The organism is Meridianimarinicoccus aquatilis (genome assembly GCF_004358675.1).
Taxonomy (GTDB): Bacteria; Pseudomonadota; Alphaproteobacteria; order Rhodobacterales; family Rhodobacteraceae; genus Meridianimarinicoccus; species Meridianimarinicoccus aquatilis.
Map to the genome: position 1 here is coordinate 1 of NZ_SMZO01000017.1, position 56,735 is coordinate 56,735.

Genomic DNA, 56,735 nt, shown 5'->3' on the forward strand with positions numbered 1-56,735 from the left:
GCGACACGCCGCCAATCCTTCAACCTGCCGAACATGATCTCGATCCGGTTGCGCCTCTTGTAGCGGCGCTTGTCGTACTTTACCGGTTTCTTCCGCTGCTTCCGTCCCGGGATGCAGGCGCGTATCCCTCTGTTTTTTAACGCTTCTCTGAACCAATCGGCATCATATCCTCGGTCTCCCAGCAGCCACCCCACCTTTGGCAAACTGCCGACCAGGGCGCGGGCACCGATGTAATCGCTGACCTGTCCTGCCGTGACGAAGAGGTGGAGCGGTCGGCCCTGGCTGTCGCAGACGGCGTGCAGCTTCGTGTTCATGCCGCCTTTGGTTCGACCGATCAGGCGTCCACGCCCCCCTTTTTCACGCCCATGCTGGTCGCTGTTCGGTGGGCTTTGAGATACGTCGCGTCGATCATGACGGTCTTCTTTTCGCCGTGTTCGGCAGCCAGACCTGCCATCATTCGGGCGAAGATACCCTTGTCACTCCACCGCTTCCAACGGTTGTACAGCGTCTTGTGTGGGCCATAGGCCGACGGGGCGTCCCGCCATCGCAACCCATTGCGATTGATGAAAATGATCCCACTCAACACACGTCGGTCATCAACGCGGGGCTTGCCGTGGGACTTCGGAAAGAAGGGTTCAAGACGCGCCATCTGCGCGTCCGTAAGCCAGAAAAGATCAGACATGTTCACCGCTCGTTTTCGAGCCGTGAATCACGCTGCAAAGCGAAGATCAATGGGTCCTGACCCTAGGCTTTTTTGCCCATCTTCCGCACGGCGCCAAGACCAAGCAAACCGGCCCCAAGCATCAATGCAGGCGCAGGAAGCGGGACAGGTGCCGGAGAGGGGTTCGGGCCTGAATATGATGTTACCGACACTGCATCGACGTCATAGCCGTCGGTGCTGGGGCTGCTTCCCGGTGTGGTATCGAGCAGGCGCAACGTATCGAACACGCCAGAGAAGCTGAACACAAAGCCAGCGGACGATGCATTGTCGATCGCACCAATGCTTGTGAACGATCCATTCGCCCCAACGAAAACTTCCGCCGTCTCAAGATAGCCTTCGCGTTTGCCAAAGGTCACTTCGTAGCTTGCACCCGGGCCGGTGAACGTTTCACCAAAGGTAAAGTCGGCAAAGCCGCCCAACCCAAGCGCCATGAACTTGCCATCCGGCGCACCAAGTGCATTCAGTGGATTGTCGCGATCATTCGACGACCCAACGGTGCCGTTGTTTGTCCACACAATGTCAGTTGCGTACAGCGTCGCGGCCGACGCAGCGCCGCCAAGCGTCACAGTTGCAAAAGCAGCAGTCGCCAAGAGGGTTGTGATCTTCATTGAACCAAATCCTGATAAATAACGTCGCCATACAATTGGCTTGCGATGGCACGGGATACACCGTCACGTGTGCCGTTTCACGTCGTTTCCCCAAAATAGGTTAACTGATAGATCAACGTTTGGTGCTATGGTCTTCCATCCTTTGGGGAGCCCATCACAACCCATGTCGTGATGGCGCTGACGTTGGGCACAACACCCAAAACATCCGTATGAAACGCTTTGTAAGCGGCAAGGTCAGCGACCTCGACACGGAGTATGTATTCAATCACACCCGTGATGTTGTGGCATTCGACCACTTCGGGTGCGGCTGACATCGCGCGTTCGAACGCCGCCTGCGATGCCTTGGAATGGTCTGATAATCCCACCCCGATATAGGCCAGAAATCCACGTCCCATTGCGACCGGGTTCAGCACAGCGCGATACCCGGAAATCACCCCTTCGCGCTCAAGTTCCTGAACGCGCCGAAGACAGGCAGAGGCGGATAACCCAACACGCATCGCGAGTTCGGTGTTGCTGATCCGGCCATCTGCAGACAGTTCTCGCAATATTCTGTCGTTGATTTCGTCTCTTTTCGTCATTACTTCACTATTCTCTTCTGGTTGCCGCATATTTGACGGCACATTGCGCCCTACTTGTGTCAATCATGGCAAAGACGGCGTCACAAGCGCAGACTTGTGAAGCCGTGACGTCGAAACCACGGTAAGATGATGACACTTGAGATTTTCGCCGCACTTTGCAGCTTTGCGCTGGTCAGTTCGATCACTCCGGGGCCGAACAACCTTATGCTGATGGCATCGGGTGTGAATTTCGGCCTGCGCCGCACCCTGCCGCATCTGCTAGGTGTCGCTCTTGGGTTCACCGCGATGGTCGCGTTGGTCGGTGCTGGGGTAACCCGCGCCTTTGATGCGATCCCGGCGCTTGAAACGGCCTTGCGGGTGGGATGCCTTGCATACATCTTGTGGATGGCTTGGAAACTGGTGCGTACCGCAGGGTTAGCAGAAGCGGGGCGCGCGGCCTCGCCAATGACCTTTTTGCAGGCGGCTGGATTTCAGTGGGTCAATCCCAAGGCTTGGGCCATGGCGTTGACAGCGGTTACCGCATACGCGCCTGACAGAACACTTGCCGCTGTTGGCATTGTTGCGGTGGTGTTTGGCATGGTGAACCTTCCGTCAATCATGGTCTGGGTCTTGATGGGCCTGCGGTTAAGGGGCTGGCTTGCGATCCCGGGGCGGCTTCGCGTTTTCAACGTGACCATGGCCGTTCTGCTGGTTGGTTCGGTGTTTCCGATGCTGTAAAGCGAAACGGGCCGCCCTATTGGACGGCCCGATGCATGAAATTGATTGGAAAATCAGGATGCTTCGCCTGCCAACTCTGCTTCAATCGAGATCACGACTTCGACCTCATCAGACACGAAAGGTGCAAACGCTTCGACGCCGTAATCGCTGCGCAACAAGGTGGTCGTCGCGTTGAACCCAAGCCAAGGCTTGCTTGCCATTGGATGCGTATCCGCTTTGTTCAGGACTGTATCCAGAACGACTTCTTTGGTTACGCCGTTCAGCGTCAGATCGCCCGTGATTAGCGCAGTTGCGTCGCCGGTCACCTCGATCCCAGTGGACACAAAGGTCACTTGCTCTTCGTCACCGGACGCATCGAAGAAGTCACCGGACATAAAGTGACTATCGCGCGCTTCCCAGCCTGTGAACATGCTGGTTACGGGCATCGACACTTTTACCGACGAATTGGCTGGGTCGGCTTCGTCGAACTGGATCGTCCCGGCAAATCCCGAAAACATGCCATAGGTGGTCGAAAAGCCAAGGTGGTTGTAGCTGAACAAGATTTGGCTGTGGCTGCTGTCGAGCGTGTATTCCACCGGCTCTGCCAGAGCAGGGGCCGACATCAGACCAAGACCAAGTGCAGCGGCGATAAGCGTGGATTTCATGAGTCCGTTCCTTGCGTTTCAAACAGCACGCGGTGCAGTCCGCGCTCGAAACTACATGTCGGTTGATTTGACGCGAAAACAACTCCGCGAAAACTCACATTGACCGTTCATCACCGAACATTTTGGAAGCCCGCCAAACTAGGGCAACAACCAACGCGGCTTGCATCAGCCGCGAAGCTCTGTATAAGGCCGCATCTTCCGCAATTTGCAACTTGGCGCAGTCTCTCGTGGACGGGCGCGGAAGCTTTAGCCCGACCTTTGAAATGCGCCCTCTGAAAAGGAGCCGATATGCCGCTTTACGAGCATGTCTTCATTTCCCGCCAGGACCTGTCGAACACGCAGGCCGAGGGCCTTGTCGAACACTTCACCACAGTCCTCGCGGACAACGGCGGAAAAGTCGTTGAGAACGAGTACTGGGGCGTCAAGACGATGGCCTACAAGATCAACAAGAACCGCAAGGGCCACTATGCCTTTCTGAAAACCGACGCGCCTGCTTCGGCCGTTCAGGAAATGGAACGCCTGATGCGCCTGCATGACGACGTAATGCGCGTTCTGACCATCCGGGTCGACGAACACGCCGAAGGTCCGTCGGTACAGATGCAAAAGCGTGACGAACGCAGTGACCGTGGCGACCGCGGTGACCGCGGCGACCGTCGTCGTTGATCGAGATAGGGAAAGGAACCTAAAACATGGCTACAAAACCATTTTTCCGCCGCCGCAAGGTCTGCCCGTTCTCCGGCGACAACGCACCCGCAATCGACTACAAGGACACACGTCTGCTGCAACGCTACATCTCTGAGCGTGGCAAGATCGTTCCGTCGCGGATCACCGCCGTGTCGTCCAAAAAGCAGCGTGAACTGTCCCGTGCGATCAAGCGCGCGCGTTTCCTCGCCCTGCTGCCCTATGCTGTGAAGTAAGGAACGCATCAGATGGATATCATTCTTCTCGAACGCGTGGCCAAGCTTGGTCAGATGGGCGAAGTCGTCTCCGTAAAGGAAGGCTACGCCCGCAACTTCCTGCTGCCCCAAGGCAAAGCCCTTCGTGTGAACCCGACCAACCTGGCCCGGTTCGAAGAGCAAAAGGCACAACTGGAAGCGCACAACCTTGAAACCCGCAAGGAAGCAGAAGCGCTTGGCGCAAAGCTGGACGGCGAATCGTTCATCGTGATCCGGTCGGCTTCCGACTCGGGCGCGCTCTACGGTTCGGTCAGCACGCGCGACGCAGCAGAAGCCGCAACCGACGCTGGTTTCACCCTTGATCGCAAGCAGGTCTTCCTGACCCGCCCAATCAAGGATCTGGGTTTGCACGACGTTGTCGTGAAACTGCACCCGGAAGTCGAAGTCACGATCTCGCTCAACGTCGCGCGCTCGCCCGAAGAGGCAGAACTGCAGGCATCGGGCAAGTCGATCCAGGAACTGGCAGCCGAAGAAGAAGCGGCAGCTGATTTCGAGATCGCGGAACTGTTCGACGATATTGGCGGCGCAGCTGTTGATGACGACGAAAGCGGCGACGACACGCCCCAGCCGGATGTTGACGAACGCTGATCGCTTTTTGCGTATGAATTGGAAAGGGCCGCAGCATCTGCCGCGGCCCTTTTTCGTTGTTCTGTTGAGTTTATTTCAACGGCAGCGCATTCAACCAGTCGACGGCCATTTCGGCCCACCCCTCTGGCACGAGATGTCCACCGGGATGGAGCGCGAGCTCTAACGCACTTTCTTCGCTGCACTCTGTCCAAGCCCGGTTCCAGAACGGGCCTTTCGTATCGAACGCCGTCGCCCGCAAGCCGGCGCAACCGTTCGCCTCGCGCCATGTGGACATGGCGTGAAAGACATCCCCTTGAAAGATCTGTCCGTTTCTAAGCGGCCGCCCTTCAAGCGGCACGGTGCCGTCTGTCCAGCCATGCGTGTGCAACAATCGCACAGGCCCGGCGCAGTTTTCTGGCTGGGGTCGCCAAAAACTCCCTGCAACAGGCAGGTACGCCGTGAAGGCATCAGGATCGGCGCAGGCAATATAACTCGCCATTGATCCCCCGATGGAATAGCCGCCGAGATAGATGCGGTCAGGGTCCAGCGCGAAACGCGCAACAGCATCGCCGCGCACTTCGGTCAAGAACGCGGCTTCGTTGCGCCGCGACGGGCGATTTGGCATGAATGACCACCCACCGCCTTCGGCACCATCGCGGCCCCGTCCGTTCGGGGCAATGACGGCAAAGCCCTGTGCCAACAATGCATCGGTCACGCGGGCGTTGTTGATCATCGCCATCGCGTTGGCGCCGTAACCGTGCAGAAACATAACGGCTGGCGGCGTTTCCACACCACCCGGCACTCGAACGTAGTACGTGCCCTGAGACGTTTCACAAGCCGCCATATCCTTTTCCGTGCACGCAGTGGCAGGCAAAGCCGCGATTGATGCAAACACGCCAAGGCCGAAGGTCAAGCCGCGCATTCCGGCGGCCTAGTTCGCAATGGGGCCGGTCGCCCGGAACCGCGGCACGCTGTCATCCGAGGCGGCCTTGCTTTCCAGGTCCGGCCAGTTCGACCTGGCGCTTTGCTCGTATCCGGGAATGTCGCGTTCCCATTTCTTAGCCACACCTTTGGTGATGTTCAGATACAGGCGATCATCCACGATACGCCACAGCGTCGGGTTGGCGGGAACCTTTGCATCGCCCGCCACACCAAAGGCGCAGTGGCCGTCGTATTGTGGGGCGTACCGATCTGGATTGGCTAAAAACGCTTCGCGATTTTCGGCTGTGGAAAAGGCGAACGTCGCGCCGTTATGCTCTGCCGTGATATCCGCGCGACCAAGCATCGGCTCTGGTTGAGCATCCCCAATCGGGGCTTGTTCAAGATCAAAATAAGATACGACATCATAGCCGGACACAGCAAAGCCAGTGTCATCAACATATTGCGGCCCGGCCAGAACCGGACCAGCGATGAGAAGTGCGGCCGCTGTGGCCAAAAGACGTGCTCGGATCATGTGAAACTCCCTTGGTGATCGAAAAGACGCTACCCGCTGCGACGCAATCGGGCATCCCCAGTTCGCAACAAGGTGATCTGGCGTGTCCGAAGCTTCGTGCAACGCAGAATGCATGCTTGAGCCTGACCCGGCAGAGCACTAAAAGGCAGGCTGACACCGATGAAGGACGCCGTGCCATGCTCGATCTGACTTATGAAACGCCAAAGCCCAAGGTCATCGCCGGGGCGAAGCATGATTGGGAACTGGTGATCGGGTTGGAAGTGCACGCGCAGGTGTCTTCCAAAGCAAAGCTGTTTTCTGGAGCGTCCACGCAATTTGGTGCTGAGCCCAATTCCAACGTGGCCTTCGTGGATGCAGGCATGCCCGGCATGCTTCCCGTTATCAACGAAGGTTGCGTTGCCTTGGCGGTCAAGACCGGTCTGGGCTTGAAGGCAGAGATCAACCTGACCTCGGCCTTCGACCGCAAGAACTATTTCTACCCCGATCTGCCGCAAGGGTATCAGATCAGCCAGTTATATCACCCAATCGTTGGCGAAGGCGAAGTGCTGGTTGATATGGGCCCCGGCGTCGCGCGGCTGGTCCGGATCGAGCGTATCCATCTGGAACAAGACGCAGGCAAATCGATCCACGATATGGACCCGACCATGTCATTTGTGGACCTCAACCGCACAGGCGTGGCTTTGATGGAAATCGTGTCGCGCCCCGACATTCGCGGGCCGGAAGAAGCCGCCGCCTATGTTGGGAAGCTGCGCCAGATCCTGCGCTACCTCGGCACATGCGATGGCAACATGCAAAACGGCAACCTGCGGGCAGACGTTAACGTGTCGGTGTGCCGTCCCGGCGCATATGAGCGGTATCAGGAAACGCAGGATTTCGGCCACCTCGGAACGCGCTGCGAGATCAAGAACATGAACTCCATGCGGTTCATTCAGGCCGCTATCGACTATGAAGCCCGCCGCCAGATCGCCATTCTGGAGGACGGCGGTAGCATCGTGCAAGAAACGCGCCTGTATGATCCCGACAAGGGCGAGACGCGGTCAATGCGGTCGAAAGAGGAAGCACATGATTATCGCTACTTCCCCTGCCCTGACCTTCTGCCGCTTGAGATCGAACAAGCGTGGGTCGATGACATCGCCGCCTCGCTGCCGGAATTGCCGGATGAAAAGCGCGCCCGCTTCGTGACGGCCTTCGGGCTGAGTGAATATGATGCATCGGTCCTGACCGCTGAAGTCGAATCAGCCGCCTATTTCGAAGCTGTCGCGGAAGGGCGCGACGGCAAGATGGCGGCAAACTGGGTCATCAACGAATTATTCGGACGTCTGAAAAAAGACGATGATCGCGCGATTACAGATAGCCCGGTCAGTCCGGCCCAACTTGGCGGCATCATCGAATTGATCACCAAGGGCGATATTTCAGGCAAGATCGCGAAGGATTTGTTTGAAATCGTCTATACCGAAGGCGGCGATCCGGCCAAGATCGTCGAAGACCGCGGCATGAAACAGGTCACCGACACGGGCGCGATCGAAGCAGCGGTGGACAAGGTCATCGCTGAAAACCCTGCGCAAGTTGAAAAAGCCAAAGCGAACCCGAAACTGGCAGGCTGGTTTGTTGGTCAGGTCATGAAGGCAACAGGCGGCAAGGCGAACCCGAAGGCCGTCAACGAACTGGTGGCGGCCAAACTGGGTCTGTGATCCGATGGGAAGCCTGCGTCGTGCTGTTGCGATCCACAATGAACGGGTCAAATTGTTCTCAGGCTTCTTAAATGCTATTGGGCTGGGGCTGATTGGTTTCGCGGTTTTGCGGCCGCTGACACTGAATTTCGCTGAAGCCTCCAGTCTGACATTCATCTGGGGGCTTGCGGGGCTTTTCCTGCACGGCATTTCACACTATGTATTGCGTATGCTCAGAACGGAGGACAACACATGACCGCCTTCGAAATCGCCGTCCCGCTTGTGGCGCTGTCCGTCGCTGTCTGCGGCGTCTACTTGCTTAGACGTGAAGCCGCCCATATCGACGAACGCAAACGCACGTCACATCCAGCCGAATAGAAGTATCCTGCGGAAGTGGGGTACTGTGCGGCAACTTCACACTCGGTGAGCGACCGGGCACAGCGAATAAAAGACATCAACTTTCCGATGTTTGCACGAGCGTGACTGTTCGCCCATCCGATGCAGCCCGATAGCAACGTCGATCCATTGCGCGCCGAACATCTTCGCTTCGCATGGATGTACAGAACAATCCGCGCCGATATTCCCAAGACCCGACAAACGGAACGCCCAAATGCGTGCCGACCAACGCCCCCCCCTCGGCCACGGTGACATCCACGCCCTCGCCGCGCAATGTGTGTCCTACGATTGCGTTGTTAAAGGCACGTCGTCTTTCAAGGCTTTCGGCAGTTTCACCGACCGATCCATAACTCGACACGTCCGGGTTACCGCAGGCGGAGAGCAGCACAATCATACCCAGAACACTACAAATAGTACGCATCGTGACCGTACCTCGCACGCAATCTACTGCCCTCCGCCCTAATGCATCTTAGCGGATTTAGGCCATTTCCGGTCAGCATCCGACAAAAGGGTTAACTCCGTACTACGCGCATGCCTGTTGCACCTGAGTGACGCTGACGCGATCCTTGCTCGCACCAATGCACCCGGCCCTTTGCCAAAGCACTGCTCCCGTCGTAAGCCATTGTCCAAGTTGATCGAAATGGGGTCCCAGATGACAAGCTACGAATACCGGGTCATTCCTGCCCCCGACCGGGCCGCGAAATTGCGGAAAAAGGGGGCTGACCCCTTTGCCGAAACTCTGTCTGAGGTTTTCAACAAAGAGGCCAAGGATGGTTGGGAATTTCAGCGCGCGGAAACGCTTCCCCTGCGCGAACGAACCGGTCTTACCGGGACACGCAGCGGGTTTCGCACCCTTTTGATTTTCCGCCGAGCCAAGGGAATTGATGACGCAGAGACCACCGGCGAAGCTCTCAAACTCTTGGAAAATCGCGAAGATTGGGCCGAGTGATCCGCGCTCAGGCGTCGATGTGGATTTCCAAAGCGTGGATGCGCACGATTAAATCGCGCCCAATCGCTTTATGAATCGCACGGTGCCGTTCCATCCTACTGAGTGGCCGCAGCGCTTCTGCGGCGATCTCCACCCGAAAATGGGTCTCGCCGCCTTCTTTCCATCCGCCGTGACCGCGGTGCGATTCGCTATCGTCGGTCACTTTTAGCCTTTCGGGCTGAAACTCTGATTCGAGTCGGGTGGTTATCTCGTGTGCAATAGCCATTTTTCGAGCTGCCCCTCTTTCTCTCTGTCTCAGAAAGGTTAGACTCCATCGCCCGCAGTTGAAATGCCGCCCGTGCGAGTCGGAAAGGTTTTTACCCATGTCGAAGAATGACCCATTCGGTTTTGATATGTCTGTATCTTCTGCAAAGAAGAAACGGACACGTGGAAAGCGAGGTATGTCAGGGGCTTTCGAGACCTCGACTCGCGTTTGCGAGCATCCGGGTTGTGAATTGGCCGGGCAGTATCGTGCGCCGCGTTCGCCAGACAGCCTTGATGACTATTTGTGGTTCTGCAAAGACCATGTGCGTGAGTACAACCTGAAGTGGAATTTCTTCAACGGCACCACCGAGGCCGAAATGGATGCGCAGATCGAACAAGATCGCGTTTGGGGGCGCGAGACCAAGCCCTTCGGTCGTCCCAGCGAAGAACAACGCGCCTGGCAGCGACTTGGCGTTGATGACCCGCATCAGGTGCTGGGCGAGAATGCGACGCAGAACCCTGGTAAATCAATTACAGGTACCCGGCGTCTGCCTCCGACCGAACGCCGGGCGATTGAGATTCTCGAAGCAAAGGATCACTGGACCAAGGTTGAAATTCGCAAGCAATACAAAGCCCTGATCAAGATCTTGCACCCCGACATGAATGGTGGTGACCGCTCTGACGAAGAGCGGTTGCAAGAAGTCGTCTGGGCTTGGGAGCAGATCAAGGAAAGCCGCAGCTTCAAGGATTGAGCACACAGCCGATGAGCCGTTTTGCCCGTTCGGGTGGTCATAAGACGGGCACAAAGTTGCGCGTGGGGCTTTTGGCAGCTGTTGTGCTGCTTGAGGGCTGCGGTGGCGGCTACACCCCCCTGGTTGCGGGAACTTGCCGTTCGGGCGCCCGCGACCCGGCGGGCAACAGCGTTCAGGTCTGCACGCCGCGCGGTGGTGGTGACACGGTTCGCATTGTGACCGGGCAAAGCGGCAGTTGGCCAACATTCCGCAATAACACTGTCAGTGGTCAACCGGCACTGACAGCCGCGCAGACAGAACTGGGGCTTGCAGCAGTCCGTTTTGATCCACGCAAGGACGAAGCGCTTTGGGCGCGCGGCTCAACCGACCAAGTGGTCCTGACCTTTGCGGCAACAAACCCCGACCGTCCGGGCAGAGCTTTAACCTTGCGCGTGCTTTTTCGCACCGCCGACGGTGCGGTACTTGGGTATCGCAGCGTCCCGCGCCCCTGATAGCTTAGGTCAATGCACGCAGTTTCCCAAACAAAGGCGACAGTTCGTCCTGCCGTCGTCCTTGGCGCGGGTGCCGCAGGAATGATGTGCGCGGCGCAGGCCGGCGAAGGCGCGCTCTTGGTCGATCATATGCCCGTGCCAGGTGAGAAGATCCGCATCTCTGGCGGAGGCCGCTGCAATTTCACCAATATGCACACGGGCCCCGAGAATTTCTTATCGGACAATCCCCATTTCGCAAAGTCTGCCCTCAGCCGTTATACGCAATGGGATTTTCTGGATCTCGTTGCAAAGCATGGCATTGCTTGGCACGAGAAAACATTGGGGCAGCTTTTCTGTGACGACAGCGCACGCCAGATCATCGATATGCTCAAAGCGGAAATGGACAGTGCCGGGGCCGACCTGTGGCTATCGACTACGGTGGGCGACATCACCCATGCGGACGGTCATTTCACCATTGACCTGACGCGCGAAGGGCGCACTGTGCAGGTGCGAACACCCGCCCTGGTTGTCGCGACGGGCGGCAAGTCGATCCCCAAAATCGGTGCCTCTGGGCTCGGCTACTCCATCGCAAAGCAGTTCGGATTGAAAATGGTTGCAACCCGTCCTGCTTTGGTACCTCTCACCTTTGGCGATAGTTTCGCCCAACTTGCAGGTGTTGCGGTGGACGCACGATTGACCGCGAATGGCACGTCTTTCGACGAAGCATTGTTGTTCACCCATCGCGGCTTATCCGGGCCCGCAGTTCTTCAAGCCTCAAGTTATTGGCGCGAAGGCGATGATATTGCCGTCACCCTGCGCCCCGGCACAGACCTGGTTGCGATTCTCCGCACCGAGCGCGCCCGTGCAGGCCGACGAGACATCGCCACAGTTTTGGGCGAAGCGATCCCGAAACGATTGGCTGAATATGTCACGACCTCAAGCAAGGTCACCGGGCGACTGGCCGATCAATCCGACGCGGACCTTGCCGTGTTGAATGGCCAAATGACTGATTGGCGGCTGCGCCCAACGGGGACCGAAGGGTACCGCAAGGCTGAGGTCACCGCAGGCGGGGTCGACACGGCCAGCCTTGATTCCAAAACAATGCAGGCCAAGACTGTACCGGGCCTGCATTTCATTGGCGAGGTGGTTGATGTGACCGGCTGGCTGGGTGGGTATAACTTTCAATGGGCTTGGTCCTCGGGCTGGGCAGCTGGAACCGCCATCGCCGCGCGCCGCGGATGACTGTTGTGCTGGCCCTTCCCCTTGCACCCTCGCGCAATATGTTGCACCACCGAGGCGATTAAAAAGGGCAGCAACATGGCAGACGGCAGCATGGACGTGAACACCAAACCCACCGAAGACATCTCTGTGCGCGACGTGTTCGGCATCGACACCGATATGGTGGTAAAGGGGTTTGCCGAACGCTCTGACCGCGTGCCGGACCTTGACCCGACCTACAAGTTTGATCGGGACACCACGCTGGCCATTCTTGCCGGATTTGCCTTCAATCGCCGGGTGATGATCCAAGGCTACCACGGCACCGGCAAATCGACCCATATCGAACAGGTCGCCGCCCGGCTGAACTGGCCACTGGTTCGGGTCAATCTGGATAGCCATATCAGCCGGATCGACTTGATCGGTAAGGACGCGATCAAACTCAAAGACGGCAAGCAGTATACCGAATTTCAGGAAGGCATCCTGCCCTGGGCTTTGCGCACACCGACGGCCATCGTGTTCGATGAATATGATGCTGGCCGCGCCGACGTGATGTTCGTGATCCAGCGCGTGCTGGAAGCCGATGGCAAGCTGACCCTCTTGGACCAGAACAAGGTTCTCAGCCCGAACCCGAATTTCCGCATCTTCGCCACAGCCAACACTGTGGGCCTTGGCGACACGACCGGCCTTTACCACGGCACCCAACAGATCAACCAAGGCCAGATGGACCGTTGGTCTTTGGTCGCGACACTGAACTATCTCAGCCATGATGCCGAGGCTGCGATCGTGCTGTCAAAATGTCCGCACTACAATACGCAGGAAGGCCGCCAAACCATCAGCCAGATGGTGACGGTTGCCGATCTGACGCGGACCGCGTTCATGAATGGCGAGTTGAGCACGGTCATGAGCCCGCGCACAGTGATCGCCTGGGCGCAGAACGCCCTGATCTTCAAAGATGTTGGGTATGCGTTCCGGCTGTCCTTCCTGAACAAGTGCGACGAACTGGAACGGCAGACTGTTGCCGAGTTCTATCAGCGCTGTTTTGCAGAAGAATTGCCCGAAAGCGCCGTCAGCACGTCGCTGGGTTAAGCTTCGAACACAGTTTCAAACCCGCCGATGATCATCCGCTTGCCATCAAATGGCATCGGCGTGTCGGCGGGATCGAACCGAGGGTCGGCCATGGCCGCCGCCCAACCCGCATCCCGCGTGGCTTTGTCCGGCCAAATTACCCAAGACAGCACAACAGTTTCCCCCTCGGCGCATTTGACTGCCATAGGGAACGACGTGACCTCACCCTCGGGAACATCGTCCCCCCAGCAATCGCGCACGGACAGCGCCCCATGGTCCAGAAACACACCGGCAGCCGATTTGGCATGTGCAATGAAAGCTGCCTTGTTGTCATCAGGCACTGACGCCGCGAACCCATCTACATAAGCCATTTGCACACTCCTTTCAGGCTGTGATCCTCAAAGCCTAGCACACTCTTCATCATGTGCGCACAAAACAAGCGTCGCTTTTCCGTCTGAACAGTCGCGGTCGGCAGGATTGGCCCCGTCCGCAAATTTGGAAAGCCCGATAAACTCGCCGTGTCGGTACTGGCCAAATCCGTGCGAAGGCTACATAACCGGTGCCGTGCAGTGTGCGTGTCAACGCGGGTGCTACCCGATGGCGACGCACCTGCACGCCGAAGTTCAGTGAAAGACGCTCATGGCACAGTCAGACAACCCGTCGGAACCGTTTAAAAAGGCCCTTGCCGAAGCGACCCGCGTTTTGGCGAACGATCCTGACATGTCGATCAGCTATTCCGTTGATCCACCAGGGATGACCAACGACTCTGTCCGCCTGCCGCAGGTTAGTCGACGTATGACCGCATCTGAAGTGCTGTTGGCACGCGGGACGGCTGACGCCTATGCCTTGCGTCGCCGGTTTCACAACGAAGCGACCCACGCCCGATATGTCCCCCAAGGGCAAATGGCCCGCGACATTTATGATGCGCTGGAGACCGCCCGCTGCGAAGCTGTCGGCGCACGCGCCATGCCCGGCACGGCCGGGAACATAGATGCGAAGATCGCCGTCGAAGCAGACCGTCGCGGATATGCCCAGATAGACGAGGCTTCTGGCGCGCCATTGGCCGTCGCGGCAGGGTATCTTGTGCGCCATCTCGCAACCGGGCGCGACCTTCCCGATGCCGCCGACAACGTTATGAAACTCTGGCGCGAGCATATTGAGCACGACGCAGGCGAGACGTTGCAAAACCTTGACGACAGCCTGCGCGACCAGACCACATTTGCAAAACTCGCCCGCCAGATCATCGAAGATCTTGGCTATGGCGACCAACTTGGCGACGATCCAGACAACGAAGAAGATAGTCAGGACGAAGCTTCCAGTTCTGAAGACGAACAATCGCCCGACACGACACCACCTGACGAAGACGACCCCGACCAGAACGAAGAAGCCAGTCCGGAGCAGTCGCAGGACGAAACGCAAGATGCCGCCGATGCGCAGGTCAGCATGGATGACATGGCCGACGCAGAAAACGCGGACGAGACGGACATGCCGGATGGTGATGCCCCGCTAGAGCCGCCCTCAGCCCCGAAAGTATCCGAGGCGGATGCAAATTACACGGTGTATGCGACCGAGTATGATGAGGAAATCCGCGCCGAAGATTTGGCGGAGCCCGTTGAGCTTGAACGCTTGCGGGCCTATCTTGACCAACAGCTTGAGCCGCTCAAAGGCGCTGTTTCAAGGCTGGCCAACAAGTTGCAGCGGCGGCTTCAGGCCAAGCAGAGCCGCAGCTGGGAATTTGACCGCGAAGAGGGCATTCTGGATGCTGGCCGTCTCGCCCGCGTTGTCGCCAACCCCACGACGCCCCTGTCTTTCAAAGTTGAGAAAGACATGGAATTCCGCGACACGGTGGTCACTCTTTTGCTCGACAATTCCGGGTCCATGCGGGGGCGGCCCATTTCCATCGCAGCGATTTGCGCCGATGTTCTGGCCCGCACGCTGGAACGCTGTGACGTCAAGGTCGAGATTCTGGGCTTCACCACACGCGCCTGGAAAGGCGGTCAATCGCGCGAGGCATGGCTGAACGCTGGACGTCCGCAACAACCCGGCCGCCTGAACGATCTGCGGCACATCATTTACAAATCCGCCGATGCACCATGGCGGCGCACGCGCCCCAATCTTGGGTTGATGATGAAAGAAGGGTTGCTGAAAGAGAACATCGACGGTGAGGCCCTTGAATGGGCGCATCGCCGGACGGTTGGCCGCCCTGAAGCGCGCAAGATCCTGATGGTGATTTCGGACGGCGCACCAGTGGATGACAGCACGTTGTCAGTAAATCCGGCCAACTATCTGGAAAAGCACCTGCGTGACGTTATCGCCATGGTCGAGAAACGCCGCGCCGTGGAACTCATCGCAATTGGCATCGGCCATGACGTAACGCGCTACTACGACCGCGCGGTGACGATCACTGATGTTGAGCAGCTTGCGGGGGCGATGACCGAACAACTGGCGGGTCTTTTTGACAGCGACCCACGTGCACGGGCGCGCGTCGTGGGCATGAAATCCGGCGGGAGCCTGCGCCGCACAGGATAATCGCATATCTTGACAAGAATTGTCAGAATTTATAACTGACCTCAACTCTCCCAGCACATGCACGCAAGGCCGAGTCCCCCCAACACCAAATGGGGCGACAAAGGTTTGTCGGCCCCGCAGAATGGAGAGAGCCAAGTGCGACTCATAATTGCTTCCGGAGCAATCCTGCCCCTTTGCGCTACTGCTGTCATGGCGACCCCCGTCAGCCCGTTTCTTCTTGCCGATCAAAGCGCCGATCAGGTCGTTCTATTGCAGGATATCAACGGTGACGGTGACACAAATGACGCCGGCGAAGCCACAGTGTATTTTGACGCCAGCAACGCCTCTGGTCTCGCCACACCGACGGGAAACGTCTTTTCGCTAACTCAAGCGGCCGACGGCGTTGTCTATCTTGGTGACGGCTCAACTGACACTGTGTATCGCACTCAGGATATTGATGGCGATGGCAGCGCCAATGGCGATGGCGAGTCGCAAGTGTGGTTCTCTGCCAGCGAATCTGTTTCTGGCTTTTCGCTCAACACGCCAAATGGCATTGCCCAAGGCCCGGATGGCGCGATTTACGTCGTCGAAGCCGACACCACCGGCAACCCAAGCGGCGACTGGGTTTATCGCACCGTTGACCTGAATGGCGACGGCTACGCCAATGACGCAGGTGAAGTCACCCAGTGGCTATCGTTGAGCGGGCTGAACGCCTCTTCGTCGCCGTTCCAGATCGATTTTGATGGCGACACAGCCTATATCGCCGATACATCAGGAACAACGCCCGACACGATCTATGCCGCGCGGGACGCGGACGGCAATGGCATGATCGACAGCGGCGAAGTGACCGCTTTCGCGACCGAGGGCGCGGGAACGCTTGCAAATTTCGACCTTGCTGTCGCGGCTGGGAACGGCACCGTTTACACGTGGCAATGGTTGGCGGATGAAGGCATCGCGTCGGTGTTTGGGCTGACCGACCTTGACGGGTCTGGAACCATCGACGATCCGTCGGAAACAATGGAATTGTGGAACACATCGCTGCTAACGGGAACGTACGATTTCCTCGCTGGGTTTGGCATGGCCCTGAACGATCTCACAGGCGAATTGTTGATCACCTCGAACGATTCCAATTCGGAAGGCGACTGGGTCATGCGCTTGCTTGACCTCGACGGTGACGGCGCTTTTTGGGGCACCGGCGAATGGTCGGCTGTCGCATCCCGTTCAGATGGCGGCGTCTATCCGGACCGGGCGCGCCAAGTTGCCTTCTACAGCGCATCAGCAGTCAGTTCTGTTCCATTGCCGGCGTCCCTGCCAATTCTGGCGTCGGCTATTTCGGGGCTTGCGCTATTGCGTCGCCGCAGGCGCAAGGCCTTGTGAATCGGGGGGCATAACGTCTAACTGTCGTGGTCGGGGTTTGTCCCCGACTGCAACTTTTGGCAGTGTGCATGTTTCAGACTTTCAACGCTCCGACCCGACCAGAAGCCGGCCCACCAAGATTGGCCGCGCTGCGCGCCGCCCTTGCCGAGAACCGGCTGACAGGGATGCTGGTGCCCCGTGCCGACGCGCACCAAGGGGAATACGTCGCAGAGTGTGACGCGCGCCTCGCGTGGTTGACGGGCTTCACAGGCTCCGCCGGGTTTTGCGCCGTGCTTCCCGAGATCGCAAGTTTGTTCGTCGACGGCCGATACCGCGTTCAGGCGAGAGCTCAAGCTGATGTCAGCGCATTCGACATCGTGCCTTGGCCTGATGTGCGGCTACACGAATGGCTGACAGAGCATGCAAGCCGTGGTGCAACCATCGCATTTGACCCCTGGCTGCACACAGTTCGCGAAATCAAGCAGTTGCGCAAGAATTTGGCTGGAACCGGCGTTACGTTGGTCGAGCGGGATAACTTGCTTGATACGATCTGGTCAGACCGCCCTGCCCCGCCTGTTGCCCCGGCCCGCATCCATCCCAACGCGCTGGCCGGACAAACCGCTGCGGAAAAACGATCAGAGTTGGCGAGCAAACTGAAAGCCACAAGGCACGACGCGGCGATCCTCACACAGCCCGACAGCATTGCATGGCTGTTGAACATCCGCGGCGACGACATTCCGCGTATCCCAGTGGTCCAGGCTTTTGCGATTTTGCACGCAAATGCCCGTGTAGACCTTTTTACAGATCCTGAAAAACTCACCGGACTGGACAACCACCTTGGACCAGAGGTCACGGTACACCCCGGAGATGCCTTTCCCGCTGCACTTCATAGCTTAGGCGGCACAGTACGGTTGGACCCGGATAGCGCGCCGCTTGCGGTTCAGCTCGCGCTGGAAGCGGGGGCCGCGACCCCGGTTTCAGGCCGCGACCCGTGCCTCTTGCCAAAAGCGTGCAAAACGCAAGCCGAACTGGATGGGGCTGAGGCCGCGCATTTGCGCGATGGCGCCGCGATGGTTGAATTCCTGTGCTGGCTCGACGACCGCGCAGCCAAACTTCCAGACACACCCCTGACGGAAATTGATGTCGTCACCGCGCTGGAAGGCTTTCGCGCAGCCACGGGGCAGCTGCGTGACATCAGCTTTGACACTATTGCCGGGACCGGGCCGCACGGGGCCATCGTGCATTACCGCGTCACGACAGACACCAACCGCAGCGTTGCGCCCGGCGATCTGTTGCTTGTGGATAGCGGCGGCCAGTACGAAGACGGCACAACCGACATCACCAGAACCATCCCAATCGGCGATATTGGCCAAGACGCGCGCGCCGCTTTTACACGCGTGCTGCAAGGCGTGATCGCCATAAGCCGCGCCCGGTTTCCGCGCGGTGTTGCGGGGCGTGATCTTGACGCTTTGGCGCGGTTCCCACTTTGGCTCGCAGGGCAGGACTATGATCATGGCACAGGCCACGGCGTTGGCAGCTATTTGTCCGTGCACGAAGGCCCGCAACGCCTGTCCCGCGCCGGATCAGAAGAGCTGCGCAAAGGCATGATCCTGTCCAACGAACCCGGCTATTACCGCGAAGATGCTTTTGGCGTGCGAATTGAAAACCTGATCGTGGTAGAACCCGCGCCAGATCTGGCAGGTGCTGATCCGAAACGCGAAATGCTGGCCTTTCGCACACTGACTTATGTGCCTATCGACCAACGAGCCATCGACATTCCCGCGTTAACCGTGCAGGAAAGGGGCTGGCTTGACACATATCACGCTGAATGTCGCAGCAGGCTGGAACCATTGGTATCGCCCGCAGCGCGCGAATGGCTGGATCGGGCAACGCGCCCACTGAACTGATCTCAGCCAGACTAAGCCGCCGTGATACAGAATTGTATAAGATACGAAACGACAAGGAAGTTGACGATGAGTGAGTTAATCACAATCCGCAAGGCACCCGGCAAATGGGTCGTTTTTGCCAATGGGGCAGTCTACGGCGAAACCAACAACGCGCTGGAACTGTCCGAAGGAAACATGACCCCCGTCATCTATGTCCCGCGGGAGGACATCGCCATGGCGTTTTTCGATAAGACCGAAAAAACAACATCTTGCCCGCATAAAGGCACGGCTTCGTATTATTCCATCGAAACCAAGTCTACCGTATTGGAAAACGTCGCATGGTCCTATGAAGCGCCGAATGCGGACGTCGCGCAAATCGCCGGATACCTTGCTTTCGCCGGTGGGCCAGTGAACGTCGAACAACAATAATTGGCGCCCCCCCTCGTGTGCGGCGCGGCCCGTCTCAGGGGGCACTCCTTTTTATGCGTGTTCTTCTGCGGCTGTAGCTGCCAAAGCCCGGTTATAGGCGCGCAAGGCGTCCAACTCGAACAGGACGCCAACAACTTCGATCTCGCCAGTTTCCTCTGACCAATCCAGAACCGCGACGAAATGGGCCGGAGCGCGCTCAAAGAGCGGCATGGCCTCGCCCAGTGTGGCGGACCGGGGCAGCGATAGCCCAGCTTCGTGCACGGCAAGCGCCGCTTCGTCGCCCGGATAGTCCGGATGCGTCGGGTCTGCCATGACGGTCCCGACCCGGTGCATCGCCAGCAAATACTGCTGAGGGCCCTTGGCAAGATGAACACCCCGTCGTTCCAGTTGCGTCAAGAAAAAAGACCGGTGCACCATATGACTGGCAAGCGCCGTCGACAGAGAAACCGCTGTCATGACGGCGATCCCTGTCTGCCAGTCTCCCGTCAACTCGAACACAATCATGGTTGTTGAAATTGGCGCGCCGAGAACGGCGGCAGCAACCGCACCCATCCCAGCCAAAGCATAGATCGTTTCCGACCCCGACACTTGCGGAAAAATGGCTGTCGCCACCATGCCAAAGGCAAGGCCAGTCAGCGCCCCCATCATCAACGAGGGCGAGAAAATTCCCCCTCCCATCCGGCCTGCAAAAGTGATTGCAACCGCGACGCACTTCACGACCGCAAAAATGACAACTTCATGAAAGACGATCATGCGCCCAGTGAGCGCCGCCGCCGTTGTCTCATATCCAACACCGATGATGTGAGGAAACCAGATCGCGATTGCGCCAAGCATCGCACCTGCCACTGCGGGGCGCAGCCAGCCGGGCATCCGGACCTTGTTCGCAACGACACTCGCCACAGTGTCAGACCAGAACACGAGCCGCATCAGCGCCGCCGCCACAAGTCCACTTAGCAGCCCCAAAAGCACGAAAGCCGGCAGCTCAACCAAAAAGGCCAGTGACCCCGCTTCGGGCAGAACAAATTCCGTCACCCCGCCATATTCGATCCGGTTGATGACCGTGCCCGCCACCGCCGCGATTGCAATCGGCGCAAACGCATGCACGGCATAGTGGCGCAAAACAACCTCAAGCGCGAAGAGGGCCCCGGCAATGGGCGCGTTGAACGACGCCGATACGGCACCGGCCACCGCACACCCCAAAAGCTCACGCCCAGTAATTCCGTCCGCGTGCAACCGGGCGCTGACCCATGACGAAATCAAACCGGCAATGTGGACAACTGGCCCCTCTCGGCCGCTTGATCCGCCTGTTGAGAGCGTCACCAGTGACGCAAAGGCAGAGGCCAGACCAGCGCGGGTTTCCACACGCCCGTCATGCATGGCGGCACCTTCAATCACATCGGCGACGGACCGGACCCGGCCATCGGGCGTGAACCGGTGCAACACAATGCCCACCACAAGCCCGCCAACAATGGGCAGGCTGAGAATCCACCACCACGGAAGCGTACCGGCAACGGTCGCCAATTGAACGTCAGAGGTGCCATAAAACGCGGTCTGAAGGGCCTCGATCGCCTTGCGGAAAAACATGGCGGCCCCGCCTGCGGCCGTGCCGATCAGAAGGGCAATGAACCAGAACTGGATATTGTCCGGACCGCGGCGCCGAAGTGTCCGCAACGCCGCGAGGCTCGTTTCACGGATCGACTGGATTTGTTCGGTCACCCAATTCTGCCGGTCCGACTGCACGCGCTCACCCCTTTCCGTTCAATCCTGCCCCTGTTCTTGCCGCCCCAAAGCGCGCGGGCAAGCCTTTGCAAGCCGTTGTGCTGTTATCTTTGGAAATACAGGGCATCCGTGCCGCTTTCGCAGACGCATAGCCTGCTTTGTCACAAACCAAAGCTGCCGAACGGGAAGTATCTGACCGGATCGCCGGGTGCGATGTCGCGTGCGCCGTCCTCAAGTTCGACCAGACCTTCGGCCCAACTCAGTCCCGAAATCCGGCCTGACCCTTCGGAAGCGAACACCTCTGCCGCGCCATCGGCAGACAAACGCGCGCGCAGATACTCTCGCCGCCCCGGCTTCTTGCGTTTCGAAAACGCGGCCGGAACGGTGTATCCCTGCGGTGTGGTCCAACCTGCCCCTGACAGACGCGCCATCGCCGGACGGGCAAAGACAAGGGCACACACGAACGCGGCGACCGGATTGCCGGGCAACCCCACCACTGGAACACCGTCCCAGAGGCCAAGAGCCAAGGGGCGCCCCGGCTTGACCGCGATGCGCCAGCTTTGCAGGGCACCAGCCTCGCTCAACAGGGCCGAAACGTGGTCTTCATCCCCAGCCGATGCGCCACCCGACGTCAGGATCACATCGACTTGCGACGCTGCTGCATCCAGCACCTTGCGCAGCGCGGCCCGATCATCACCCACATGGCCCAGATCCACCGCAGCGTGCCCCCAGCGACCGGCAAGCGCCAACAACATCGGGCGATTGGCATCATAGGTGCGATCAGGCCCAGCCGTCTGCCCAGCAGGAACAAGTTCATCCCCCGTGGACAAGACGCCCACCCGCAATCGGTCAAACACGGGAATATGCGACAGTCCCAGCGCCGATAGAAGCGCCAGATCTGCGGGCGTCAAGACGCGCCCGAGGGGAAGCGCCACAGCCCCTTCCTTGACGTCCTCTCCTGCACGCCGCGTGTTTGCACCGGGTTTGATCGGGCCATCAAACGCGATCTGGCCATCGGCTACGGCGACATCCTCCTGAAGCACAACAGTATCAACACCATCTGGCACCAAAGCCCCGGTCAGAATACGCACTGCAAACCCGGGCGGCACTGTATGCGGGTATGGCGCACCCGCTGCGGCGCGTCCCGCAACCAGTGGCAGAACCTGCCTGCCAGTCCCGGTGGACACCGCCGCAAAGCCATAGCCATCCACCGCAGAATTTGCACCCGGCGGATTGGACCGAACAGCGGTCGCATCTTGCGCAAGCACCCGCCCAAGTGCGTCGTTCACCGGGCATTGGCCTGACTGCACCACAGGGCGTAGTCTGGCCTTCAAAAGCGCAAGCGCCTCGTCAACCGGCGTCCATGTCACTCCTTGGGGCAGTGCAAAACAATCATCTGCCAGGCGCGGGGGCACCAGATTCGGGGCGGCGGCGGCTTGTAACGCTGCCTCTGCACCAACGCCCAGTATCCAGCCCTCTTCGCTTTGGGCCGCGCCTTCTGGCACCGCATCAAACATTCCCTGAAGCGTTCCGGCCTGCTGTGCCGCCATCAGGGCACTAGCCAAAACGCGCACCTGCAGATCATCCTTGATGGCATCACGATCGGCTTGCGCCGCAAGCTCAACAGCGTGATCCAACAGGGACGGATAAATCTCGGCTAGAACAATGGGGGCGCGTGTATGCTCGAACGGCCAAGCGGAAAGAGTGTTTCCGAAATGGTGCCGAAGCTTCGCAAGATACGGAAGCCCGACAAGCGCCTGTGACCCCACCGATCCGGTGGTAAAGAGCTTCCAGCACGGCTGCGCCCGGCGCACCTGCATCTCGACACCTCGCCGTTCCGGCAATCCATCAAACGTGCGCGATGTTCCCCGCTCAGGAACCCCCGGAAGATCCAAGGTCGCAGGCCGCCCCCAAAACGGACCGACACCGGGGAAAAGTGCATTAAGGTCAGACGCCACTTCGAACCGATTGTTCGCGTTGTCCGGCCCGTCCGAAATCAACCCGGCTAACGTGTCCCACAGGGCCAATGCGCTGGGGCGCCCGGCGACAGTGGCGGCAAAGCCTTGCGGATATCCGAATGGAAAGTCAAAGCCGACCAACGCGCGCTCTTTGGCGGCAAGACAGGCGTCAAGCCGTTCGGTCAGCGCCGCAATCGCGGCTGACCTCGTGCGATGATACGTGCTGGCGCATGAGCCGTCTGTCGCGGCTTCGGCGATCCAGATGGCGTCAGCCGCAGGGTGCGCAGGCGATGGGGCAGACCGCGCGGACCAATCCACGACAAAAACACGGTCAAAGCCGGTCACTCCGCCTCGCCCTGTGCGGCGGGGCGCATCAGCCCAACCTCACCAAGAATGAAGTCCGCAATCGCAGCCGTGTCATCAAGATCGAAACGTGGCACGGTGAGATCAGGCAAAACCGTGTCAGACGCAACGGCGCGGATTGTCGGGTCATCCGGCGCGATCAGGGCATGTTTAGCATCTGCGCGCCAGGCTTCCACCTTTGGGTGACGGTCGCGCTTGTACCCCTCGATCAGGATCAGATCCACTGGGGCGAGCTTTTCAAGTAAAACCTCTAACGGCGGCTCGTCGCGATCTCGCAATTCATGCATCAAGGCCCAGCGGCCCCGCGAGGCCAAAAGCACTTCGGTTGCGCCTGCGGTCCGGTGTCGGTGGCTGTCTTTGCCGGGCTGGTCCACATCGAAACTGTGATGAGCGTGCTTTAACGTTGACACAGTGATGCCGCGCCCGGTGATCTCTGTCACCAGCCGTTCCATCAGGCCCGTCTTGCCAGCGTTCTTCCAGCCCGTAACACCATAAATTCTCATTCTGCGGTGGTCCGGATGATCCGTTCGGCCTGCATGTAATCCTCGGGCGTATTGATGTTGAAAAATGGGTCGCCCGGAAAGACCGTTGAAGTGGCTCCGTGCCGGTCAGTCCACAATACAACCTTGCGCAACCCATCCTCAAGAGCTTGACGCAGATCGAAACGAAGCGCCACCGGCCAGTAGCCGAATGTGGGATGCCGCACGAGCCGCCCTTCTTCGATGGTCGCAGCGAGCGCAATCGGCGTGCCTGCGCGCCGGGCCCCTTCCCGCAAGCGGCTGCCCAGATCGGTCGGAAAGAACGGTGTGTCAGCTGCGGCGGTAATCACGTGACTGGCCCCCAAGTCGGCAGCCCAATCCATCCCGGCAAGCACCCCGGCCAGTGGCCCCGGAAAGCCAGCCACCGTGTCGGGCAACACCGGCAACCCAAATTCGGCAAAGCGCGCGGCATCGCCATTCGCGCTCAGGGCCATGCGTCCCACTTGCGGGCCAAGCCGGTCGATCACGCGATCGAGCATGGATTGCCCCCCAAGGATCAATCGCCCCTTGTCGCCCCCGCCCATGCGCCGTGCCTGCCCGCCAGCAAGAATTATACCTGCCGAAACCGTCATGCTGCCCCCTTGCGGCGCGACTTGCGAGGCTCTTCTTCGACGAAGGACACATCGGCGTCCCGGACCAAACGATCCTCGCCTGCAAGGCATACAAAGCGTTGACCGCGCAGCCGGCCAATCAGGGTCAGCCCGACTTTTTGCGCAATCTCGACACCCCATGCCGTGAAGCCCGACCGCGAGGCCAACACCGGAATCCCCATCAGCGCCGTTTTGATGACCATTTCGCTGGTCAGCCGCCCGGTGGTATAAAGTGTCTTGTCCGCCGCACGAACGCCTTCATCGAACATCCAGCCCGCCACCTTATCCACTGCGTTATGGCGGCCAACATCTTCCATGTACACAAGCGGCTCCGCACCTTGGCACAGGACGGTTCCGTGGATTGCCCCGGCTTCAAGGTACAGGCTTGGCGTGCGGTTGATCTTGTGCGACAGCGCATAAAGGTCCGATGTGCGCAGGGTTGCAGGCGGCAATGTCAGCCCTTCAAGACCGGCCATCATATCCCCGAACACGGTGCCAACGGCGCAGCCCGATGTTCGGGTCTTGCGAGCCAACTTGTCTTCGTGATCCGTCTCGACGGCGGTTCGCACAACAACGACTTCAAGCTCTTCGTCAAAATCGATGCCCGTCACAACATCACCGTCCGACAACATTCCCTGATTGCGCAGAAACCCCAGCGCCAGATATTCGGGATAATCGCCAATGGTCATGGCCGTGACAATTTCGCGGCTATTCAAATAGATCGTCAGCGGGCGCTCTTCGACGACCGAAATCGTCTGCTCAGCACCCGTGTGGTCGACACCGCGCACCGCCCGTGTCAGGCCTGTCCGCGTTGGGTCAGGCGCAATCACATACCCGCAGGTTTCGGATCGTGTGGGCAATTGCACCTCCTCGCACCATCGAATAGCACATCGGCAGTCACGATAGGACGAAGCCTTGCCAACCTCCACACCCAAAATCACCGCATCCACGCCAAGACACCAGTTTGCACGCGGCCTGAAGGGCGGCGCCCCGTTCATTCTTGTCATCGCGCCTTTCGGGTTGTTGTTCGGTGTGATCGGAACCGAGGCAGGTCTCAACCTTGCAGAGGTCATGGCGTTCACCGTGCTGGTAATCGCCGGCGCGGCGCAATTCACAGCCGTGCAACTGATGGTCGACAACGCCCCGGTGTTTATCGTTCTGGCCACCTCGCTGGCGGTCAACCTGCGTATGGCGATGTATTCGGCGTCTCTGACGCCCCATTTGGGTCAGGCGCCGATGTGGCAAAGGGCCTTGGTCGCGTATGGGCTGGTCGATCAGTCCTATGCGATCAGCATGATCGAATTTGAGCAGAACAAGGCGATGACCTTACCCGAGCGTTTCGCGTTCTTCATGGGCAGCTTCTTGATCGTGGCACCGTTCTGGTATGGCTCTACCTTGCTTGGGGCGTTGGTCGGCACGTCCATTCCCGATAGTTTCGCCCTTGATTTCGCAATCCCCATCACCTTTCTTGCCCTCATCGCGCCCGCCCTACGCACAGTTCCGCATGTGGTCGCCGCATTCGTATCAGCCGTTCTGGCACTTGCACTGTCCGCAATGCCCTATGGCACCGGCCTGTTGTTGGCCGCCCTTGTGGCAATGATTGCGGGTGCAGCAACAGAACTGGCGCTGGAGAAACGGTCATGATCGCAAGCAATGCACAGGTATGGCTTATCATCGCCGGGCTGGGCGTTGGAACCTACCTGATCCGGTTCTCGTTTCTGGGGTTGGTCGGGGACAGGCCCTTGCCCACATGGCTGCTTCGGCTGCTACGATACACCCCTGTGGCGGTCATGCCGGGCCTTGTGGCCCCATTGATCCTGTGGCCACAAGCAACGGGCGGCTCGCCAGAGCCAGCCCGCATTGCTGCGGCCTCGGTGACCTTGGCGGTCGGGCTTTGGACACGCAATGTCATCGCCGCCGTGGTTGCCGGCCTAGTGACGCTTTACGCCCTTCTGTGGGTGCTGGGCTGATCTCAGTCGTTGAACTCAAGGTTAAGATCAGACCAGTCGTCAGGGCTGTCATCTGTGTAAAGAACGGTCGTCACGCCGGGCAGCTCTGCAAATTCCGCCGAAGCCTTTAACGGAAACCAGCTTGTCGCAAACTCTTCGAACCCTGGCAAATTCGCCAGAATTGTGGTGATCGACCGGGTACATTGGGCTGGCGGCACAGACCCATAGGCACGCGCTTCTGCCAGCGCCTGTGCTGCGACAGCCATTGGCACTTCGATGGTCTGCGCGCGGATGCGGAAAGTTTCCCGCGCGTGGTAGTCAAAGAACCACTTTTCCATAGCCGGTGAGAAATTTCGGTGGAAATCACCTTGCTCAGGGGCAAGCGGATGCCGCCACGACCCCGCGGGATTGAACACCACACGTTCCGGGCCGTTGATGATCAACGCCGAATGGGCCCCGGCATTGGACCGGTTCGATATGCTGGTGACAAGTGTAAGAGAAGGCGGGTCGTTGCTGACATAGCTGTACCGCGCCATATCCACGTCCGTGGCCTGCGGTGTCTTATCCGCACAACCCGCCAACCCGGCAACAAGAAGCAGGGCGCACAGCCCGCGCTGCACGCCCCACATGGCACTCTGCCTCAATGCCTGTATCAGCCGTTCACCAGACCGATAAAAATCAGCAACAGGATCGAAAATGTAGCCACATAGACCGAAGCCTTGATGAAGCCCTGAAAGGTCTTTTCCTGCGTTTCGATGTTCATCTTGCCGTGCTCGTGCTTCGCCATGATGGTCTCCCTCGTGTGTCTTTGGATTGTGGGTAATCGAATTGAACGGCCCTGTCACGCCCCGCACCTGCCGATAATGAGCGTCATTTTGACTGCCACAGCCATGCGCCATCAGCCCGGCGCCAGCGCGTCACCTCGCCCCGTGCCAGCAAATGGTTCAGGTGAGCAACCGCCTCAACCAAAGCCAACCCGTAAGCATCGCCGGAAATATCGCGTTTGAATATCGGCAAAAAACACTCAGCCGCCGTGTGCGGCTCGGCAAGATGCGCCTGAAGTCGCGCCAGTGCGCCATGGTGGTTTTCGGCCAGTTGGTGCAGGCGGTGCGGCAGCCCGGTAAACGGCAGTTTATGCCCCGGCAGAACCAGATGATCTTCGCGGGCGATGGCGGCAAAGGCTGCGCAGCTATCAAGCCAGCCCGCCAACGGGTCCGCGTCAGGCTCTGTCGCGTAGACCCCGATATTTGGCGAGATGGAGGGTAAAAGCTGGTCCGCCCCCAGAACGAACGGCGCGTCCTCACACCACAGCGTGGCCTGTTCTGGGGCATGCCCATAGCCCGTGCGCACCCGCCACTTGCGATGCCCCAGCGCGATCACGTCGCCATCGCGGATGCACCGGAAGCCAACCGGCATGGGCGCAACGACATCTGCAAAGTTGAACGGGCGTTCCTGTGCACGCTTGGCATAGACATCTGCCGCCATACCCGCGCTGCGCCAAAAGGCCATTGTTTCGGCCGTAGGGCGCGGCTGTTCATCCAGTTGCAACATCCGCGCAAAAAGCCACGCCGTGCGCGTGGTGATCAGGTCTGCCCCGTGTTCGGTCTGAAACCAGCCTGCCAACCCCACATGGTCCGGGTGATGATGCGTGACCAGTACCCGTCGCACGGGCGCGCCCCCCAGTGGACCATCGAGAAGCGATTGCATCTCGGCTTTGCCGCGCTTTGTGCCAAGCCCGGTGTCGATCAGCGTCCAGCCATCGTCACCGGCAAGGGCGTAAATATTCACATGGTCCAGTGCCATGGGCAGCGGCACCCGCATCCACAAAATGCCATCGGCCACCTCAATGGCCGTTCCCGGCGCCGGGGCTTCGGGAAACGGGGTGCGGATACGCGGGTCTGCCTTGGTAGGTTTCATAGCTTGCTCAAACCTGCTGCGTTGCGGCAAGTCAACCCCGCCCTGAAAAGCTGTAACGCACTTTGCCCTCAGGCAGATTGCAGACCAAAATCAAGATCGTACAGATCGGCGCCCCCGATTTGAGCTTGCGCCAAGAGCCCGGAAATTTCGGGCAATAGCCGCCAGATATACACCCGCATCAGCGCCGATCGCGCCGTCTTTGGTGCAGCCAAAGCCGACCTGAGATGGAACAGCCCCCCCAGCACACGCGCAAAGCCGCGAAGAAAGGGAACTGCACCGGCAAAGCGATCATTCAGATCTTCCTGTGACAGCATCCATTCCGTCGCCTCGCGCAGAGTTTGCGCCGCATTCCAAAGCGCCTCGGCTTCATGGGGAAACACATCGCGCGCGGCGCGGGTGGTATCTTCGATTTCTTTGATCAGACCAAAGGCTGCCTCGCCGCCATCTGACAGCTTGCGCGAGACAAGATCCATCGCTTGAATCCCGTTGGTCCCTTCGTAAATTGCGGTGACGCGCACGTCGCGGCTGAATTGCGCGGCGCCGGTTTCTTCAATCACACCCATGCCGCCAAACACCTGCACGCCGTCATTGGCCGCCGCGATCCCCACATCCGTCCCGAATGCCTTGGCAATCGGCGTCAGGAAGGCCGCGCGCGCTTCCCAATGGGATGCCTCGGTCGCTGTCTGCATGTCGATAGCCACCGCGCACGCCAAAGAAATCGACCGTGCCGCGAATAAATCGGCCTGCATTGCTGTCAGCATCCGACGCACATCGGCGTGGCCAAGGATCGACGTCTCACCAGTTGGGGTGCGTCCTTGCTTGCGCTCTGCCGCGTATGCCAGCGCATGCTGCATCGCGGCCTCGGCGATGCCGACACCCTGAACACCTACACCAAGGCGCGCATTGTTCATCATGGTGAACATTGCAGCCATTCCGCCCTGCGGCGGCCCAATCAGCCAGCCAGTCGCACCATCATACTGCATCACGCAGGTGGGGGAGCCGTGTAGTCCCAGCTTGTGTTCCAACGACACAACCGACACGCCATTGAGCACGCCGGGCTTTCCGTCTGTATCCGGCAGGCGCTTTGGTACCAAAAACAAGCTCAGCCCTTTTGTGCCGGCCGGGGCCTCTGGCAAGCGCGCCAGAACAAGATGACAGACATTTTCAGCAACATCGTGATCGCCCCAAGTGATATAGATCTTCTGCCCGGTGATCGCAAAAGTCCCATCGCCATTGTCTTGCGCCTTGCTTTGGACAGCTCCCACATCGGACCCGGCTTGCGGCTCTGTCAGGTTCATCGTTCCGGTCCATTCACCGGAAATCAGTTTGGGCAGATACAATGCCTTGATGTCATCGCTGGCGTGATGCGAAAGCGCCTCGATCTGGCCCTGTGACAGAAGCGGACAAAGTTGCAAAGACAGGCACGCACCGGACATCATGTCATTCAGCGCCGTGTTCAGTGTCAAAGGCAGCCCCATGCCGCCATAAGTTTCAGCCGCCGACAGGCCGATCCAGCCCCCTTCAGCAATCGCGCGATAGCCCTCGGAAAATCCGGGCGAAGTTCGCACGACGCCGTTTTCAATTCGGGCCGGATGAAGATCACCCGCTCGGTTGAGCGGCGCAATAACCTCGTCGCACAGCCGCCCGATTTCGGTGAGGATGGCATCTGTCACATCGGCCGCTGCACCTTCGAACTGCTGCGTGGCGGTGACTTGAGCGAAATCCACCACATGCGCGAGCAGGAACTTGAACTCTGAAACGGGGGCAGTGTAGGGCATAGGGACTCCTCGGGCAGCGTGTCCCGGAACCCTATAACAGCCCCGCCGCCTGACAACCGAAACGCCGCGTCACAGGACACCCGCAATGCGCATACAGACCGACCGGCTCGTTCCTGACCCTTCCGGCCTGGCACGTGCAGCGCAGATCCTTGAAACGGGGGGGCGCGTCGCCTTCCCGACTGAGACGGTATATGGTCTGGGTGCAAACGCCCGGAGCGATGCCGCCGTCGCGAGTATTTACGCCGCCAAGGATCGCCCGGCCTTCAATCCGCTGATCGTCCATGTGGCTGATGCTGCTGCCGTAAGCGCCATTGCGCACCTTGGCCCGCAGGCCATGACGCTTGCAGCCGCATTTTGGCCCGGCCCTTTGACGTTGGTACTTCCGCTGAAACCGGGTGCCGGTATTTCGCCGCTGGTCACCGCTGGTCTGAACAGTATTGCCCTGAGGGTGCCCGCGTCCAAGGTCGCCCAAGACCTGCTGCGCGCATGTGGCGTGCCGCTTGCCGCGCCCTCTGCCAACCCGTCAGGCAGGATCAGCCCCACCACTGCGGCCCATGTTCTGGCAGGGCTCGACGGACGGATCGAAGCAGTTCTGGATGGTGGGCCCTGCGCCGTGGGCGTGGAATCCACGATCCTTGATCTGACGGGCACCCCCCGGCTCTTGCGTCCCGGCGGCTTGGCAGCAGAAGCGATGGAAGACGTTTTGGGAGCGCCAATCATCATCGAAACAACCGCCAACGACACGCGGCCCATGGCGCCAGGTCAACTCACGTCACACTACGCGCCGCGCGCCCCGGTCAGGCTGAATGCAAAAGCGCCGTTGGCCAATGAAGTCTTGCTTGGATTTGGCCATGCGCCGGACGCCACGATAAACCTGTCCCCACGCGGCGATTTGACCGAGGCGACCGCGCGCCTGTTTTCCGCGTTGCACGACCTTGATGCGTCGGGCGCTGCGGCCATTGCCGTCTCGCCCATTCCAAACACCGGCCTTGGCGCTGCGATCAATGACCGCCTCAGACGCGCCGCCGCCCCGCGCGAAGGCTAAGCCCGGCCAGCTGCACCGGACAAGGTGACAGGGTCGATACCCATGGCCGCCAAAACCGCCGCCCATTTGTCATCACTGTCCACGTTGAAAATCAACTGCGCACTGGCATCGGCCACAAGCCACGCGTTCTGCGCCAATTCTGCTTCCAACTGACCCGGACCCCAACCTGAGTACCCCAGAGCCAAAAGACATGCGTTGGGCCCTTGCCCGCGCGCGATGTCTTCAAGCACATCCAGTGTCGCCGTCATGGCGAAACCACCCTCAACGCGAAGCGTTGTTTCGGGCGCGCCATACTCGTCGGAATGCAGAACAAACCCTCGAGCATGTTCCACCGGGCCGCCGAGAAAAACCTCTGGCACCGGGACGTCGCTGAGTGCTTCGATCGACAGCTGAGAAAGTAGCTTGCGAAAGCCAACCTCAACGGCGGGTTTGTTGACGATCAAGCCCATGCCACCTTCATCGGAATGTGAACACATAAAGATCACGCTTTTCTCAAAACGCGGATCGCCCATGCCGGGCATTGCCAAAAGAATTTTGCCTGTCAGATCCATGATAACCTATAAATATTTCTAGAACTTCACCCTGTTCCTGCGCTCCGCGCAAGGGCAAGTCGAAAACAATGACGCCGCATCGCCTGAATGTGACTTGGTGTTGAAGCGCTTTTCTGCAAACACCGTGCCATGAAAAAGCGAATTGCCTCCTCTGCCGTCCTTGGTTTCCTTCTGTGTTCAGCCGTGACTGCGCCTGCTCAATCTGTGCAGGATGTGGTCGAGCTTGATCTGGTTCCTGGCTGGCGTACTGAAACTGGCAGTCACATGGCTGGGCTTCGCATCACCCTCGCCCCCGGTTGGAAAACCTATTGGCGCGTGCCCGGCGAGTCTGGCATTCCGCCGACGCTCACTTTCGCGCAGTCGACGAATGTACACTCCGTGCGTATAGGATGGCCGCGACCGGGAGTTTTCGAAAGCTATGGGCTGGAAACAATCGGATACGCGGACGAAGTTGTCTTACCGTTAGAAATCAAGCCAACCGATGCCTCGACGAAAATGAACGTATCAGTGCGTGCTTCTATCGGGGTGTGCAGAGATATCTGCTTGCCGGTTGAGATCCTGTTTTCGTCTGACATCGCACCGGGGGCTGGGGCGCATGAGCCACTCATTTCCGAAGCCATTGCGCGCATTCCCAAAACGGTGCAGAGCCAGACCGCGCGCTGCGCTGTGGAGCCTATCCGCGACGGATTGCAAATCACCGCATATCTGCCTGTGCCTGCCCAAGGCGGCACCGAGCGTGTCTTTCTCGAACCTTCGCGCAGCGATGTCTGGACCTCGCCCAGCAAGGTGAGCCGTAAGGGCGATACGATTACCGCCGTCGCCGACCTTGTACCGCCCGAGGCAAAGCCATTTGCCCTGAATCGTTCACAGATGCGCTTCACTGTTCTTGGGGACAAAGGCGCGGTTGAAATGTTTGGTTGTCAGGCTGACTGACCCCGTCGCCGCATCAAAGGCAGCATCGACACGACCAAAAGTGCTGCGAGAGTCATCAGAATCACCCCGATCGCGAAGATGACAAAGGCACCGCCCATGCCAACCTCGGGACGTCCCACCGACACAAGCATACGACCAAGGGTTGCCTGTGCCCCAAGCGTCGCGCCGCCCCACAGCGCCAAAAGCACCGAGAGAGATAGGCTGGCAACAGTAGCGCCGCGCGCCCGTCCGAACAAAGCCCGCCGTGCAGCCCTGAGGCAGCGCGACACATCCTGACCACTTGCCAGTAGCGCTGGCACCATGATCAGAACCAAGACCATCCCAAAGCCAAGCCCGTAGACCAGCGTTATGACCGTGGGCTTCAGAAATTGCGCGTCGCGCGACGTTTCATAAAGAAGCGGGGCAAGTCCCAGAACCGTAGTAAGGGTCGTCAAAAGCACCGGGCGCAGCCGATCACACACCGCATCAACGATTGCAGGCCGCAATCCGCGCGTGCGGGCATAGCTGTCGATGGTGGTGATCAACACAATGCTGTCATTGATGATGATCCCCGTCATGCCAATCAGCCCAACAACACTGAACATCGACAGCGGAACATCCCAGATATAGTGCCCCCAGATCGTGCCGATCAGGCCAAACGGAATAACGGCCATAATCACCAAAGGACGGGTCCAACTGGCAAAGACCCAGGCAAGGGTCATGAATATTCCCAGCAGACACAGCGTGAACCCAATACTCGCGTCGGACAAGAAATCACTCTCTTGTTCGGCCAAACCAGCCAACCGCCAGCCAACACCGGATTCTTCCTCGATCCGGGGCAAAATCTCTGTTTCCAGCGTTTCCATGATTTGCGCAGCGCGCGTGGGATCATCTTCGGACAGATCACCGTTGACTGATACAGTGCGCAATCCGTTTTCGCGCCGGATGCTGGCAAAACCCGGCTCAGCCCGCCAAGTTACGAGATCTGCAAGCGGCAGATATTGGCCTGACGGTGCCCGCAGTCGCACACGTTCAAGAAAGTCCGCCGTGGCCTCGCCCTCAGGAACCTCTACGCGGATTGTTCCGGTGCGTGGCCCGTCTGGAAAGCTCAATGCCTCGATGCCGGTCAGCCGATCCCGCAGCACTCTGCCCAGCGTATCAATGGAAAAGCCAAGAACCTGCGCACGCGGGGTCAGGTCCAGGGTGATCTCGCGCTTGTCCCATGGCATCGTGTCCTGCAACGCCGAAACTTCGGGATAGGTTGAAAGCTCCCGTTTCAAAGTTTCAGCCGCCGCCTTGAGCTGCCCCGTATCGGTTCCGAAAAGTTGAACATCCAACGCATCGCCGCCCGGGCCCGCCCGCCAGCTTCGGAAGCTCAACTCTTCGGTGCGCGGCAAGCGCTCAACCTCGTCCTGAAACAATCGCAGCACTTCGAATGAAGAGTATGGGCGCAGGTCGGCACCAATCAATTCAATGGAAATCGATCCCTGCAAATCCGGGTCTTTCTCGTCAGCCGAAGCCAGACCACGCCCTGTCGTTCCACCCACCTTGGCCAGAACATAGTCCAGTGGATTACGGCCATGTTGCGCTTGCAGATCTGCTGCGACCACGTCTGCTGCCCGCTGCAATTCGCGCATTTGCGCCATCGTATCCGCGCGCGTTGCATCAGACGTCATCACGAAATTACCGGTGATGGAGCCGCGCTCCGGCGCATTGAAAAAGCGCCATGGCACCTCTCCCGACATCAGCAACAGTGCCTGACTGGTCAAAAGGGCGACAAGACCCGCCAAGATCGGATACCGGGCCGCAATCACCAAGCGCATCAATGGGCGAAAGACCCGTTCCCGCACCCAACCAAAGCCGCGATTTACCTGCCGGGACGGCCAATCATACCACGCATCGTGCCGCGATGCCGCGAGCGCGTGGCGCATGTGAGCCGGCAAGATCAGAAAACATTCGACAAGGGACGCCGCCAGTACGGCGACGACGGTGACGGGGATATCAAAGACCATGGCCCCAAAGCGCCCGCCAATCGCCGTCAGCCCCCAAAACGCAATGATCGTCGTCAGGGCGGCAGAAAAGACCGGCAGGGCCATGCGGCGGGCCGCAGTTTCAGCCGCGCGGGTCGGAGACTCGCCCAGCGTACGAGACCGGAAGTCCGCATGCTCTGCCACGACAATTGCGTCATCGACCACGATCCCCAAGGTCAGGATCAGCCCAAACAGCGAAATCATGTTCAGCGACAATCCGGCGGCATACATAACGGCGATGGCGGCACACATGGCCACCGGAATCCCTGCCGCGACCCACAACGCCGCACGTGCATTCAGGAACAGGAAAAGTAGCCCGACCACCAACGCCAGACCGGTCAGGCCATTATCCAGCAGGATATTCAACCGGTCCGAAATTGCATCCGCGCGGGTGCGCACAAGATCAACAGTAACGCCGTCCGGCAAAGTCTGCGTGAAGTCTGCGGCAAGCTCTTCGACCTGCCTTTGCAGCGCAATGGCATCGCCCCGCGCAGACCTGTCGACCCGTAGGGAAATCGCAGGTTGTTTACCAACAAAATAGGCGCTGACCCGATCGGTTCCGCCTATTTCCACTTGAGCAACGTCACCAACGGTAAGGCTTGATCCATCGGCCGCGCTGCGCAGAACAATCGCGGCGATGTCGCCAGCTTCGCGCCGAGCTGTGCCGCTGCGCAACCTCGCATCAGCGCCTGCGACACTTCCCGACGGGGCGGTTCCCGCCTGGGCAGTGACCGCTGATGCGATTTGCGACAAGGTCATGTCATATCGGATCAGATTTGCGGTCGGCACTGTGATGCGGATTTCAGGGTCGGCAATGCCGCTGATCGTTGTCCGGGTCACCCCGATTTCGAACAAGCGCAACACAAACGCGTCTGTGAAACGGGCCAACTGGTCCACCCCGACCGGGCCGGTGAGCACCACATCCGTTACCCGATCACGCCATTCCCGCCGGGTCACTTCGGGGCGGTCTGCATCCTCTGGCAGGTCAGAAACACTGTCCACAGCTGTTTGCACCGCATCAAGTGCGCGTGCCATATCCCAGCCGGGTTCAAATTCCAAAGAAATGGTCGCGGTGCCGTCACGGGCCACAGAATCGGTTTCTTCAACCCCATCAACTGCCTGCAACGCGGGCAGTAGCGGTGCCACGACCGCGCGGTCCACATCTTCGGGGCCGGCCCCATCCCAACGCACGGTCACCCTGACATCGTCAAGAACGATGTCCGGAAAGAACTGCGCCCGCATCTGAACAGCTGCGGCAAGACCGAGCACAACCATCACCGCCAACAGCAGGTTGGCGGCCGTACCATGACGTACGAAGTACCCTATAAGACCGCCGCGCCCCACTCTATCCGCCCCGGCGCTGTTCGATCTGGTCAATAATGCCAGCAGGAACAGCGGTATTGGCCAGTATGGAAAGCATGCGGTCCCGCTCCTGTTCAGGCAGATTAGCGTCGGCACGGACCAAAGCCATCAGCGCGGCCCGCCGTTCGGGATTGAGATCTATCATCTGCCCGCGCACGGCATCTGCACCGGTCCGGGCATTCGACTGTGGCGCGCGATCAATGATCCGAACCTTAAGCCCTGCCCCCAGCGACGGATTGCGGTCTGCCACGATCTGCGCCTCTTCCAGTGCCGGCGCGCGAACCAGAACGCTGTTGCCTTGCCTGCGCACGATCTGGACTCGCGCTTCTTCAAGCCGGTCCTCTGGTCCGATGACCAGCACCTCACCCTGCGCTCCGACTGCGCTGCTTGGCAGTCGTGCAACGCCGGGCAAAGGGGGTTCAGCAAGGCGAACCGTCACGATGTCGCCGGGCCTGAACCCTGTCACGTCGCGTAGTCTTGCGAACAATGCGCGGCCACTTTCGCCTTCGCCAACCACCGGGCTTTCGCGCAGCCGATCTGTCGTTGAAACAAGCTCGGATCCGCCAAGATCCAGACTGACACTCGCCACTGCGTCTTGCGGCACGCTTCCGCGTTCGGTCAGCCGTGCAAACTGCGCGGTCGACAGGCGAAATGCGACTTCCAACGCAGCAGGGTCCACCAGCCGGGCCAGAAGATCATTTCGCGCCACCAGCCCGCCACGCACCACGGCGACATCGGACAAAACCCCGTCAAAGGGCGCGATGACCGACGTGTCCTGCAGCAGCCGCGCGGCTTCACCCAAAGCGATCCTTGCTCTTTCCCGCGCCGTCCCCGCCTGATCCAAGCGTGCCTCTGCCTGCGCAAGCGCCTGTCGTCTTGACACCACTGCCTGACGGGCCTGCGCCGCAGCCAGAGCCGCAGTTTCGACCGCTGCCGCACTTCCGACGCCGCGCGCGCCCAGATCATTCTGCCGGGCCAAAGCCTGCGCCCTGAGGTCAGCTTGTTCTTGTGTGACTGTCAGATCGTCCTTTGCAAGCTCCAGTCCGAGCGCAGCATCGCGCAGATCTGCCTCTGCCTCGGTCAGGTCCGCTTGTGCTGTCGCAAGCGCGGCTTCGGCTTCGGCAGGGTCAATGCGTGCTACCATCTCACCGCCTGCGACGCGCACACCATCCCGAAAGGGGTCCATCACATTCACGATCTGACCAGCACTGGCCGCGCGCAGTTCCAACGTGCGTGTGCTGCGCAAGGTTCCAAACGCTTCGATCACGGGGATTTCGGACCCCGAACTGACTGTGACCGCATTGACGGCCGTAACGACTTCGCGTCGGTTCCGTTCGGGTGTGTCATCTTCGGACATCGCACTGATTGCTGACCAGATCGAGACCCCCGCCCAGCCAAGGGCTCCAAGCGTCAACGCCCCCAGCATAATCCCGATCAGTGCGCTACGCACAAAGCCCATGACGATCCTCTCGTCTGCGAATCTTCCAATCGTTCAGGGCTCACACACTGGCCCCGTATTTTGCCCTTAGTGGCCGCAGCCATCACTTGCGTCGCTGATGTTCATCAAGTCGCGGCAGAATTTCGACGAAGTTGCATGGCCGGTGTCTATAGTCGAGTTGCAGTGACAAAATTTCGTCCCACGCATCTTTACAGGCGCCCGGACTGCCGGGCAGAGCAAACAAATAGGTCCCGTTTGCGACACCGCCAGTGGCGCGGCTCTGAACAGCAGAGGTCCCGATCTTGGCAAAGGACACCATCGTGAACACCGTGCCGAACGCGTCGATTTCCTTTTCATAGACATCCCGGTGCGCCTCAACAGTGACATCGCGCCCGGTCAGGCCGGTCCCGCCGGTCGAAATCACCACATCAATGGCAGGATCATCACACCATGTTCGTAGCTGCGCAGCAATTTCGGCACGCTCGTCACGTAAAATGAGGCGAGCCGCAACCGTATGGCCCGCTTTCGCAATCCGGTCTACCAGCACTGTCCCCGACTTGTCATCGTCCTGCGTTCGGCTGTCTGACACGGTCAGCACCGCGATGCGGATGGGCATGAAGGGTTTGGTCTCGTCGATACGGCTCATAAGAGGGAGTCCTTGCTTTGAGGCCCGAGTTTCGCGCGCAAGCTTAGAAGATCGGCCCAGGCTTCGCGTTTGGCCGCCGGATTTCGCAACAGATATGCGGGATGCAGCATCGGAAGGCATGGGCGATCCCCAAGCTCAAGCCACTGACCACGCAACCGGGTAATCCCTTTGCGCCCAAGCAATCCTTCGCACGCCGTGTTCCCCATCAACACGATGATCTCTGGCGCAGCCAGCGTGATATGCCTGCGCGTGAACGGGGCCATCATGGCACTTTCCTGCGGGGTCGGTGCCCGGTTCTGCGGCGGGCGCCAAGGGATCAGGTTGCTGATATAAACGGCACTGTCTTTGTCTGAAGCGCTTCGCGACAGGCCTATTGCAGACAGCATTAAGTCAAGCAGATGCCCGGCTTGCCCGACGAAGGGTTTGCCTTGCATGTCTTCTTCGCGGCCCGGTGCCTCGCCGATGATCATCACCTTTGCACCCGGAACACCATCGGCAAACACCAGATTGCGCGCACCCAATTTCAACTCGCAATGGTCATAGCTTCCCATGGCGGCCCGCAGGCCCTCAAGATCACCCGCCCCTTGCGCCAGTGCATCTGCTATCGCCACTGGATCAGGCTCTTTCGAGGTTGCAACGGGCGCCGACGGCGCAGCAGCGGCAGCGGCGGCAACACGCGGCGCAACAGCGGGTTCCGCATAGCGATTTACTGGCAGGTCCCCGATTGGCAGATCCGCCCCCAGTTCGGACTGCCAGTCCAAAAGCGCTTTGAGCGCATGTGCATCGCTGATCCCGGTCATACGCCGTAATCTAAGCTGCGCGCAGACCAATAACAATCGCTCGCAAAGCCAGCTTGATCTTGCGCGCCTCTTGCCCGGTCCCGGCCACAGCCCTATACAACCGGTAAACATAGCATTGGGGGCGGCATGACATATCGGGCACGGCATCTGCTGGGCATTGAACCGCTTCATCCAGTCGAGATCGCAACCCTGCTGGACCTCGCGGACACCTATGTCGATCTTAACCGGCAAGCCGTAAAACAGTCTGACGCGCTGAAGGGTCTGACCCAGATCAACATGTTCTTTGAGGCCTCGACACGCACACAGGCCAGTTTCGAGTTGGCGGGCAAGCGGCTTGGGGCAGATGTGATGAATATGGCGATGCAGGCCAGTTCCATCAAAAAGGGCGAAACACTGATCGACACGGCCTTGACGCTGAACGCAATGCACCCTGATTTGCTGGTCGTGCGCCACCCGCATTCGGGCGCCGTTGACCTGCTTGCGCAAAAGGTGAACTGCGCTGTTCTGAACGCAGGCGACGGGCGCCACGAACACCCCACGCAAGCCTTGCTTGACGCGCTGACGATCCGGCGCGCCAAAGGGCGCCTGCACCGGCTGAACATCGCGATTTGCGGCGATATCGCCCATAGCCGGGTCGCACGGTCGAACATCCTGTTGCTGGGCAAAATGGAAAACCGCGTGCGGCTGATTGGCCCGCCGACCCTGATGCCCAGTGAAGTGCGCGACCTCGGTGTCGAGGTTTATGATGACATGCGCGAAGGGCTGACCGGCTGTGACGTTGTGATGATGCTGCGGCTTCAGAAAGAACGCATGGATGGCGGGTTCATTCCCTCGGAACGCGAATACTATCACCGGTATGGGCTTGATCCCGAAAAGCTGGCCTTCGCCAAAGACGACGCGATTGTAATGCACCCTGGCCCGATGAATCGCGGGGTCGAAATCGACGGCATTCTTGCGGACGACATCAACAGATCGGTCATTCAGGAACAGGTCGAAATGGGTGTGGCCGTGCGCATGGCGGCGATGGATCTGTTGGCCCGCAACCTCGCTGCCGCACGGCAGGAGGGCGCCGCGTGACCGTCTCACGCATCGTCGAACGGGGCGAAGGGGGTCGACTGCGGCTTTATGCGCTGAGCCCCGACGCGCCCGAGGCGGCGGCGCTGCGCGCAGCCTTTCTGGCCGAAGACCCGCACATCGGCACAATGGTCGGATCGGCTTTGGGCACCCGCGACCTGGATGCCCATTGGCTGACGCTGGTGCCCGTCGCGGATTTGAAAGACATCGGGTTTGCCACCTATCTGCGGTCGGGCCACGACGTGCCGGATGACCAGATCGCCGCAGCACGCATCGCGCTGGAAGGCGCGACAGGGCATGTTTTGATCGTGCAGTCCCCCGCGTTCAACGGAGCCGAAGCAACACTGGCCCCAACCGAATGGCTGCTGCCGCTGGCCGAATTTGACACAATCCGCGATCCTGGCCCCCGCCGTGACACGCCGTGCGCTGCAAGCCCTGCCCCTGTGACCGCACAAGGCACCACGACGCCAACACGGCAGCGCCGCACCCTTGGCCCCAAAGTGCTTTTGTCGGCTTTGGTCGTCGCCGGGCTGCTCATAGCCGCGCTTGCGATGATCGGGGGGCGCTGATGGCCGATGGCTGGCAGGGCATTCTGAACCCGGGTGAAAAGGTTCTTTGGCAGGGGCAACCCGATACCGCGCCCGACTGGACCGGCTGGAAACTGTCCGACGGGCTGTTTGGCGGTGCATTCGCTGGTTTTGCAATCTTCTGGATGGTCATGGCTCTGGGGCAACTGCCGGGTGGAAGTTTCTTCGGGCTTGTGTTCCCGCTATTTGGGCTGCCTTTTTTGGCATTGGGGCTGCAACGCGCTGGCGGTGAACGGCTTTGGCACGCCTATACGCGGCGCTGCACATGGTACACGCTCACCGATGAGCGGGCCTTTATCGCCACAGCGATTTTGCGCAAGCGTAGCTTTGATGCTTATCCGATCACCCACCAAACGCGGATCGACCTAGAGGGCCGCAACCTTTGGTTTGCGACCGACATCGTCAAGACACCAGACGGCACCGAGCAGCGCCGCGTTGGATTTACCCACCTGACCGACCCGAGACCCATCCATGACCTGATGCGGCAGGTCCAGCGCGAGGCAACATGACCACCCTTTTCGCCAATGCCAAACTTGTTGATCCGGTCACCGACAGCACCACCGAAGGGTGGTTGCTGGCGCAAGAGGGCCGCATTGCTGCCACCGGTACGGGCGCGCCGCCAAAGGCACCAGCCGGTTCTACGGTGATCGATTGCACCGGTGCCTGCCTTGCGCCCGGTATTGTCGATCTGGGCGTAAAAGTGGGCGAACCGGGCGAACGCCACAAGGAAAGTTTCAAGACCGCCGGAAAGGCCGCCGCCGCGGGCGGCGTCACAACCATGGTGATCCGGCCTGATACGCTGACCCCGATCGACAGCCCCGAAACGCTGGAGTTCGTCATGCGGCGGGGGACGGAAACGACCCCGGTGCACATTGCTGCCATGGCAACCCTGACGCGCAGTCGGGCCGGGCGCGAGATGTCAGAAATCGGGTTTCTCAAGGATGCCGGCGCTGTGGCCTTCACCGATGGTGACCACGTTTTGACCGACCCGCGTGTTTTGGCCCGATGCTTCACCTATGCGCGCAGCCTTGGCGCGTTGGTGATCGGCCATGTGCAAGATCCCGGCCTCAGTGGCGGGGGCTGCATCACAAGCGGCAAATTCGCCACTTTGCGCGGACTTCCCGGTGTTCCGCCGATGGCAGAACGGTTGGGGCTGGAGCGGGATCTGGCTTTGGTGGAAATGACCGGCGCGCGCTATCATGCCGATCAGATCACCACCTCTGTCGCCCTGCCCGCCCTGCGCCGCGCCAAAGACGCCGGGCTGGACGTCACCGCTGGCATTTCAATCCACCACCTGACACTGAACACACTCGACATCGGCGACTACCGGACCTTCTTCAAGGTCAAGCCGCCTCTGCGTCACGAGGAAGATCGCCTTGAGATGGTGTCCGCCCTACGCGAGGGTCTGATCGACATCCTGTGTTCCATGCACACCCCGCAGGACGAAGAAAGCAAGCGCCTGCCCTTTGAAGAAGCAGCGGCTGGCGCGGTCGGTTTGGAAACCCTGCTCCCTGCTGCGCTGCGATTGTTTCACTCGGGCGATTTGACCCTGCCCGCCCTATTCCGCGCCATGGCGATGAACCCCGCCAAGCGTCTGGGGCTGGACGCCGGCACCTTGACCCTCGGCGCGCCCGCCGATCTGGTTCTCTTCGATCCCCATGCACCCTTTGTGCTGGATCGTTTCAAGCTGCACTCCAAGTCCAAGAACACCCCGTTCGACGGTGCCCGCATGCAAGGCCGAGTGCGCGGCACATGGGTCGCCGGTTTGAGGGTCTTCGAATGATCCCATCACTGACCACCCCCGCAATGCTGCTCGCCCTAACCGCTGTTGCCGCGTATCTGCTGGGCGCTGTGCCGTTTGGGTTGGTCATGGCGCGGCTGTTCGGACTGGGCGATTTGCGCAAGATCGGATCTGGCAATATCGGCGCGACCAACGTGCTGCGCACCGGCAACAAGCTTGCCGCGTTTCTGACGCTGGTTCTGGACGCCGGCAAAGGGGCCATCGCTGTGCTTACCGCAAAAGCAGCTTTCGGCCCAGACGCCGCGCAAATCGCCGGGGTTGCCGCATTTCTTGGCCATTGCTTTCCCGTGTATCTGGGGTTTCGCGGTGGCAAGGGTGTCGCGACATTTCTCGGGACACTTCTGGCGTTATCTTTGCCAGTTGGGCTTGCGGCCTGCGGATGCTGGCTCGTTTCAGCCGCTTTGACGCGCTATTCGTCCCTATCCGCCCTTGTCGCGGCAGCGCTTTCACCTGTTATCGCAATCTTTCTTGGGCACGAAGATATGTCCCTTGCGCTTGGGGTTTTGGCATTGCTGATATTCTATCGCCATGCCGAAAATATCGAGCGATTGCGCAGAGGACGAGAAACGAAAATCGGGCGGAAGTAACCTCCCGCCCGCTGTTTTTCGCTCGTTGGTTCAGCTTGGTTTCAGGCTGCAGCAGTGCCCTGCCGCGCTCCGAAATGGCCGATCACCCGCGCGGCGAGGTCCGCCCCGCTGCGACCCGCATCAGGCGCGGCTTTGCCAAGCGCGAGCGCCGACAGGAACCCAGCGGCAAACGCATCCCCTGCACCGGTGGTATCTACAACTTTGGCCACGGGTTGCGCCGCGACTTCACTGACCACGCCACCATCAGCGATCAAGGCGCCATTTTCAGACCGGGTCAGCGCAACTGTCGCAACATGCTCAAGCGCCCAATGCAACGCCGACATCGGATCTTCGGCAGCGGACAAAGCCGCCAGTTCCAACTCGTTGCCGATCAGGATGTCGCAATCCCCTGCAATCAACGCCAGCATTGCGGCGCGCTGGCGATCGACGCAGGCCGCATCCGAAGGGGTCAGCGCGATCCTTGCCCCGACGCCGCGTGCAAGTTCCACCGCCCGCGCAACATTCGCTGCGCCGTGAGGGGTGTCGAAATGGTACCCTTCGACAAGCAAGATTGCGGTCTCGGCAGGAAGGGATTGTGGCATATCTTCGGGTGCAAGACATTCGCAGGCGCCCAAATAGGTTGACATGGTCCGTTCCCCATCGGGGGTGACCATCACGACGCAATGACCCGTCGCGGTGCCATCTGTCTGATCCGGCACCGGCACATCGATGCCAAGGGTTGCCATATCAGCCCGGAAAACCCTGCCCAGATCATCAGCTGCAACTTTGCCCAGAAAGGTCCCCTTCAGGCCAAGATCGCCGACATGCGCGATGGTGTTGGCGACCGATCCACCAGATTGCTGCACACCCGGGCCGATATCGGCATAGAGCGCCGAGGCCGTCGCGGCATCAACAAGATGCATCTCGCCGACCGTCAGGCCGTGTTTTGCCGGTGCGCCCAACTCGACCGATGCGAGGACGTCGACCAACGGGTTGCCGATCCCGGCGATTTGCGGAGTTTTTTTGCTCATGGTGCAATGCCGGGGCAGCGCCGTGGCTGCCCCGCCCTTCCTCAATAACGGTAATGTTCAGGCTTGAACGGGCCTTCGGGCGTGACGCCGATATAGGCCGCTTGCTCTGGCGACAGGGTGCTGAGCTTGACGCCGATCCGATCCAGATGAAGCCGCGCAACCTTTTCGTCCAGATGCTTGGGCAGTACATACACCTCGTTGCCGTACTGATCGCCGCGCAACCAAAGCTCGATCTGCGCAAGAACCTGATTGGTGAACGACGCCGACATCACAAAAGAGGGGTGACCCGTGGCATTGCCAAGGTTCAGCAGTCGCCCTTCGGACAAAAGGATGATCCGATTGCCGCTTGGCATTTCGATCATGTCCACCTGGTCTTTAATGTTGGTCCATTTGTGGTTCTTGAGGCTGGCAACCTGAATTTCGTTGTCGAAATGGCCGATATTGCCCACGATCGCCATATCCTTCATCTCGCGCATATGCTCGATGCGAATGACGTCCTTGTTGCCAGTTGTTGTGATGAAGATGTCGGCCGACGATACAACGTCTTCAAGAAGCGTCACTTCAAAGCCGTCCATCGCCGCTTGCAAAGCACAAATCGGATCGACCTCGGTCACTTTCACACGCGCACCAGCCCCGCGAAGAGATGCAGCAGAGCCTTTGCCAACATCTCCGTACCCCATGACAACGGCAACTTTGCCCGCCATCATTGTGTCGGTGGCGCGGCGGATGCCATCAACCAGCGATTCCTTACAGCCGTATTTGTTGTCAAATTTCGACTTGGTCACACTGTCATTCACGTTGATTGCAGGGAAAGGAAGCTGGCCCTTTTTCTGCAGCTCATAAAGCCGGTGGACACCGGTGGTGGTTTCCTCGGACACGCCCTTGATCGCTTCGCGTGTTTTGGTGAACCAACCGGGGCTTTGTGCCATGCGCTTTTTGATCTGGGCAAACACTGCCTCTTCCTCTTCCGAGGTGGGCACTTCGATCAAGTCCGTTTCGCCGGCTTCAACCCGTGCGCCCAAAAGAACGTACAGCGTCGCATCACCGCCATCGTCCAGGATCATGTTCGCGCCTTCGGGGAACATGAACGACCGATCAAGATAGTCCCAATGTTCTGTCAGTGTCTGACCCTTGATCGCAAAAACGGGTGTGCCGCCTGCTGCAATGGCCGCCGCAGCGTGATCCTGGGTCGAGAAGATGTTGCATGACGCCCAACGCACGTCCGCCCCAAGCGCGACAAGCGTTTCGATCAGAACAGCGGTCTGAATGGTCATGTGCAATGATCCGACGATGCGGGCACCAGCCAGCGGCTTTTCCGCGCCAAACTCTTCGCGCAAAGCCATCAAGCCCGGCATTTCGGTTTCCGCGATATCAAGTTCTTTGCGCCCGTAATCCGCAAGCGCGATGTCTTTGACGATGAAGTCGCCTGTGCTGCCGTCTTGGCTGGTCATGTGCGTATCCCTAAATTCTTTATCACGTTGCGGCAGCGGACGCGCCGAAACGGCTTGCGATTTCTGCTGCGAGGTCAGTGCGTTCCCACGAAAAACCGCCATCGGCATCGGGTTCGCGCCCAAAATGGCCATAGGCAGCTGTACGGGCATAAATCGGTTTGAGCAGATCCAGATGCGTACGAATGCCGCGTGGAGTCATTTTGACCAACTCACGCAAGGTCGCCGCGATCTGGTCTTCATCCGCTTGACCCGTGCCAAGCGTATCGACGTACAGCGCAACCGGCTCAGGAACGCCGATGGCATAGGCAAGCTGGATCTGGCATTTCTCTGCCACACCAGACGCCACGACGTTCTTGGCAAGATAGCGCGAGATATACGCAGCAGACCGGTCCACCTTGGTCGGATCCTTGCCCGAAAAGGCCCCGCCGCCATGGGGGGCCGCCCCACCATAGGTGTCGACGATGATCTTGCGGCCCGTCAGGCCCGCATCGCCATCCGGCCCGCCGATCACAAAGCGCCCTGTCGGGTTTACGATCAACTTCATGTCGGAAGAGACACCCCAACCCTCGGGCATTGCCTTTGCGACATAGGGTTCCACAAGCGCGCGCACTTCAGCGGTGGTCAACTCTTCGGCATGCTGGGTCGAGACGACGACCGTATCAACGGCAACAGGCTTGCCGCCCTCGTAGCGCAGGGTGACTTGGCTTTTTGCGTCTGGCCCAAATCCTGTCTGCACGCCGGATTTTCGGTCTTCTGCCATCAACCGCAGAACACGATGCGCAACGAGGATCGGCATCGGCATCAGTTCAGGCGTTTCACTACACGCATAGCCGAACATGATGCCCTGATCGCCGGCACCTTCTTCGCCCTTATCGCCCTCATCGACGCCTTGGGCGATGTCTGCGGACTGTTCGTGCAGCAGGTTATTGACAGCACAGGTCCGCCACGAAAACCCCTTTTGATCATACCCAATATCGCGGATCGCAGCGCGAGCGATTTCTTCAACCTGCTGACGCACCGAATTGGGGCCGCGCACTTCACCAGCGATGGTAACGTGATCTGTCGTGGCAAGAGTTTCGCACGCCACACGCGAATGAGGATCTTCGGCCAGAAAAGCGTCTAGAATAGCGTCCGAAATCCGGTCGCATACCTTGTCTGGATGGCCTTCGGATACGGATTCGCTGGTGAAAAGCCAGCTCTTGGTCGTCATTTTCGGGTCTCCTAGACCTACTGTTTCGTTCCGGGCCCGATCACTCGGCTGCTTGCGCCGACGGGGTGTTCTTACCGGGTGCGTACCCGAGATTGGGTGCGAGCCAACGCTCCATCTCTGCGAGGTCCATACCCTTGCGCGCTGCGTAGTCGGAAACCTGATCCGCGCCTATGCGGCCAATTCCAAAATACGCAGCGCCGGGATGTGCAAAATACAGCCCCGACACAGCCGACGCTGGCCACATAGCGCAGCTTTCCGTCAGTTCCAGTCCTGCGTGTCGCGGGGCATCCAGCAAGTCAAAGAGCGTGCGCTTTTCCGTATGGTCCGGGCTGGCCGGATAGCCGGGTGCGGGCCGGATGCCACGATACTTTTCGCTGATGAAATCCTCGTTGCTCAGGGCTTCATCCGGCGCATACCCCCAAAGGGCGCGGCGAACACGGGCATGCAGCGCCTCAGCAAAGGCTTCGGCGAGACGATCACCCAAAGCCTGTACGAGGATTGAGTCATAATCATTCCCCTCGGCTTTGAACTTCTCTGCAATCTCGTGAACCTCGGGGCCGGCATTCACTGCAAAGCCGCCCACCCAGTCGGGCGTGCCTTGCGGTGCCACAAAATCGGACAGGCACATGGAGGCACGGTCCTTGGACTTTGCCCCCTGCTGGCGCAACATACAGAACCGCGCCGCTTCGGTTTTGCGGTCTTCGTCAGACCAGACGATGATGTCGTCCCCGTCACTATTGGCGGGCCAAAGCGCGACAACGCCGCGCGGGCTGAACCACTGCTCGGTCACGATGCGGTCCAGCATTGCAAGCGCGTTGCCGTGCAATTCACGCGCCGCTTCGCCCATCTGGGGATGATCCAGAATGCCCGGATAGGTGGCGCGCATTTCCCATGTCCAAAAGAAGGGCGACCAGTCGATGAAGGGCACGAGGTCGGCTACGGGCATGTCCTCAATCACCGTCAGACCCGGGGTCTGCGGCACGGGTGGTTGGTAATTGGCCCAGTCACCGTCAAATGCATTGGCACGCGCCTCGGCGATTGGCGCAGTCTTGCGTTCGTCTGACGCAGCCCGCCCGTCGCGCAGCTTTTGCTGATCACTCAGCACGCTTTGCAGGTACTCTGGCGCACGGCTCTTTGAGAGCAGCGTCGAGACCACTCCAACGGCTTTGGACGCGTCATCAACATGCACAACACCATGCTCATATTCCGTCGCGATACGCAGCGCCGTGTGCTTTTTCGACGTTGTTGCGCCGCCGATCAGCAACGGAATGTCAAACCCCTGTCGCGCCATCTCGGAAGCCACATCAACCATGCGGTCCAGCGACGGTGTAATCAGACCTGACAGCCCGATGATGTCGGCCTTTTCTTCGCGTGCCCGTTTCAGGATATCGTCCGTCGGAACCATAACACCGAGATCAACCACGTCATAGTTGTTGCACTGCAAGACGACGCCAACGATGTTCTTGCCGATGTCGTGCACATCGCCCTTGACCGTGGCCATGAGCACCTTGCCTTTGGCAGACGTGTCCCCGGAAAGGCGCTTTTCTTCTTCCATAAAGGGCAAGAGATGGGCCACCGCGCTTTTCATGACGCGCGCCGACTTCACAACCTGCGGCAGGAACATTTTGCCCGCCCCGAACAGGTCGCCGACGACATTCATACCGTCCATCAACGGCCCTTCGATAACGTCGAGCGGCTTGTCCGCGTTCAGGCGGCATTCTTCGGTGTCAGCGACGACAAAATCAGTGATCCCGTGTACCAGAGCGTGCGAAAGACGCGCTTCAACAGTGCCTTCACGCCATTTCGGGTCTTCTTTTTTGGTCGCCTCGCCAGTGCCCTTGTACTTGTCCGCAATTTCAAGAAGGCGGTCGGTGGAATCCGGGCGACGGTTGAACAGCACATCTTCGACGCGCTCGCGCAACTCGTCCGGGATATCGTCATAAACGGTGATCTGACCCGCGTTGACGATCGCCATGTCGAGGCCGAGCGGAATGGCGTGATACAAGAAGGCCGAGTGCATCGCTTCACGCACTGCATTGTTGCCACGAAAGCTGAACGACACGTTCGACAGGCCACCAGACACATGGCAATCGGGCATCGCTTCCTTGATCATGCGGGTCGCATCAAAGAACGCGTTGGCATAATCGTTGTGTTCCTCGATGCCCGTCGCGACAGCAAAGATGTTCGGATCGAAGATGATGTCCCAAGGGTCAAACCCGGCCTGCTCGGTCAGCAGGTCATAGGACCGTTTGCAAATGTCGAACTTGTGCTGCGCTGTTTCCGCCTGCCCGCCTTCGTCAAAGGCCATGACCACCACGGCCGCACCATAGCGGCGGATCGTGCGGGCCTGTTTCAGAAACGGTTCCTCGCCTTCCTTGAGCGAGATGGAATTGACGACGCTGCGCCCCTGAACACATTTCAGGCCCGCCTCGATCACCTCGAACTTGGAACTGTCGATCATGATCGGCACGCGGCTGATATCAGGCTCGGATGCAATCAGATTGAGGAAAGTTGTCATGGCATAGGTGCTGTCGAGCAACCCCTCGTCCATGTTCACATCGATAATCTGTGCGCCATTCTCGACTTGATCGCGGGCAACGTCCAGTGCGGCGGCATAGTCATCCGCCATGATCAGCTTCTTGAATTTCGCCGATCCCGTGACATTGGTGCGTTCGCCAACGTTTATGAAGCGCGTGATACCACTCATGCCGCGCCCTCCAGATCGGACCCGGCATCAGGACCGGGCACATCAAACATCTCCAGTCCGGACAAACGCATGTGCCGCACCTTGGGCGGAACGACGCGCGGGGTCTTTCCGGCGACAGCTTTGGCGATCGCCGCTATGTGAGCCGGCGTTGTGCCGCAGCACCCGCCGACAATGTTCACAAGACCCGCATCAGCCCATTCAGCTATGTGATCGGATGTCTCGCGCGGGGTTTCGTCATAGCCGCCCATATCGTTGGGCAGACCCGCGTTCGGGTAAGCGCTGATCAGAGTATCTGCCACACCAGACAGTGTCCGGATATGCTGGCGCATTTCCGCAGCGCCCAACGCGCAGTTCAGACCAACCGAAAACGGCCGCGCATGGGACATGGAGGCCCAAAAGGCCTCGGGCGTTTGCCCTGTGAGGGTTCGGCCGGACAAATCCGTTATCGTGCCCGAGATCATGACCGGCGGCACGTCAACACCAGCATCCCGAAGCGATTCGACGGCATAGACCGCAGCTTTGGCATTGAGCGTGTCAAAAATCGTTTCGATCAGGATAAGGTCCGCCCCGCCGTCGATCAGACCGCGAGCCGCTTCGCCATACGCCTCTGCCAACTGATCGAAAGTCACGCCGCGATAACCGGGGTTGTTGACGTCCGGACTGATCGAAGCGGTCTGGTTGGTCGGCCCGATTGCACCGGCGACCCAAGCAGGACGATCCAACGCCGCCTCTTTGATTGCCGCGCGCGCCAATTTCACCGACTCAACGTTCATCTCATAGGATAAGTTCGCCATGCCGTAATCGGCTTGGCTGATCGCATTGGCCCCAAAAGTGTTGGTGCACAGAATGTCAGCGCCAGCTTTGAGAAAGGCAACGTGTATGTCCCGAATCATGCCGGGCTGGGTCAGCGTCAAAAGCTCGTTGTTCCCGCCCACATCTTGCGGGTGATCCGCGAACCGCGCCCCCCGATAGACCTCTTCGCCGGGTTTGTGGGTCTGGATCATAGTGCCCATCGCACCGTCGAGAACCAGAATGCGCTGCGCGGCGTTCCGCTGTAGATCAGTCGCCTTGGTCATGAAATTTCCTTGCTTCTTGCGTTGCGGGCAAAACCCACGTCGCGCACTTTGTGTCGGGCAATATAATAGGCTGGCCCAGTAATCCAGCCGCACTTGGCGAAAGAGAACGACGTTCGGTAGTTTAACTGGCTGAAACGGCTTTGTGCCACCTATGTCCAGCCCATTGGGACGGGCGTCTGCCCACCAGTGCTGAACAGACCCATTTTCTCGCCAAAACGGAAACGAGCCCGGTCACCATCCAGCTTCTTTGCAAAATACATGCAGATTTTCCGCTTCGCATGCGCAAGGCGCTTGCCCGGCCCCCAAGCCTGCGCTAGCACTTTGGGAGCGACGGGAGAATCCGGTGAAAACCCGGTGCCGAAGGAGCAACCGCCCCGGTAAACTCTCAGGCAAACGGACCGCCGCGGAAGATAACACTCTGGAGAGTGGTGCGCATGCACCCGCCGAAGGGATAATGATCTCAGGCGCACGGACAGAGGGGGCATCAACGGGTGGTCTGGCCACCCCTTTTGATGCCGGTGCCATCCGGCCAACGACGGAGGCGATATGCCCGACCTGAAGCGGACCCCGTTGCATGCATTGCATGCGGAGCTTGGTGCGAAGATGACCGAGTTTGCCGGTTACGACATGCCGGTGCAGTACCCGATGGGCGTATTGCGGGAACACCAGCATTGCCGTGGGCAAGCAGGCTTGTTCGATGTCAGCCATATGGGGCAAGTCCTGATCGTACCGCGCACAGGCGCCATCAAAGATGCCGCGCTTGCGATGGAAACGCTCGTTCCCGTTGATATTCTCGGGCTTTCCGAAGGGCGGCAACGCTATGCCCTGTTCACGAATGATGCTGGCGGGATCGAGGACGATCTGATGGTCGCCAACCGTGGCGATCATTTGTTCGTCGTCGTCAATGCCGCTTGCAAAGACGCCGATATTGCCCGGATGACAGACAAGCTTTCAGACACGTGCGAAGTGGTTCCTGTCACCGACCGCGCCTTGATCGCGCTTCAGGGTCCCGCCGCCGAAGCCGCCTTGTTGCCGATTGTGCACGATGCGCCCAACATGAATTTCATGGACGTGATCACCGTGCCAAGCGATTTCGGCCCACTATGGATTTCGCGCTCTGGCTATACCGGCGAGGACGGGTTTGAAATTTCGGTCAAGGCCAACCGTGCCGAGGACTTGGCGCGCGCCTTGCTTGCAGATGTCAATGTCGCCCCGATTGGCCTTGGGGCCCGTGACAGCCTGAGGCTTGAAGCCGGTTTGTGCCTGTACGGGTCTGATCTGGACACCACCACCACCCCCGTCGAGGCGGGTCTGACTTGGGCCATTCAAAAGGCGCGCCGTCTGGGCGGCGCACGCGAGGGCGGCTTTCCCGGCCATGACACCATCCTGCGCCAGATGTCCGAGGGCGCGTCGCGCAAGCGAGTGGGCCTTTTGCCAGATGGCCGCGCGCCCATGCGTGCAGGTACAGAAATCTTCGCCGACGAGACATCGCAGACTGCCATCGGGACGGTGACGTCCGGAGCCTATGGTCCGTGGATCGAAGCCCCCATGTCGATGGCCTATGTCGCATCGGAACACGCACAAAAAGGCACGGTGCTGTATGGCGAGGTTCGCGGCAAACGACTGCCCGCAACCGTCGCCGCACTGCCGTTCCGTCCCGCCCAATTCAAACGCTGACCACCGCCAGACACCGGAGAAATGGCATGAAATACACTGAAGAACATGAATGGCTGCGCGCCGAAGACGACGTCATGGTCGTAGGCATCACGGAACACGCCGCCACACAGCTTGGCGACTTGGTGTTTGTGGAATTGCCCGATGTGGGAACGACTGTCAGCAAAGACGACGAGATTGTTGTCATTGAATCGGTCAAAGCCGCATCCGACATTTTAGCCCCCATCGATGGCGAGATTGTCGAGGTCAACGAAGTGCTGGTCGAGAATCCTGCGATGGTCAACGACGACGCCCAGGGCGAGGCTTGGTTCTTCAAGATCAAACCGTCAGATCCGTCTCAAATGGACGACATGATGGATGAAACCGCATACAACAAGTATATCGGCTAAGGAGCAAACTGCATGCCCTTCACCCCCACCGACTACCTTCCCTACGATTTCGCCAACAGGCGCCACATCGGCCCCTCACCTGAGGAAATGGCCCAGATGCTGGACGTCGTCGGTGCGGGGACCCTCGACATATTGATAGATGAAACCGTTCCCGACGACATTCGACAGGACGAGCCGCTGGAACTTGGCCGAGCCATGTCGGAAAGCGAATTGCTTTTGCACATGCGCAAGGTTGCAGGTCGCAACAAGGTTCTGACATCGCTGATCGGGATGGGGTATCACGACACGATCACGCCGCCGGCGATCCAGCGCAATGTTTTCGAAAACCCGGCGTGGTACACGTCGTACACGCCATATCAGCCTGAAATCAGCCAAGGGCGGCTTGAAGCGTTGCTGAACTTCCAAACCATGGTTTGCGATCTGACCGGGCTGGATGTTGCAAACGCATCGCTGCTGGACGAAGCAACCGCCTGTGCCGAAGCGATGACGATGGCGCAGCGCGGCGCGAAGTCCAAAGCCACGGCCTTCTTCGTGGACGAAAACTGTCACCCGCAGAATATTGCGTTGATCCGCACCCGTGCCGAACCGCTTGGCCTGAGCGTCATCGTCGGCGCACCTGAGGATCTGGACCCGGCCGCCGTCTTTGGGGCGATTTTCCAGTATCCCGGCACTTACGGCGCGCTGCAAGACTTCACCGCGCCAATCGCTGCCCTGCACGAACACAAGGCCTTGGGTATTGTCATTGCTGATCCTCTGGCCCTGACACTGCTCAAAGAGCCGGGCGCGATGGGGGCGGATATTGCTGTCGGATCCATGCAGCGCTTTGGCGTGCCACTGGGATTTGGCGGACCGCATGCTGCCTATCTGGCGTGCAAGGATGCCTATAAGCGGTCCCTTCCCGGCCGCATCGTCGGCGTCTCGGTCGATAGCCATGGCACCCCGGCCTACAGGCTATCGCTGCAAACACGCGAGCAACATATCCGCCGCGAAAAGGCCACGTCGAACGTGTGTACGGCACAAGCCTTGCTGGCGGTCATGTCATCGTTTTACGGGGTTTTTCACGGCCCCAAAGGACTGCGCGCCATTGCCGAACGTGTGCACCGCAAAACCGTGCGCCTTGCGCGCGGCCTGACTGATGCTGGGTTTTCGGTCGAGCAAGACGCCTTTTTCGACACGATCACAGTCAATGTCGGGCCGATGCAGGGCGTTCTTCTGAAATCCGCTGTGGCCGAAGGGCTTAACCTGCGCCCGGTCGGCGACAACCGGATCGGTATCGCGCTGGACGAATGCACCCGCACAGAAACGATCGAAGCCGTGTGGCGTGCCTTTGGCATCACCCGCAGCGATGACGACTTTACGGCGCATTATTCCATACCCGACGCCCTGTTGCGGACCACCGACTATATGACCCACCCGGTGTTCCACATGAACCGGGCCGAGACAGAAATGATGCGTTACATGCGCCGCTTGTCTGACCGGGATCTCGCCTTGGACCGGGCAATGATCCCGCTTGGCTCGTGCACGATGAAACTGAACTCGGCAGCAGAAATGATGCCAGTCAGTTGGCCCGAATTTGCGCGCATCCATCCCTTTGCGCCAGACGATCAGGTCCAAGGCTACCATCAGATGATTTCGGATCTGTCCGATACATTGTGCAAGATCACAGGCTATGACGCCATGTCGATGCAGCCCAATTCCGGCGCACAGGGCGAATATGCCGGCCTGTTGACTATCGCCTCCTATCACCGATCCAATGGCGATCATGAGCGGACGATCTGCCTGATCCCAGTCAACGCGCATGGCACCAACCCCGCGTCGGCACAGATGGCAGGCATGCAAGTGGTGGTCGTCGGTTGCACCGAACGCGGTGACATTGACGTGGCCGACTTCCGCAAGAAAGCCGAAGCTGCCGGCGACCGTCTGGCGGCCTGCATGATCACCTATCCCTCAACGCACGGAGTGTTTGAACGCACGGTGCGCGAAGTTTGCGAGATCACGCACAGCTTTGGCGGGCAGGTCTATCTGGACGGGGCCAACCTGAATGCCATGGTTGGCCTAAGCCAACCCGGCAAGATTGGGGCCGATGTCAGCCACCTGAACCTGCACAAGACGTTCTGCATTCCACACGGCGGCGGCGGACCGGGCATGGGCCCAATCGGTGTGCGCGCGCATCTTGCCCCCCATTTGCCCGGCCATCCGTTTACCGGCGGCGAAGCCGGGCCGGTCAGCGGCGCGCCCTTCGGGTCGCCTTCGATCCTTCCGATCAGTTGGGCATATTGTCTGATGATGGGCGGGGATGGGCTGACGCAGGCCACCAAGGTGGCGATCCTGAACGCCAACTACATCGCAAAGCGGCTGGACGGGGCCTTTCCAATTCTCTTCAAGGGCGACAATGGGCGCGTGGCCCATGAATGCATCCTCGACACTCGACCCTTTGCCCAACACGGCGTCACCGTGGACGACATCGCAAAACGGCTCATTGATCATGGGTTCCACGCCCCGACAATGAGCTGGCCGGTCAGCGGCACCTTGATGGTGGAGCCGACAGAAAGCGAAACCAAGGCAGAGCTGGACCGCTTTTGCGATGCCATGCTTGCGATCCGGGACGAAATCGATGCCATTGCCGCAGGCGAGATGGACAAAGATAACAACCCGCTCAAGAACGCGCCGCACACGACGTCCGATCTGATTGCGGAATGGGATCGGCCCTATAGCCGCGAGTCGGGGTGCTTCCCGGTTGGTGCGTTCCGGGTCGACAAGTATTGGCCGCCGGTTGGCCGGGTGGATAACGTCTATGGGGATCGCCACCTCGTCTGCACCTGCCCGCCGCTTGACAGCTATCAGGACGCAGCTGAATAAGTTGCACGCGGCTTTACAGTGGATATGAGGGGCGCACCTAACTCGTGCGCCCCTTTCTATTGCCGGGAACTTTGGCCTTGAGCGCGCGCAGGCATGTGGCCCGACCAGACAAGTTTCATAGTCGCGCGGTTTGTCATCGGAAAAAGCGCGGTAAGCTGAACCTCTAAACCTGTATCCATGGCGGTCAATTTGACACAAGGATCACCTTCATAAACTAGAATACATCAGCAAAGCGGATGAAAACTTCAGGAGCCAAGGGATGGCTGCCAAAATCGATCTGGTGCCTGAGCAGCGCCGCGCCCTTGCCCGGGCAAAGGCACTTGCGATTGCGGCAGATCTCCTGTGGCTCGCCCAAGCCGCATCGATCGCCATTCTGATCGCAGGGTGGCTGGATGGCGGCGTCGCGCAGCCAGTTCTGTGGGTCACGCTTTTTGTGTCAGCAGGGTCACTGCGGGCGATTTTGTCAGCTCGTGCCGGACGGATCGCATTTGATCTGGGCCAACAAGTCGTCAGCCTGACACGTCGCCGCCTTTTGGACCGCGAAGCCCCTAGACCAAATTCCACCTTATCCTCTGCAGAAGTCGCGGCAATGGTGACCGACAAGATCCCGCTGCTCGCACCAGACATTTCGCGCTACCGGATCGCCTTTGCCCGCGTGAAGGTTGTTCCCATTGTTCTGCTGCTGGTCGTTCTGTCACAATCCTGGGCAGCGGCCGCAATTTTACTGGTCACAGGCCCATTGATCCCTGTCTTCATGGCCCTTGTTGGCATGGCTGCGCGCGACGCATCCGCCAAGCAGATGGTCGAGATCGGAGCCGTCAACCGCGTGCTGGTCGATCATATCGCCGCCCTGCCCGACATCCGGCTGTTGGGTGGGTTCGACAGGTCGCGCCGGGCTTTCGCAGTACACGTCGATAGCCTTCGCGAGCGAACAATGGCGGTGCTGCGGATCGCATTCCTGTCCTCCACCGTACTCGAACTATTCGCGGCGATCGGGATGGCGATGGTGGCCGTGTATGTCGGCTTTACGCTGCTGGGCGAAATCAACTTTGGAACATGGCGGGGCACAATGACCCCTGCAACAGGGATATTCATTCTGCTCTTGGTGCCAGAGTTCTTTCAACCGCTGCGCGATCTTGCCGCCGCATGGCACGACAAGGCCGCCGCCGACGCTGTCCGTGATGATCTTGAAAACGCCGCCGGGGATGAAACTGCCGCAATCCTTGGTGCGGGTGGACGGGTGACGCCATTGGACGGCCCCGTCATGATCCGAGTTCGCGAAGCGCAAGTTTTACGCGGCGCGCGGCACATTGCATTGCCCGACATCGACCTCGGCCCCGGCCAGAGCCTTGCATTGACCGGGCCCAGTGGCGCGGGGAAGTCGACCGCCCTTGACGCATTGGCGGGCCTTTTGCCGCTAAGCTCGGGGCACATTTCCGTACAGGGTGTCCCGTTGGATGATGCCCATGCAGATGCGTGGCGGGCACGGATAGCGATGGTGCCCCAGCGGCTGCATATGCCAGACGC

The 56,735-nt window shown here is 59.6% G+C and carries 56 protein-coding genes and 1 riboswitch (1 of these 57 running past the window's edge); of the genes, 28 read left to right on the top strand and 28 right to left on the bottom strand.

The genetic code is table 11. The features are described 5' to 3' along the window. The 3 genes from E2L05_RS09105 to E2L05_RS09115 all read right to left on the bottom strand — a co-directional run. Positions 1-682 (bottom strand): IS5 family transposase gene (locus E2L05_RS09105; RefSeq protein ID WP_133342603.1). Its coding sequence is split into 2 segments (ribosomal slippage), with 683 coding nucleotides annotated over them: positions 1-361 and positions 361-682; the frame shifts between segments, so codons are not numbered across the junction. This gene is flagged as partial in the annotation. Between the two features lie 62 nt (positions 683-744). After that, entirely contained in the window at positions 745-1,329 is a 585-nt protein-coding gene (locus E2L05_RS09110) for a hypothetical protein (protein ID WP_133342604.1), read from the bottom strand. Positions 1,330-1,454: 125 nt separating this feature from the next. Then, the gene (locus tag E2L05_RS09115; RefSeq protein WP_133342605.1) at positions 1,455-1,907 is read right to left on the bottom strand and encodes an Lrp/AsnC family transcriptional regulator; all 453 of its coding nucleotides are present in this window, start codon (positions 1,905-1,907) and stop codon (positions 1,455-1,457) included. Positions 1,908-2,036: 129 nt separating this feature from the next. On the opposite strand from E2L05_RS09115, the gene E2L05_RS09120 reads away from it, so the two are divergent. Continuing rightward, positions 2,037-2,624 carry a LysE family translocator gene (locus E2L05_RS09120; RefSeq protein WP_133342606.1) on the top strand — a complete coding sequence of 196 codons (588 nt, stop codon included), beginning with the start codon at positions 2,037-2,039 and terminating at the stop codon, positions 2,622-2,624. 53 nt (positions 2,625-2,677) lie between these two features. Here E2L05_RS09120 and E2L05_RS09125 read toward each other — a convergent pair whose 3' ends face one another. Further along, entirely contained in the window at positions 2,678-3,268 is a 591-nt protein-coding gene (locus E2L05_RS09125; RefSeq protein ID WP_133342607.1) for a YceI family protein, read from the bottom strand. 288 nt (positions 3,269-3,556) lie between these two features. On the opposite strand from E2L05_RS09125, the gene rpsF reads away from it, so the two are divergent. The 3 genes from rpsF to rplI are packed head-to-tail and all read left to right on the top strand — an operon-like array spanning position 3,557 to position 4,812. Next, on the top strand, positions 3,557-3,931 hold the full coding sequence (gene rpsF, locus E2L05_RS09130) for a 30S ribosomal protein S6 (protein WP_133342608.1): 375 nt from the start codon (positions 3,557-3,559) through the stop codon (positions 3,929-3,931). Positions 3,932-3,957: 26 nt separating this feature from the next. Further along, a complete protein-coding gene (gene rpsR / locus E2L05_RS09135) occupies positions 3,958-4,185 on the top strand; it encodes a 30S ribosomal protein S18 (RefSeq protein WP_133342609.1) in 228 nt (75 codons plus the stop codon). A 12-nt stretch (positions 4,186-4,197) separates the two neighbouring features. Then, positions 4,198-4,812 (top strand): 50S ribosomal protein L9, encoded by a 615-nt coding sequence (gene rplI / locus E2L05_RS09140; RefSeq protein ID WP_133342610.1) that lies wholly within the window; start codon positions 4,198-4,200, stop codon positions 4,810-4,812. Between the two features lie 70 nt (positions 4,813-4,882). Here the strand turns inward: rplI and E2L05_RS09145 are convergent, their stop codons facing one another. After that, the gene (locus E2L05_RS09145) at positions 4,883-5,713 is read right to left on the bottom strand and encodes an alpha/beta hydrolase family esterase (protein WP_133342611.1); all 831 of its coding nucleotides are present in this window, start codon (positions 5,711-5,713) and stop codon (positions 4,883-4,885) included. A gap of 9 nt (positions 5,714-5,722) precedes the next feature. Further along, positions 5,723-6,244 carry a YHS domain-containing (seleno)protein gene (locus E2L05_RS09150; protein ID WP_133342612.1) on the bottom strand — a complete coding sequence of 174 codons (522 nt, stop codon included), beginning with the start codon at positions 6,242-6,244 and terminating at the stop codon, positions 5,723-5,725. A 176-nt stretch (positions 6,245-6,420) separates the two neighbouring features. On the opposite strand from E2L05_RS09150, the gene gatB reads away from it, so the two are divergent. After that, positions 6,421-7,935 carry an Asp-tRNA(Asn)/Glu-tRNA(Gln) amidotransferase subunit GatB gene (gene gatB / locus E2L05_RS09155; RefSeq protein WP_133342613.1) on the top strand — a complete coding sequence of 505 codons (1,515 nt, stop codon included), beginning with the start codon at positions 6,421-6,423 and terminating at the stop codon, positions 7,933-7,935. 231 nt (positions 7,936-8,166) lie between these two features. Continuing rightward, complete coding sequence (locus E2L05_RS21250) at positions 8,167-8,292, top strand: hypothetical protein (RefSeq protein ID WP_279512633.1); 126 nt, start codon at positions 8,167-8,169, stop codon at positions 8,290-8,292. A 76-nt stretch (positions 8,293-8,368) separates the two neighbouring features. On the opposite strand, the gene E2L05_RS09165 is transcribed toward E2L05_RS21250, so the two are convergent. Further along, complete coding sequence (locus E2L05_RS09165) at positions 8,369-8,731, bottom strand: hypothetical protein (protein ID WP_133342615.1); 363 nt, start codon at positions 8,729-8,731, stop codon at positions 8,369-8,371. 231 nt (positions 8,732-8,962) lie between these two features. Between E2L05_RS09165 and E2L05_RS09170 the strand changes: the two genes are divergently transcribed. Continuing rightward, entirely contained in the window at positions 8,963-9,259 is a 297-nt protein-coding gene (locus tag E2L05_RS09170) for a DUF4177 domain-containing protein (RefSeq protein ID WP_165971722.1), read from the top strand. Positions 9,260-9,266: 7 nt separating this feature from the next. On the opposite strand, the gene E2L05_RS09175 is transcribed toward E2L05_RS09170, so the two are convergent. Continuing rightward, complete coding sequence (locus E2L05_RS09175; protein ID WP_133342617.1) at positions 9,267-9,524, bottom strand: BolA family protein; 258 nt, start codon at positions 9,522-9,524, stop codon at positions 9,267-9,269. Between the two features lie 97 nt (positions 9,525-9,621). On the opposite strand from E2L05_RS09175, the gene E2L05_RS09180 reads away from it, so the two are divergent. From E2L05_RS09180 to cobS, 4 genes are all read left to right on the top strand, one after another. Next, positions 9,622-10,254 (top strand): DnaJ domain-containing protein, encoded by a 633-nt coding sequence (locus E2L05_RS09180; protein ID WP_133342618.1) that lies wholly within the window; start codon positions 9,622-9,624, stop codon positions 10,252-10,254. Positions 10,255-10,265: 11 nt separating this feature from the next. After that, positions 10,266-10,745: a hypothetical protein gene (locus tag E2L05_RS09185; RefSeq protein WP_133342619.1), complete on the top strand. Its 480-nt coding sequence runs from the start codon at positions 10,266-10,268 to the stop codon at positions 10,743-10,745. Between the two features lie 12 nt (positions 10,746-10,757). Continuing rightward, entirely contained in the window at positions 10,758-11,966 is a 1,209-nt protein-coding gene (locus E2L05_RS09190; RefSeq protein WP_133342620.1) for a BaiN/RdsA family NAD(P)/FAD-dependent oxidoreductase, read from the top strand. Between the two features lie 75 nt (positions 11,967-12,041). Continuing rightward, positions 12,042-13,028, top strand: coding sequence for a cobaltochelatase subunit CobS (gene cobS, locus E2L05_RS09195; RefSeq protein WP_133342621.1), 987 nt, complete (start codon positions 12,042-12,044; stop codon positions 13,026-13,028). Here the strand turns inward: cobS and E2L05_RS09200 are convergent. Beyond that, positions 13,025-13,378 (bottom strand): DUF1428 domain-containing protein, encoded by a 354-nt coding sequence (locus tag E2L05_RS09200; RefSeq protein WP_133342622.1) that lies wholly within the window; start codon positions 13,376-13,378, stop codon positions 13,025-13,027. The two genes, cobS and E2L05_RS09200, sit on opposite strands and share 4 nt — an antisense overlap. A gap of 268 nt (positions 13,379-13,646) precedes the next feature. Here E2L05_RS09200 and cobT point away from each other — a divergent pair, with 268 nt between their 5' ends. From cobT to E2L05_RS09220, 4 genes are all read left to right on the top strand, one after another. After that, a complete protein-coding gene (cobT, locus tag E2L05_RS09205; protein WP_133342623.1) occupies positions 13,647-15,536 on the top strand; it encodes a cobaltochelatase subunit CobT in 1,890 nt (629 codons plus the stop codon). A gap of 135 nt (positions 15,537-15,671) precedes the next feature. Next, the gene (locus tag E2L05_RS09210) at positions 15,672-16,892 is read left to right on the top strand and encodes a hypothetical protein (protein WP_133342624.1); all 1,221 of its coding nucleotides are present in this window, start codon (positions 15,672-15,674) and stop codon (positions 16,890-16,892) included. Between the two features lie 68 nt (positions 16,893-16,960). After that, positions 16,961-18,778 carry an aminopeptidase P family protein gene (locus tag E2L05_RS09215; RefSeq protein ID WP_133342625.1) on the top strand — a complete coding sequence of 606 codons (1,818 nt, stop codon included), beginning with the start codon at positions 16,961-16,963 and terminating at the stop codon, positions 18,776-18,778. Between the two features lie 66 nt (positions 18,779-18,844). Continuing rightward, positions 18,845-19,186, top strand: coding sequence for a DUF427 domain-containing protein (locus E2L05_RS09220; RefSeq protein WP_133342626.1), 342 nt, complete (start codon positions 18,845-18,847; stop codon positions 19,184-19,186). A 51-nt stretch (positions 19,187-19,237) separates the two neighbouring features. On the opposite strand, the gene E2L05_RS09225 is transcribed toward E2L05_RS09220, so the two are convergent. The 5 genes from E2L05_RS09225 to E2L05_RS09245 all read right to left on the bottom strand — a co-directional run bounded on the left by E2L05_RS09225 (position 19,238) and on the right by E2L05_RS09245 (position 25,215). After that, positions 19,238-20,902, bottom strand: coding sequence for a chloride channel protein (locus E2L05_RS09225; RefSeq protein ID WP_394346547.1), 1,665 nt, complete (start codon positions 20,900-20,902; stop codon positions 19,238-19,240). A 164-nt stretch (positions 20,903-21,066) separates the two neighbouring features. Further along, entirely contained in the window at positions 21,067-23,208 is a 2,142-nt protein-coding gene (locus E2L05_RS09230) for a molybdopterin-binding protein (RefSeq protein ID WP_133342628.1), read from the bottom strand. Further along, positions 23,205-23,729: a molybdopterin-guanine dinucleotide biosynthesis protein B gene (mobB, locus tag E2L05_RS09235; RefSeq protein WP_133342629.1), complete on the bottom strand. Its 525-nt coding sequence runs from the start codon at positions 23,727-23,729 to the stop codon at positions 23,205-23,207. The genes E2L05_RS09230 and mobB overlap by 4 nt, the downstream gene beginning before the upstream one ends. Further along, complete coding sequence (mobA, locus tag E2L05_RS09240) at positions 23,726-24,337, bottom strand: molybdenum cofactor guanylyltransferase MobA (RefSeq protein WP_133342630.1); 612 nt, start codon at positions 24,335-24,337, stop codon at positions 23,726-23,728. The genes mobB and mobA overlap by 4 nt, the downstream gene beginning before the upstream one ends. After that, on the bottom strand, positions 24,334-25,215 hold the full coding sequence (locus tag E2L05_RS09245) for a formate dehydrogenase accessory sulfurtransferase FdhD (protein ID WP_394346545.1): 882 nt from the start codon (positions 25,213-25,215) through the stop codon (positions 24,334-24,336). Before E2L05_RS09245 ends, mobA begins: the two co-directional genes overlap by 4 nt. Before the next feature lie 55 nt (positions 25,216-25,270). Here E2L05_RS09245 and E2L05_RS09250 point away from each other — a divergent pair, with 55 nt between their 5' ends. Both E2L05_RS09250 and E2L05_RS09255 read left to right on the top strand, forming a co-directional pair. After that, on the top strand, positions 25,271-25,999 hold the full coding sequence (locus tag E2L05_RS09250; RefSeq protein ID WP_394346546.1) for an AzlC family ABC transporter permease: 729 nt from the start codon (positions 25,271-25,273) through the stop codon (positions 25,997-25,999). After that, positions 25,996-26,325: an AzlD domain-containing protein gene (locus tag E2L05_RS09255; RefSeq protein ID WP_133342632.1), complete on the top strand. Its 330-nt coding sequence runs from the start codon at positions 25,996-25,998 to the stop codon at positions 26,323-26,325. The genes E2L05_RS09250 and E2L05_RS09255 overlap by 4 nt, the downstream gene beginning before the upstream one ends. A gap of 2 nt (positions 26,326-26,327) precedes the next feature. On the opposite strand, the gene E2L05_RS09260 is transcribed toward E2L05_RS09255, so the two are convergent. From E2L05_RS09260 to E2L05_RS09275, 4 genes are all read right to left on the bottom strand, one after another. After that, on the bottom strand, positions 26,328-26,933 hold the full coding sequence (locus E2L05_RS09260) for a hypothetical protein (RefSeq protein WP_133342633.1): 606 nt from the start codon (positions 26,931-26,933) through the stop codon (positions 26,328-26,330). Positions 26,934-26,956: 23 nt separating this feature from the next. Then, positions 26,957-27,091 (bottom strand): aa3-type cytochrome c oxidase subunit IV, encoded by a 135-nt coding sequence (locus tag E2L05_RS09265; protein WP_133342634.1) that lies wholly within the window; start codon positions 27,089-27,091, stop codon positions 26,957-26,959. Positions 27,092-27,174: 83 nt separating this feature from the next. After that, on the bottom strand, positions 27,175-28,221 hold the full coding sequence (locus tag E2L05_RS09270) for an MBL fold metallo-hydrolase (RefSeq protein WP_133342635.1): 1,047 nt from the start codon (positions 28,219-28,221) through the stop codon (positions 27,175-27,177). Between the two features lie 68 nt (positions 28,222-28,289). Continuing rightward, the gene (locus tag E2L05_RS09275) at positions 28,290-29,999 is read right to left on the bottom strand and encodes an acyl-CoA dehydrogenase (protein WP_133342636.1); all 1,710 of its coding nucleotides are present in this window, start codon (positions 29,997-29,999) and stop codon (positions 28,290-28,292) included. Positions 30,000-30,084: 85 nt separating this feature from the next. Here E2L05_RS09275 and E2L05_RS09280 point away from each other — a divergent pair, with 85 nt between their 5' ends. Further along, on the top strand, positions 30,085-31,044 hold the full coding sequence (locus tag E2L05_RS09280; RefSeq protein ID WP_133342637.1) for an L-threonylcarbamoyladenylate synthase: 960 nt from the start codon (positions 30,085-30,087) through the stop codon (positions 31,042-31,044). On the opposite strand, the gene E2L05_RS09285 is transcribed toward E2L05_RS09280, so the two are convergent. After that, positions 31,041-31,595, bottom strand: coding sequence for a YqgE/AlgH family protein (locus E2L05_RS09285; RefSeq protein ID WP_133342638.1), 555 nt, complete (start codon positions 31,593-31,595; stop codon positions 31,041-31,043). The genes E2L05_RS09280 and E2L05_RS09285 overlap by 4 nt on opposite strands. A gap of 129 nt (positions 31,596-31,724) precedes the next feature. On the opposite strand from E2L05_RS09285, the gene E2L05_RS09290 reads away from it, so the two are divergent. Then, positions 31,725-32,528, top strand: a complete 804-nt coding sequence (locus E2L05_RS09290; RefSeq protein ID WP_133342639.1) for a protein-disulfide reductase DsbD domain-containing protein — start codon at positions 31,725-31,727, stop codon at positions 32,526-32,528. Here E2L05_RS09290 and E2L05_RS09295 read toward each other — a convergent pair. The 4 genes from E2L05_RS09295 to E2L05_RS09310 form a co-directional block, all read right to left on the bottom strand. Then, complete coding sequence (locus E2L05_RS09295; RefSeq protein ID WP_133342640.1) at positions 32,516-35,881, bottom strand: efflux RND transporter permease subunit; 3,366 nt, start codon at positions 35,879-35,881, stop codon at positions 32,516-32,518. The genes E2L05_RS09290 and E2L05_RS09295 overlap by 13 nt on opposite strands. 1 nt (position 35,882) lies before the next feature. Beyond that, positions 35,883-37,358: an efflux RND transporter periplasmic adaptor subunit gene (locus E2L05_RS09300; RefSeq protein ID WP_133342641.1), complete on the bottom strand. Its 1,476-nt coding sequence runs from the start codon at positions 37,356-37,358 to the stop codon at positions 35,883-35,885. Positions 37,359-37,440: 82 nt separating this feature from the next. Beyond that, positions 37,441-37,983: a molybdenum cofactor biosynthesis protein B gene (gene moaB / locus E2L05_RS09305; RefSeq protein WP_133342642.1), complete on the bottom strand. Its 543-nt coding sequence runs from the start codon at positions 37,981-37,983 to the stop codon at positions 37,441-37,443. Then, positions 37,980-38,783: a uracil-DNA glycosylase gene (locus E2L05_RS09310; RefSeq protein ID WP_133342643.1), complete on the bottom strand. Its 804-nt coding sequence runs from the start codon at positions 38,781-38,783 to the stop codon at positions 37,980-37,982. Before E2L05_RS09310 ends, moaB begins: the two co-directional genes overlap by 4 nt. Positions 38,784-38,909: 126 nt before the next feature. Here E2L05_RS09310 and E2L05_RS09315 point away from each other — a divergent pair, with 126 nt between their 5' ends. Genes E2L05_RS09315 through plsY form a run of 5 tightly spaced genes read left to right on the top strand, consistent with a single transcriptional unit; the run spans position 38,910 to position 42,832 of the window. Further along, on the top strand, positions 38,910-39,860 hold the full coding sequence (locus tag E2L05_RS09315) for an aspartate carbamoyltransferase catalytic subunit (RefSeq protein ID WP_133342644.1): 951 nt from the start codon (positions 38,910-38,912) through the stop codon (positions 39,858-39,860). Next, a complete protein-coding gene (locus E2L05_RS09320) occupies positions 39,857-40,426 on the top strand; it encodes a hypothetical protein (protein ID WP_133342645.1) in 570 nt (189 codons plus the stop codon). Before E2L05_RS09315 ends, E2L05_RS09320 begins: the two co-directional genes overlap by 4 nt. Next, the gene (locus E2L05_RS09325) at positions 40,426-40,953 is read left to right on the top strand and encodes a hypothetical protein (protein WP_133342646.1); all 528 of its coding nucleotides are present in this window, start codon (positions 40,426-40,428) and stop codon (positions 40,951-40,953) included. Before E2L05_RS09320 ends, E2L05_RS09325 begins: the two co-directional genes overlap by 1 nt. After that, positions 40,950-42,227 (top strand): dihydroorotase, encoded by a 1,278-nt coding sequence (pyrC, locus tag E2L05_RS09330; RefSeq protein ID WP_133342647.1) that lies wholly within the window; start codon positions 40,950-40,952, stop codon positions 42,225-42,227. The genes E2L05_RS09325 and pyrC overlap by 4 nt, the downstream gene beginning before the upstream one ends. Further along, complete coding sequence (plsY, locus tag E2L05_RS09335; RefSeq protein WP_133342648.1) at positions 42,224-42,832, top strand: glycerol-3-phosphate 1-O-acyltransferase PlsY; 609 nt, start codon at positions 42,224-42,226, stop codon at positions 42,830-42,832. Before pyrC ends, plsY begins: the two co-directional genes overlap by 4 nt. Before the next feature lie 41 nt (positions 42,833-42,873). Here the strand turns inward: plsY and E2L05_RS09340 are convergent, their stop codons facing one another. From E2L05_RS09340 to E2L05_RS21415, 5 genes are read right to left on the bottom strand one after another with little or no spacing between them, the layout of a single operon-like run. Further along, positions 42,874-43,842, bottom strand: coding sequence for an adenosine kinase (locus E2L05_RS09340; protein WP_133342649.1), 969 nt, complete (start codon positions 43,840-43,842; stop codon positions 42,874-42,876). A 41-nt stretch (positions 43,843-43,883) separates the two neighbouring features. Beyond that, positions 43,884-45,293, bottom strand: coding sequence for an adenosylhomocysteinase (ahcY, locus tag E2L05_RS09345; protein ID WP_133342650.1), 1,410 nt, complete (start codon positions 45,291-45,293; stop codon positions 43,884-43,886). 22 nt (positions 45,294-45,315) lie between these two features. After that, a complete protein-coding gene (metK, locus tag E2L05_RS09350) occupies positions 45,316-46,503 on the bottom strand; it encodes a methionine adenosyltransferase (protein WP_133342651.1) in 1,188 nt (395 codons plus the stop codon). Between the two features lie 40 nt (positions 46,504-46,543). After that, positions 46,544-49,210, bottom strand: coding sequence for a methionine synthase (metH, locus tag E2L05_RS09355; RefSeq protein ID WP_133342652.1), 2,667 nt, complete (start codon positions 49,208-49,210; stop codon positions 46,544-46,546). Beyond that, complete coding sequence (locus tag E2L05_RS21415) at positions 49,207-50,286, bottom strand: homocysteine S-methyltransferase family protein (RefSeq protein ID WP_133342653.1); 1,080 nt, start codon at positions 50,284-50,286, stop codon at positions 49,207-49,209. The genes metH and E2L05_RS21415 overlap by 4 nt, the downstream gene beginning before the upstream one ends. Positions 50,287-50,607: 321 nt before the next feature. Continuing rightward, a riboswitch (glycine riboswitch) is annotated at positions 50,608-50,697 on the top strand. A 135-nt stretch (positions 50,698-50,832) separates the two neighbouring features. On the opposite strand from E2L05_RS21415, the gene gcvT reads away from it, so the two are divergent. From gcvT to E2L05_RS09380, 4 genes are all read left to right on the top strand, one after another. Next, positions 50,833-51,963: a glycine cleavage system aminomethyltransferase GcvT gene (gcvT, locus tag E2L05_RS09365; protein ID WP_133342654.1), complete on the top strand. Its 1,131-nt coding sequence runs from the start codon at positions 50,833-50,835 to the stop codon at positions 51,961-51,963. Positions 51,964-51,989: 26 nt separating this feature from the next. Continuing rightward, on the top strand, positions 51,990-52,349 hold the full coding sequence (gene gcvH / locus E2L05_RS09370; RefSeq protein WP_133342655.1) for a glycine cleavage system protein GcvH: 360 nt from the start codon (positions 51,990-51,992) through the stop codon (positions 52,347-52,349). 12 nt (positions 52,350-52,361) lie between these two features. Next, positions 52,362-55,208 (top strand): aminomethyl-transferring glycine dehydrogenase, encoded by a 2,847-nt coding sequence (gene gcvP / locus E2L05_RS09375; protein WP_133342656.1) that lies wholly within the window; start codon positions 52,362-52,364, stop codon positions 55,206-55,208. A gap of 259 nt (positions 55,209-55,467) precedes the next feature. Next, positions 55,468-56,735, top strand: partial view of an ABC transporter ATP-binding protein/permease gene (locus tag E2L05_RS09380; RefSeq protein WP_133342657.1) — the 5' portion only. The gene runs 370 nt beyond the window's last position; only the first 1,268 of its 1,638 coding nucleotides appear in the window; it begins with the start codon at positions 55,468-55,470; the stop codon falls past the right edge of the window.

Bases quoted from the DNA above. Each gene is read 5' to 3' on its own strand.
- E2L05_RS09110 (WP_133342604.1), bottom strand. From the start codon at position 1,329: ATGAAGATCACAACCCTCTTGGCGACTGCTGCTTTTGCAACTGTGACG.
- E2L05_RS09115 (WP_133342605.1), bottom strand. From the start codon at position 1,907: ATGACGAAAAGAGACGAAATCAACGACAGAATATTGCGAGAACTGTCT.
- E2L05_RS09120 (WP_133342606.1), top strand. From the start codon at position 2,037: ATGACACTTGAGATTTTCGCCGCACTTTGCAGCTTTGCGCTGGTCAGT.
- E2L05_RS09125 (WP_133342607.1), bottom strand. From the start codon at position 3,268: ATGAAATCCACGCTTATCGCCGCTGCACTTGGTCTTGGTCTGATGTCG.
- rpsF (WP_133342608.1), top strand. From the start codon at position 3,557: ATGCCGCTTTACGAGCATGTCTTCATTTCCCGCCAGGACCTGTCGAAC.
- rpsR (WP_133342609.1), top strand. From the start codon at position 3,958: ATGGCTACAAAACCATTTTTCCGCCGCCGCAAGGTCTGCCCGTTCTCC.
- rplI (WP_133342610.1), top strand. From the start codon at position 4,198: ATGGATATCATTCTTCTCGAACGCGTGGCCAAGCTTGGTCAGATGGGC.
- E2L05_RS09145 (WP_133342611.1), bottom strand. From the start codon at position 5,713: ATGCGCGGCTTGACCTTCGGCCTTGGCGTGTTTGCATCAATCGCGGCT.
- E2L05_RS09150 (WP_133342612.1), bottom strand. From the start codon at position 6,244: ATGATCCGAGCACGTCTTTTGGCCACAGCGGCCGCACTTCTCATCGCT.
- gatB (WP_133342613.1), top strand. From the start codon at position 6,421: ATGCTCGATCTGACTTATGAAACGCCAAAGCCCAAGGTCATCGCCGGG.
- E2L05_RS21250 (WP_279512633.1), top strand. From the start codon at position 8,167: ATGACCGCCTTCGAAATCGCCGTCCCGCTTGTGGCGCTGTCCGTCGCT.
- E2L05_RS09165 (WP_133342615.1), bottom strand. From the start codon at position 8,731: ATGCGTACTATTTGTAGTGTTCTGGGTATGATTGTGCTGCTCTCCGCC.
- E2L05_RS09170 (WP_165971722.1), top strand. From the start codon at position 8,963: ATGACAAGCTACGAATACCGGGTCATTCCTGCCCCCGACCGGGCCGCG.
- E2L05_RS09175 (WP_133342617.1), bottom strand. From the start codon at position 9,524: ATGGCTATTGCACACGAGATAACCACCCGACTCGAATCAGAGTTTCAG.
- E2L05_RS09180 (WP_133342618.1), top strand. From the start codon at position 9,622: ATGTCGAAGAATGACCCATTCGGTTTTGATATGTCTGTATCTTCTGCA.
- E2L05_RS09185 (WP_133342619.1), top strand. From the start codon at position 10,266: ATGAGCCGTTTTGCCCGTTCGGGTGGTCATAAGACGGGCACAAAGTTG.
- E2L05_RS09190 (WP_133342620.1), top strand. From the start codon at position 10,758: ATGCACGCAGTTTCCCAAACAAAGGCGACAGTTCGTCCTGCCGTCGTC.
- cobS (WP_133342621.1), top strand. From the start codon at position 12,042: ATGGCAGACGGCAGCATGGACGTGAACACCAAACCCACCGAAGACATC.
- E2L05_RS09200 (WP_133342622.1), bottom strand. From the start codon at position 13,378: ATGGCTTATGTAGATGGGTTCGCGGCGTCAGTGCCTGATGACAACAAG.
- cobT (WP_133342623.1), top strand. From the start codon at position 13,647: ATGGCACAGTCAGACAACCCGTCGGAACCGTTTAAAAAGGCCCTTGCC.
- E2L05_RS09215 (WP_133342625.1), top strand. From the start codon at position 16,961: ATGTTTCAGACTTTCAACGCTCCGACCCGACCAGAAGCCGGCCCACCA.
- E2L05_RS09220 (WP_133342626.1), top strand. From the start codon at position 18,845: ATGAGTGAGTTAATCACAATCCGCAAGGCACCCGGCAAATGGGTCGTT.
- mobB (WP_133342629.1), bottom strand. From the start codon at position 23,729: ATGAGAATTTATGGTGTTACGGGCTGGAAGAACGCTGGCAAGACGGGC.
- mobA (WP_133342630.1), bottom strand. From the start codon at position 24,337: ATGACGGTTTCGGCAGGTATAATTCTTGCTGGCGGGCAGGCACGGCGC.
- E2L05_RS09255 (WP_133342632.1), top strand. From the start codon at position 25,996: ATGATCGCAAGCAATGCACAGGTATGGCTTATCATCGCCGGGCTGGGC.
- E2L05_RS09260 (WP_133342633.1), bottom strand. From the start codon at position 26,933: ATGTGGGGCGTGCAGCGCGGGCTGTGCGCCCTGCTTCTTGTTGCCGGG.
- E2L05_RS09265 (WP_133342634.1), bottom strand. From the start codon at position 27,091: ATGGCGAAGCACGAGCACGGCAAGATGAACATCGAAACGCAGGAAAAG.
- E2L05_RS09270 (WP_133342635.1), bottom strand. From the start codon at position 28,221: ATGAAACCTACCAAGGCAGACCCGCGTATCCGCACCCCGTTTCCCGAA.
- E2L05_RS09275 (WP_133342636.1), bottom strand. From the start codon at position 29,999: ATGCCCTACACTGCCCCCGTTTCAGAGTTCAAGTTCCTGCTCGCGCAT.
- E2L05_RS09280 (WP_133342637.1), top strand. From the start codon at position 30,085: ATGCGCATACAGACCGACCGGCTCGTTCCTGACCCTTCCGGCCTGGCA.
- E2L05_RS09285 (WP_133342638.1), bottom strand. From the start codon at position 31,595: ATGGATCTGACAGGCAAAATTCTTTTGGCAATGCCCGGCATGGGCGAT.
- E2L05_RS09290 (WP_133342639.1), top strand. From the start codon at position 31,725: ATGAAAAAGCGAATTGCCTCCTCTGCCGTCCTTGGTTTCCTTCTGTGT.
- E2L05_RS09300 (WP_133342641.1), bottom strand. From the start codon at position 37,358: ATGGGCTTTGTGCGTAGCGCACTGATCGGGATTATGCTGGGGGCGTTG.
- moaB (WP_133342642.1), bottom strand. From the start codon at position 37,983: ATGAGCCGTATCGACGAGACCAAACCCTTCATGCCCATCCGCATCGCG.
- E2L05_RS09310 (WP_133342643.1), bottom strand. From the start codon at position 38,783: ATGACCGGGATCAGCGATGCACATGCGCTCAAAGCGCTTTTGGACTGG.
- E2L05_RS09315 (WP_133342644.1), top strand. From the start codon at position 38,910: ATGACATATCGGGCACGGCATCTGCTGGGCATTGAACCGCTTCATCCA.
- E2L05_RS09325 (WP_133342646.1), top strand. From the start codon at position 40,426: ATGGCCGATGGCTGGCAGGGCATTCTGAACCCGGGTGAAAAGGTTCTT.
- pyrC (WP_133342647.1), top strand. From the start codon at position 40,950: ATGACCACCCTTTTCGCCAATGCCAAACTTGTTGATCCGGTCACCGAC.
- plsY (WP_133342648.1), top strand. From the start codon at position 42,224: ATGATCCCATCACTGACCACCCCCGCAATGCTGCTCGCCCTAACCGCT.
- E2L05_RS09340 (WP_133342649.1), bottom strand. From the start codon at position 43,842: ATGAGCAAAAAAACTCCGCAAATCGCCGGGATCGGCAACCCGTTGGTC.
- ahcY (WP_133342650.1), bottom strand. From the start codon at position 45,293: ATGACCAGCCAAGACGGCAGCACAGGCGACTTCATCGTCAAAGACATC.
- metK (WP_133342651.1), bottom strand. From the start codon at position 46,503: ATGACGACCAAGAGCTGGCTTTTCACCAGCGAATCCGTATCCGAAGGC.
- metH (WP_133342652.1), bottom strand. From the start codon at position 49,210: ATGAGTGGTATCACGCGCTTCATAAACGTTGGCGAACGCACCAATGTC.
- E2L05_RS21415 (WP_133342653.1), bottom strand. From the start codon at position 50,286: ATGACCAAGGCGACTGATCTACAGCGGAACGCCGCGCAGCGCATTCTG.
- gcvT (WP_133342654.1), top strand. From the start codon at position 50,833: ATGCCCGACCTGAAGCGGACCCCGTTGCATGCATTGCATGCGGAGCTT.
- gcvH (WP_133342655.1), top strand. From the start codon at position 51,990: ATGAAATACACTGAAGAACATGAATGGCTGCGCGCCGAAGACGACGTC.
- gcvP (WP_133342656.1), top strand. From the start codon at position 52,362: ATGCCCTTCACCCCCACCGACTACCTTCCCTACGATTTCGCCAACAGG.